Source organism: Paenibacillus sp. DP01, assembly GCF_044784315.1.
GTDB lineage: Bacteria > Bacillota > Bacilli > Paenibacillales > Paenibacillaceae > Paenibacillus > Paenibacillus polymyxa.
This window is the reverse complement of sequence record NZ_CP173059.1, coordinates 5,704,558-5,761,048: the sequence shown is the minus strand read 5'-3', so window position 1 is coordinate 5,761,048 and position 56,491 is coordinate 5,704,558. Positions and strand designations below refer to the sequence as shown.

The 56,491-nt window shown below is 46.0% G+C and carries 60 protein-coding genes and 1 tRNA gene (2 of these 61 running past the window's edge); 49 read left to right on the top strand and 12 right to left on the bottom strand.

What is annotated here, in order from left to right; genetic code table 11:
* The 9 genes from ACH59B_RS25505 to ACH59B_RS25465 form a co-directional block, all read left to right on the top strand.
* On the top strand, positions 1-839 hold the 3' portion of the coding sequence (locus ACH59B_RS25505) for a YidC/Oxa1 family membrane protein insertase (protein WP_016822442.1). It extends 31 nt beyond the left edge of the window; only the last 839 of its 870 coding nucleotides appear in the window; its start codon lies beyond the left edge, outside the window; the stop codon is at positions 837-839.
* Positions 836-1,594 (top strand): RNA-binding cell elongation regulator Jag/EloR, encoded by a 759-nt coding sequence (gene jag / locus ACH59B_RS25500; protein ID WP_263560988.1) that lies wholly within the window; start codon positions 836-838, stop codon positions 1,592-1,594. Before ACH59B_RS25505 ends, jag begins: the two co-directional genes overlap by 4 nt.
* Before the next feature lie 130 nt (positions 1,595-1,724).
* Complete coding sequence (gene mnmE, locus ACH59B_RS25495) at positions 1,725-3,101, top strand: tRNA uridine-5-carboxymethylaminomethyl(34) synthesis GTPase MnmE (RefSeq protein WP_016822444.1); 1,377 nt, start codon at positions 1,725-1,727, stop codon at positions 3,099-3,101.
* A 98-nt stretch (positions 3,102-3,199) separates the two neighbouring features.
* The gene (mnmG, locus tag ACH59B_RS25490; RefSeq protein WP_045244809.1) at positions 3,200-5,089 is read left to right on the top strand and encodes a tRNA uridine-5-carboxymethylaminomethyl(34) synthesis enzyme MnmG; all 1,890 of its coding nucleotides are present in this window, start codon (positions 3,200-3,202) and stop codon (positions 5,087-5,089) included.
* Positions 5,089-5,811 carry a 16S rRNA (guanine(527)-N(7))-methyltransferase RsmG gene (gene rsmG / locus ACH59B_RS25485; protein WP_102997359.1) on the top strand — a complete coding sequence of 241 codons (723 nt, stop codon included), beginning with the start codon at positions 5,089-5,091 and terminating at the stop codon, positions 5,809-5,811. Before mnmG ends, rsmG begins: the two co-directional genes overlap by 1 nt.
* Before the next feature lie 386 nt (positions 5,812-6,197).
* Entirely contained in the window at positions 6,198-7,016 is an 819-nt protein-coding gene (noc, locus tag ACH59B_RS25480) for a nucleoid occlusion protein (protein ID WP_013373916.1), read from the top strand.
* Positions 7,017-7,202: 186 nt separating this feature from the next.
* Complete coding sequence (locus ACH59B_RS25475) at positions 7,203-7,964, top strand: ParA family protein (RefSeq protein ID WP_013373915.1); 762 nt, start codon at positions 7,203-7,205, stop codon at positions 7,962-7,964.
* On the top strand, positions 7,957-8,799 hold the full coding sequence (locus ACH59B_RS25470) for a ParB/RepB/Spo0J family partition protein (protein ID WP_016822448.1): 843 nt from the start codon (positions 7,957-7,959) through the stop codon (positions 8,797-8,799). Before ACH59B_RS25475 ends, ACH59B_RS25470 begins: the two co-directional genes overlap by 8 nt.
* Before the next feature lie 204 nt (positions 8,800-9,003).
* On the top strand, positions 9,004-9,525 hold the full coding sequence (locus ACH59B_RS25465; RefSeq protein WP_016822449.1) for a DUF4446 family protein: 522 nt from the start codon (positions 9,004-9,006) through the stop codon (positions 9,523-9,525).
* On the opposite strand, the gene yyaC is transcribed toward ACH59B_RS25465, so the two are convergent.
* The gene (yyaC, locus tag ACH59B_RS25460; RefSeq protein ID WP_019689093.1) at positions 9,479-10,081 is read right to left on the bottom strand and encodes a spore protease YyaC; all 603 of its coding nucleotides are present in this window, start codon (positions 10,079-10,081) and stop codon (positions 9,479-9,481) included. The two genes, ACH59B_RS25465 and yyaC, sit on opposite strands and share 47 nt — an antisense overlap.
* A 250-nt stretch (positions 10,082-10,331) precedes the next feature.
* On the opposite strand from yyaC, the gene ACH59B_RS25455 reads away from it, so the two are divergent.
* The 3 genes from ACH59B_RS25455 to ACH59B_RS25445 all read left to right on the top strand — a co-directional run bounded on the left by ACH59B_RS25455 (position 10,332) and on the right by ACH59B_RS25445 (position 11,664).
* Positions 10,332-11,282 carry a mechanosensitive ion channel family protein gene (locus ACH59B_RS25455; RefSeq protein WP_019689092.1) on the top strand — a complete coding sequence of 317 codons (951 nt, stop codon included), beginning with the start codon at positions 10,332-10,334 and terminating at the stop codon, positions 11,280-11,282.
* On the top strand, positions 11,272-11,496 hold the full coding sequence (locus tag ACH59B_RS25450; protein ID WP_016822452.1) for a DUF951 domain-containing protein: 225 nt from the start codon (positions 11,272-11,274) through the stop codon (positions 11,494-11,496). The genes ACH59B_RS25455 and ACH59B_RS25450 overlap by 11 nt, the downstream gene beginning before the upstream one ends.
* A 77-nt stretch (positions 11,497-11,573) precedes the next feature.
* A tRNA-Ser gene (locus ACH59B_RS25445) sits at positions 11,574-11,664 on the top strand.
* Positions 11,665-11,871: 207 nt separating this feature from the next.
* On the opposite strand, the gene ACH59B_RS25440 is transcribed toward ACH59B_RS25445, so the two are convergent.
* Entirely contained in the window at positions 11,872-12,189 is a 318-nt protein-coding gene (locus ACH59B_RS25440) for a hypothetical protein (protein ID WP_016822453.1), read from the bottom strand.
* A 366-nt stretch (positions 12,190-12,555) separates the two neighbouring features.
* Complete coding sequence (locus tag ACH59B_RS25435; RefSeq protein WP_013373906.1) at positions 12,556-12,750, bottom strand: YjzC family protein; 195 nt, start codon at positions 12,748-12,750, stop codon at positions 12,556-12,558.
* A gap of 317 nt (positions 12,751-13,067) precedes the next feature.
* Here ACH59B_RS25435 and rpsF point away from each other — a divergent pair, with 317 nt between their 5' ends.
* The 24 genes from rpsF (at position 13,068) to ACH59B_RS25315 (ending at position 38,573) form a co-directional block, all read left to right on the top strand.
* Positions 13,068-13,352 (top strand): 30S ribosomal protein S6, encoded by a 285-nt coding sequence (rpsF, locus tag ACH59B_RS25430; protein ID WP_007433230.1) that lies wholly within the window; start codon positions 13,068-13,070, stop codon positions 13,350-13,352.
* Between the two features lie 49 nt (positions 13,353-13,401).
* Entirely contained in the window at positions 13,402-13,893 is a 492-nt protein-coding gene (ssb, locus tag ACH59B_RS25425) for a single-stranded DNA-binding protein (protein ID WP_010346813.1), read from the top strand.
* Between the two features lie 21 nt (positions 13,894-13,914).
* The gene (rpsR, locus tag ACH59B_RS25420; RefSeq protein ID WP_013312800.1) at positions 13,915-14,187 is read left to right on the top strand and encodes a 30S ribosomal protein S18; all 273 of its coding nucleotides are present in this window, start codon (positions 13,915-13,917) and stop codon (positions 14,185-14,187) included.
* A 528-nt stretch (positions 14,188-14,715) separates the two neighbouring features.
* Complete coding sequence (locus ACH59B_RS25415) at positions 14,716-16,455, top strand: ABC transporter substrate-binding protein (protein WP_019689090.1); 1,740 nt, start codon at positions 14,716-14,718, stop codon at positions 16,453-16,455.
* Between the two features lie 68 nt (positions 16,456-16,523).
* On the top strand, positions 16,524-17,486 hold the full coding sequence (locus ACH59B_RS25410; RefSeq protein ID WP_016822455.1) for an ABC transporter permease: 963 nt from the start codon (positions 16,524-16,526) through the stop codon (positions 17,484-17,486).
* An 11-nt stretch (positions 17,487-17,497) separates the two neighbouring features.
* A complete protein-coding gene (opp4C, locus tag ACH59B_RS25405; RefSeq protein ID WP_016822456.1) occupies positions 17,498-18,421 on the top strand; it encodes an oligopeptide ABC transporter permease in 924 nt (307 codons plus the stop codon).
* Between the two features lie 13 nt (positions 18,422-18,434).
* A complete protein-coding gene (locus tag ACH59B_RS25400; RefSeq protein WP_016822457.1) occupies positions 18,435-19,418 on the top strand; it encodes an ABC transporter ATP-binding protein in 984 nt (327 codons plus the stop codon).
* Positions 19,415-20,380, top strand: coding sequence for an ABC transporter ATP-binding protein (locus ACH59B_RS25395; protein ID WP_016822458.1), 966 nt, complete (start codon positions 19,415-19,417; stop codon positions 20,378-20,380). The genes ACH59B_RS25400 and ACH59B_RS25395 overlap by 4 nt, the downstream gene beginning before the upstream one ends.
* Positions 20,381-20,540: 160 nt before the next feature.
* Positions 20,541-21,482: a D-alanyl-D-alanine carboxypeptidase family protein gene (locus ACH59B_RS25390; protein ID WP_016822459.1), complete on the top strand. Its 942-nt coding sequence runs from the start codon at positions 20,541-20,543 to the stop codon at positions 21,480-21,482.
* Between the two features lie 233 nt (positions 21,483-21,715).
* Positions 21,716-22,777 carry an LCP family protein gene (locus ACH59B_RS25385; protein ID WP_017425988.1) on the top strand — a complete coding sequence of 354 codons (1,062 nt, stop codon included), beginning with the start codon at positions 21,716-21,718 and terminating at the stop codon, positions 22,775-22,777.
* A gap of 45 nt (positions 22,778-22,822) precedes the next feature.
* A complete protein-coding gene (locus tag ACH59B_RS25380) occupies positions 22,823-23,251 on the top strand; it encodes a CBS domain-containing protein (protein WP_013373897.1) in 429 nt (142 codons plus the stop codon).
* Positions 23,252-23,440: 189 nt separating this feature from the next.
* Positions 23,441-23,743, top strand: a complete 303-nt coding sequence (locus ACH59B_RS25375) for a MazG-like family protein (RefSeq protein ID WP_013373896.1) — start codon at positions 23,441-23,443, stop codon at positions 23,741-23,743.
* 5 nt (positions 23,744-23,748) lie between these two features.
* A complete protein-coding gene (locus ACH59B_RS25370) occupies positions 23,749-24,666 on the top strand; it encodes a DUF2232 domain-containing protein (protein ID WP_016822461.1) in 918 nt (305 codons plus the stop codon).
* An 11-nt stretch (positions 24,667-24,677) separates the two neighbouring features.
* Positions 24,678-26,666, top strand: coding sequence for a DHH family phosphoesterase (locus ACH59B_RS25365; RefSeq protein WP_016822462.1), 1,989 nt, complete (start codon positions 24,678-24,680; stop codon positions 26,664-26,666).
* Positions 26,663-27,106 carry a 50S ribosomal protein L9 gene (gene rplI / locus ACH59B_RS25360; RefSeq protein ID WP_016822463.1) on the top strand — a complete coding sequence of 148 codons (444 nt, stop codon included), beginning with the start codon at positions 26,663-26,665 and terminating at the stop codon, positions 27,104-27,106. The genes ACH59B_RS25365 and rplI overlap by 4 nt, the downstream gene beginning before the upstream one ends.
* 2 nt (positions 27,107-27,108) lie before the next feature.
* The gene (gene dnaB / locus ACH59B_RS25355; RefSeq protein WP_013373892.1) at positions 27,109-28,467 is read left to right on the top strand and encodes a replicative DNA helicase; all 1,359 of its coding nucleotides are present in this window, start codon (positions 27,109-27,111) and stop codon (positions 28,465-28,467) included.
* 377 nt (positions 28,468-28,844) lie between these two features.
* Positions 28,845-30,131, top strand: a complete 1,287-nt coding sequence (locus ACH59B_RS25350; protein ID WP_016822464.1) for an adenylosuccinate synthase — start codon at positions 28,845-28,847, stop codon at positions 30,129-30,131.
* Between the two features lie 229 nt (positions 30,132-30,360).
* Positions 30,361-31,017 carry a hypothetical protein gene (locus ACH59B_RS25345; protein ID WP_102997364.1) on the top strand — a complete coding sequence of 219 codons (657 nt, stop codon included), beginning with the start codon at positions 30,361-30,363 and terminating at the stop codon, positions 31,015-31,017.
* A 309-nt stretch (positions 31,018-31,326) separates the two neighbouring features.
* Positions 31,327-32,850 carry a M23 family metallopeptidase gene (locus tag ACH59B_RS25340; RefSeq protein ID WP_102997365.1) on the top strand — a complete coding sequence of 508 codons (1,524 nt, stop codon included), beginning with the start codon at positions 31,327-31,329 and terminating at the stop codon, positions 32,848-32,850.
* 232 nt (positions 32,851-33,082) lie between these two features.
* Complete coding sequence (gene yycF, locus ACH59B_RS25335; protein ID WP_240753439.1) at positions 33,083-33,814, top strand: response regulator YycF; 732 nt, start codon at positions 33,083-33,085, stop codon at positions 33,812-33,814.
* A complete protein-coding gene (walK, locus tag ACH59B_RS25330) occupies positions 33,811-35,640 on the top strand; it encodes a cell wall metabolism sensor histidine kinase WalK (protein ID WP_025366252.1) in 1,830 nt (609 codons plus the stop codon). The genes yycF and walK overlap by 4 nt, the downstream gene beginning before the upstream one ends.
* The gene (locus ACH59B_RS25325) at positions 35,637-36,974 is read left to right on the top strand and encodes a two-component system activity regulator YycH (RefSeq protein ID WP_330721102.1); all 1,338 of its coding nucleotides are present in this window, start codon (positions 35,637-35,639) and stop codon (positions 36,972-36,974) included. Before walK ends, ACH59B_RS25325 begins: the two co-directional genes overlap by 4 nt.
* Positions 36,975-36,995: 21 nt before the next feature.
* Positions 36,996-37,760, top strand: a complete 765-nt coding sequence (gene yycI, locus ACH59B_RS25320) for a two-component system regulatory protein YycI (RefSeq protein ID WP_404303016.1) — start codon at positions 36,996-36,998, stop codon at positions 37,758-37,760.
* A gap of 6 nt (positions 37,761-37,766) precedes the next feature.
* Positions 37,767-38,573: an MBL fold metallo-hydrolase gene (locus ACH59B_RS25315; protein WP_016822471.1), complete on the top strand. Its 807-nt coding sequence runs from the start codon at positions 37,767-37,769 to the stop codon at positions 38,571-38,573.
* Here the strand turns inward: ACH59B_RS25315 and ACH59B_RS25310 are convergent.
* Positions 38,542-38,748, bottom strand: a complete 207-nt coding sequence (locus tag ACH59B_RS25310; RefSeq protein ID WP_013373883.1) for a hypothetical protein — start codon at positions 38,746-38,748, stop codon at positions 38,542-38,544. The genes ACH59B_RS25315 and ACH59B_RS25310 overlap by 32 nt on opposite strands.
* Before the next feature lie 503 nt (positions 38,749-39,251).
* Here ACH59B_RS25310 and ACH59B_RS25305 point away from each other — a divergent pair.
* Positions 39,252-40,487 carry a S1C family serine protease gene (locus ACH59B_RS25305; RefSeq protein WP_102997369.1) on the top strand — a complete coding sequence of 412 codons (1,236 nt, stop codon included), beginning with the start codon at positions 39,252-39,254 and terminating at the stop codon, positions 40,485-40,487.
* An 86-nt stretch (positions 40,488-40,573) separates the two neighbouring features.
* Here the strand turns inward: ACH59B_RS25305 and ACH59B_RS25300 are convergent, their stop codons facing one another.
* Positions 40,574-42,295: a cellulase family glycosylhydrolase gene (locus ACH59B_RS25300; protein WP_404303013.1), complete on the bottom strand. Its 1,722-nt coding sequence runs from the start codon at positions 42,293-42,295 to the stop codon at positions 40,574-40,576.
* Between the two features lie 232 nt (positions 42,296-42,527).
* Here ACH59B_RS25300 and ACH59B_RS25295 point away from each other — a divergent pair, with 232 nt between their 5' ends.
* From ACH59B_RS25295 to ACH59B_RS25280, 4 genes are all read left to right on the top strand, one after another.
* Positions 42,528-43,292, top strand: coding sequence for a class I SAM-dependent methyltransferase (locus ACH59B_RS25295; RefSeq protein ID WP_263560985.1), 765 nt, complete (start codon positions 42,528-42,530; stop codon positions 43,290-43,292).
* A gap of 105 nt (positions 43,293-43,397) precedes the next feature.
* Positions 43,398-43,565 carry a CxxH/CxxC protein gene (locus ACH59B_RS25290; RefSeq protein WP_013373879.1) on the top strand — a complete coding sequence of 56 codons (168 nt, stop codon included), beginning with the start codon at positions 43,398-43,400 and terminating at the stop codon, positions 43,563-43,565.
* An 81-nt stretch (positions 43,566-43,646) separates the two neighbouring features.
* The gene (locus ACH59B_RS25285) at positions 43,647-44,588 is read left to right on the top strand and encodes a DUF6597 domain-containing transcriptional factor (protein WP_404303011.1); all 942 of its coding nucleotides are present in this window, start codon (positions 43,647-43,649) and stop codon (positions 44,586-44,588) included.
* A gap of 28 nt (positions 44,589-44,616) precedes the next feature.
* Entirely contained in the window at positions 44,617-45,105 is a 489-nt protein-coding gene (locus ACH59B_RS25280; protein WP_017425997.1) for a DinB family protein, read from the top strand.
* Positions 45,106-45,185: 80 nt separating this feature from the next.
* Here ACH59B_RS25280 and ACH59B_RS25275 read toward each other — a convergent pair whose 3' ends face one another.
* Positions 45,186-45,539 (bottom strand): helix-turn-helix domain-containing protein, encoded by a 354-nt coding sequence (locus ACH59B_RS25275; RefSeq protein WP_017425998.1) that lies wholly within the window; start codon positions 45,537-45,539, stop codon positions 45,186-45,188.
* A gap of 54 nt (positions 45,540-45,593) precedes the next feature.
* Positions 45,594-45,938 (bottom strand): helix-turn-helix domain-containing protein, encoded by a 345-nt coding sequence (locus tag ACH59B_RS25270; RefSeq protein ID WP_017425999.1) that lies wholly within the window; start codon positions 45,936-45,938, stop codon positions 45,594-45,596.
* A gap of 165 nt (positions 45,939-46,103) precedes the next feature.
* On the opposite strand from ACH59B_RS25270, the gene ACH59B_RS25265 reads away from it, so the two are divergent.
* Positions 46,104-46,955 carry a DNA-binding protein gene (locus ACH59B_RS25265; protein ID WP_404303008.1) on the top strand — a complete coding sequence of 284 codons (852 nt, stop codon included), beginning with the start codon at positions 46,104-46,106 and terminating at the stop codon, positions 46,953-46,955.
* A gap of 160 nt (positions 46,956-47,115) precedes the next feature.
* Positions 47,116-47,595, top strand: coding sequence for a 23S rRNA (pseudouridine(1915)-N(3))-methyltransferase RlmH (gene rlmH, locus ACH59B_RS25260; RefSeq protein ID WP_013312768.1), 480 nt, complete (start codon positions 47,116-47,118; stop codon positions 47,593-47,595).
* 197 nt (positions 47,596-47,792) lie between these two features.
* Here rlmH and ACH59B_RS25255 read toward each other — a convergent pair whose 3' ends face one another.
* The gene (locus ACH59B_RS25255; RefSeq protein ID WP_123797855.1) at positions 47,793-48,254 is read right to left on the bottom strand and encodes a MarR family winged helix-turn-helix transcriptional regulator; all 462 of its coding nucleotides are present in this window, start codon (positions 48,252-48,254) and stop codon (positions 47,793-47,795) included.
* A gap of 144 nt (positions 48,255-48,398) precedes the next feature.
* Here ACH59B_RS25255 and ACH59B_RS25250 point away from each other — a divergent pair, with 144 nt between their 5' ends.
* Together ACH59B_RS25250 and ACH59B_RS25245 are read left to right on the top strand one after the other, a co-directional pair.
* The gene (locus tag ACH59B_RS25250) at positions 48,399-49,328 is read left to right on the top strand and encodes a daunorubicin resistance protein DrrA family ABC transporter ATP-binding protein (protein ID WP_019689074.1); all 930 of its coding nucleotides are present in this window, start codon (positions 48,399-48,401) and stop codon (positions 49,326-49,328) included.
* Positions 49,329-49,342: 14 nt separating this feature from the next.
* A complete protein-coding gene (locus ACH59B_RS25245) occupies positions 49,343-50,131 on the top strand; it encodes an ABC transporter permease (RefSeq protein ID WP_031462530.1) in 789 nt (262 codons plus the stop codon).
* 302 nt (positions 50,132-50,433) lie between these two features.
* On the opposite strand, the gene ACH59B_RS25240 is transcribed toward ACH59B_RS25245, so the two are convergent.
* A complete protein-coding gene (locus tag ACH59B_RS25240; protein WP_123797854.1) occupies positions 50,434-51,261 on the bottom strand; it encodes an SDR family NAD(P)-dependent oxidoreductase in 828 nt (275 codons plus the stop codon).
* Positions 51,262-51,376: 115 nt separating this feature from the next.
* Here ACH59B_RS25240 and ACH59B_RS25235 point away from each other — a divergent pair, with 115 nt between their 5' ends.
* Positions 51,377-52,045, top strand: a complete 669-nt coding sequence (locus ACH59B_RS25235) for a TetR/AcrR family transcriptional regulator (RefSeq protein ID WP_017426005.1) — start codon at positions 51,377-51,379, stop codon at positions 52,043-52,045.
* 280 nt (positions 52,046-52,325) lie between these two features.
* On the opposite strand, the gene ACH59B_RS25230 is transcribed toward ACH59B_RS25235, so the two are convergent.
* Together ACH59B_RS25230 and ACH59B_RS25225 are read right to left on the bottom strand one after the other, a co-directional pair.
* Positions 52,326-52,577, bottom strand: a complete 252-nt coding sequence (locus tag ACH59B_RS25230) for a response regulator transcription factor (protein WP_404303004.1) — start codon at positions 52,575-52,577, stop codon at positions 52,326-52,328.
* A 161-nt stretch (positions 52,578-52,738) separates the two neighbouring features.
* Positions 52,739-53,341: an isochorismatase family protein gene (locus tag ACH59B_RS25225; protein ID WP_017426008.1), complete on the bottom strand. Its 603-nt coding sequence runs from the start codon at positions 53,339-53,341 to the stop codon at positions 52,739-52,741.
* A gap of 141 nt (positions 53,342-53,482) precedes the next feature.
* Here ACH59B_RS25225 and ACH59B_RS25220 point away from each other — a divergent pair, with 141 nt between their 5' ends.
* A complete protein-coding gene (locus tag ACH59B_RS25220) occupies positions 53,483-54,325 on the top strand; it encodes a helix-turn-helix transcriptional regulator (protein WP_123797853.1) in 843 nt (280 codons plus the stop codon).
* A gap of 331 nt (positions 54,326-54,656) precedes the next feature.
* Here ACH59B_RS25220 and ACH59B_RS25215 read toward each other — a convergent pair whose 3' ends face one another.
* Positions 54,657-55,580: a YafY family protein gene (locus ACH59B_RS25215; protein WP_019689064.1), complete on the bottom strand. Its 924-nt coding sequence runs from the start codon at positions 55,578-55,580 to the stop codon at positions 54,657-54,659.
* 102 nt (positions 55,581-55,682) lie between these two features.
* On the opposite strand from ACH59B_RS25215, the gene ACH59B_RS25210 reads away from it, so the two are divergent.
* On the top strand, positions 55,683-56,147 hold the full coding sequence (locus ACH59B_RS25210; RefSeq protein WP_017426015.1) for a VOC family protein: 465 nt from the start codon (positions 55,683-55,685) through the stop codon (positions 56,145-56,147).
* A gap of 181 nt (positions 56,148-56,328) precedes the next feature.
* Positions 56,329-56,491, top strand: the start of a protein-coding gene (locus ACH59B_RS25205; RefSeq protein ID WP_123797851.1) for a translation factor GTPase family protein. Its footprint extends 1,802 nt past the window's final position; only the first 163 of its 1,965 coding nucleotides appear in the window; its start codon is at positions 56,329-56,331; its stop codon lies beyond the right edge, outside the window.

Here is a 56,491-nt window from a genome sequence, read left to right as displayed (position 1 = left end):
GGTTCCTCCTGATTGCCTTATTGGCACTTGTTGCTGTGCTGTCCGGATGTACCCAGGCGGCTCACAATTCTTACACGACGGCAGACTTGGCCAATGGATCTTGGTGGCAAAGATATGTCGTTTACTGGTTTTCGTATGCGCTGGATACATTTGCCCAATGGTTCTCTGGAGAATATGGCCTGGCCGTACTGATTCTGGTGATCATCGTGCGTACTATTATTTTGCCGCTTACACTCAAGCAAGTACGCAGTTCCAGAGCAATGCAGGCTATTCAGCCGCAATTAAAAGAAATTCAAGCGAAATACAAGGATACACCTGAGCGAGTCCAGCAAGAAACGATGAAATTGTTTCAAGAAAACAAGGTTAACCCAATGGCGGGCTGTCTGCCTTTGTTAGTACAGATGCCCATTTTCATCGCGCTTTATAATGCCATTTATTATAACTCGGCATTGCGGGATCATGACTTTTTGTGGCTCCAGTTAGGTAAACCGGATCACTTCTTTATCCTGCCGATTCTAGCAGCGATTACGACTTTTGTCCAAACTTGGATGATGATGAAAATGAATCCGACACCGCAGCAAGGACCCATGCAATTTTTGCTGTATGTCTATCCGGTGCTGATTCTATTCATGTCGTATAACTTCCCGTCTGCTTTGCCGTTGTACTGGTTTTTCAGTAATATTTACACGATTGTTCAAAACTATTTCCTTTATCGGAATAATGATAAGGACGCAGCATTGGCTAATGTAAAAACAGCGAGTCTCGCGAAAACAGGTTCCTCTAATAATAGTAAGAAAAAAGGCGGCAAAAACACGAAGGGGGCTAAAAAGTCGAGATGACCAAAGTCGTGACATCAGGAAAAACCGTTGAAGATGCTGTAAGACAAGGACTCTCCCAGCTGGGAGTAAGCCGTGAACGGGTAACCGTAAACGTGTTGGAACAGCCGTCAAAAGGATTCCTGGGGTGGCTAGGGGTCAAAAAGGCGAAGGTGGAGCTTACGCTGCTTTCTGAGCCGTCTCCTGAAACCACACACACGGCTGAACCTCATGTATCGGCTCAAGCACCTTCTGACGTGGGACAGGCTGTATCACAAGCTGGGTCTGTTGCGCAGGAAGCACAGATGAACATGGAAGCATCCAGGGGACATATAGATCCTTATGAAGAGGCGGTGCGTTTCATCTGTGAAACAGCTGCAGGAATGGGACTCGACGTCGAAGTCGATGTCCGTCATCGCAAGGATGAAAGTACACTGGATATCTCCGGTCCATCGCTCGGTATGCTGATTGGCCGCAGAGGACAGACATTAGATGCATTGCAGTACCTGACGAATATTGTTGCTAACCGTCATTCTGATAAATTTATCCGAATTGTGCTGGATGCCGAGCAATTTCGTGCACGTCGGCGGAAAACGCTGGAGGATTTGGCGGAACGATTAGCGAACCAGGCTGTTCGTTACGGCAAGGAAGTGGTACTGGAGCCAATGCCGTCCCAGGAGCGGAAGCTGATTCATGCCAAGCTCCAGCAGCATGCGCTGGTTAGAACATACAGCAAGGGGGACGAGCCTAATCGGCGCGTTGTCATTGCCAAGAAATAATCCGACGCAATGGCTCTCTGCAAGCTGCAGAAGCCATTGCTTTTTTTCTTATATTTCACACAATGAAACGGGTGCCGTCCTTGATGAAGGGCGGCAATGCCGTTTTTACTTGATAGGAGGTAGGAACGATATGCTGAGCGATACCATAGCTGCCATTGCAACGGCTGTCGGCGAGGGCGGCATTGCAGTTGTGCGGGTCAGCGGTCCAGAAGCGGTCACGGAAGTGGAGGCTTTGTTCCGTAGTAAAACGCCCTTAAGTAAGGCTCCAACGCACACGGTACACTATGGACATATTATAGATCCTCAAAGCCAAGAGAAGGTGGAGGAAGTTTTAGTTACAGTGATGCGGGCACCACGCTCTTTTACAACAGAAGATGTGGTAGAGATCAGCACTCATGGCGGGGTGGTAGCCGTTAAACGGGTGATGGATTTGTTACTGCTGCAAAATATACGTCTGGCTGAGCCAGGTGAATTTACGAAACGTGCTTTTTTGAATGGTCGTATTGACTTGAGTCAAGCGGAGGGCGTTATTGACTTAATTCGTTCCAAATCGGATAAAGCCTTTTCGATGGCTCTGAAGCAGGTGGATGGGCAGCTGTCCCAGAATATTCGTCGTTTGCGTCATGTATTGGTGGAGACACTTGCTCATATCGAAGTAAACATTGATTACCCTGAGCATGATGTAGAATCCTTTACGTCTGAGTTAATCAAGGATAAAAGCAGCCAAGTCATGGCAGAAATTGATCGGCTGTTGCACACAGCGGAGCAGGGGAAAATTTTGCGTGAAGGGCTGACTACAGCGATTGTCGGAAGACCGAATGTAGGCAAATCGTCGCTGCTAAACACGTTGGCTCAGGGCGAACGGGCGATTGTGACCGATATTCCGGGTACGACCCGTGACGTTATCGAGGAGTATGTGACGATTAATAATATTCCGCTCAAGCTGTTGGATACAGCTGGAATTCGCGAAACGATGGATGTCGTGGAACGGATTGGGGTAGAGCGTTCGAGAACGGCAGTTAGTGAAGCGGATCTGTTGCTCATCGTTATGAATGCCAACGAACCACTACATGAGGATGAAATGGCATTAATGGAACAAATCCGCGGTAGACAAGCGATTGTTATTATGAATAAAATGGACTTACCGGCCCAAATAGACCGGGATTTGTTGCTGCGCTATGTTCCTGAAGAGCTTATTGTGCCGATGTCTGTGAAGGAAAATGAGGGAGCAGATCGGCTGGAGCAGGCTATATCGAATTTATTCTTTAGCGGCAAGCTAGAATCAGCGGATATGACGTATGTCAGCAATGTGCGGCATATTGCTTTGCTGAAGAAAGCGCGTCAATCACTGGTAGATGCCTATGAAGCCGCTGATCAATTTGTTCCAATTGACATGATCCAGATTGATGTAAGGCTGGCATGGGAGCATTTGGGTGAGATTGTAGGCGATACTGCGCATGATGCGTTAATAGATCAAATATTCTCACAATTCTGTCTGGGCAAGTAAAACATTCAAGCATGGCTGTTTTAAGCCTGCTATCGTCATAGATACACAAGAGCATATTCGGGGTGAAGACTCGAATGTATAAGGGAGGCAAGAGAGGTATGGGATATCAAGGAGGCGACTATGATGTGATCATCGTCGGTGCAGGCCATGCGGGCGTAGAATCCGCCTTGGCAGCGGCACGGATGGGCTGTCGTACATTGATGATCACAATTAACTTGGATATGGTCGCATTCATGCCCTGCAACCCGTCTATTGGTGGTCCCGCAAAGGGTCATGTAGTACGGGAAATTGATGCATTGGGTGGCGAAATGGGTCGGAATATCGACAAGACATTTATCCAAATGAGAATGTTAAATACTGGTAAGGGTCCTGCCGTGCATGCCTTGCGCGCACAAGCAGACAAGTTCTCTTATCAGCATGCGATGAAGGAAACGATGGAGAAAGAACCGAATCTGACCTTACGTCAAGGCATGGTTGAAGAGCTGATTATAGAAGACGGCCAATGCGTAGGTGTGATTACGAAGACGGGCACAGAGTATCGTAGTAAAGCAGTTGTCCTGACGACGGGCACCTATCTGCGCGGAAAAATCATTATGGGTGAGCTGATGTATGAGAGTGGTCCGAACAATCAGCAGCCTTCGTTGAGACTTTCTGAACATTTGAGAGAGCTTGGGTTTGATCTCGTTCGCTTTAAAACAGGGACGCCACCACGTGTGCATAAGGATACGATTGATTTTAGCAAAACAGAAATACAGCCAGGCGATGATCAGCCGAAGTTCTTCTCCTATGAAACGAAGTCCTCGGATAATGAGCAGTTGCCTTGCTGGCTGACGTATACTTCAGTGGAAACACATCAGATTATTAATGATAATTTGCATCGTGCACCGATGTTCTCTGGTCTGATCGAAGGAACGGGACCACGTTATTGCCCCTCTATTGAAGATAAAGTGGTGCGTTTCAGTGATAAGCCGAAGCACCAAATCTTTCTGGAGCCTGAGGGTAAAAACACATCTGAATACTATGTTCAAGGCTTGTCAACAAGCTTGCCAGAGGATGTGCAATTAGCAGTACTGCGTACCATTCCAGGGATGGAAAAGGTAGAAATGATGCGTAACGGTTACGCTATTGAATATGATGCGATGGTACCTACTCAGTTGTGGCCTACTTTGGAAACGAAAAAAGTACCTGGCTTGTTCACAGCAGGTCAGATTAACGGGACATCTGGTTATGAAGAAGCTGCGGGTCAAGGAATTATGGCTGGGATTAATGCAGCTCGCAAGGTGCAGGGAAAAGAGCCCGTCGTACTGGATCGTTCTCAAGGCTACATTGGGGTTCTGATTGACGATCTGGTGACGAAGGGGACAAATGAGCCCTATCGCTTGCTGACATCCCGTGCAGAATACCGTCTGTTGTTGCGGCATGATAACGCGGATCTGCGATTGACTCCGATCGGGCATGATATTGGCCTGATTACAGATGAACGATACGAGCGCTTTTTGGATAAAAAACAAAAGGTAGAGCAAGAAATTGAGCGTTTACGCTTAGCTAAAGTTCGCCCGGTTGATGTAAATGAGATGCTGGAGCAAGGCGGATCTGCACCGATACAGGACGGCAGTAATTTGTTAACAGTGCTGCGTCGACCTGAGATCAGCTATGCACAAGTGGCACAAATTTCGCCTTCACCTGTAGCTCTTACTGAGGAAGAGCAAGAACAGGTGGAAATCCAAATTAAGTATGCGGGCTACATTGAAAAGCAATTAATGCATGTAGAACGCCTGCAAAAGATGGAGAAGAAGAGGCTCCCAGAGGATATCGCATACAATGAAGTTCAAGGCTTGGCCATTGAAGCCAAGCAGAAACTTGAGAAGATCCGTCCGATGTCCATTGGTCAGGCATCCCGTATCTCCGGTGTAACTCCTGCGGATATTTCCATTTTACTGGTTTATCTGGAGCACTATAACCGTGTAACGGCAGCGAGGGGATCTTAATGGACGCGATACAACAGCAGTTTAAGCAGCGGCTGGCAGAGCATAGCATTGTGATTAATGACAGTCAGTTAGAGCAGTTTGAAACGTATTACCGTGTGCTGGTCGAATGGAATGAAAAAATGAACCTGACGGGCATTACTGAGCGAGATGCAGTGTACACCAAGCATTTTTACGATTCTGTTTCACTTGCCTTTTATGTTCCGTTAAATGATGTGGGGAGCCTGGCTGACATTGGGTCAGGCGCTGGTTTTCCTGGGATCCCCTTGAAAATATGCTTTCCACATATTCAATTGACCATTGTAGACTCATTGAACAAACGCATACAATTTTTAGCTCATGTTGTAGAGCAGTTGCGACTGGAAAATGTCGAACTGATTCACAGCAGGGCAGAGGAATTGGGGCGCAAAGCAGGATATCGTGATAGCTATGATCTGGTCACAGCGCGAGCCGTTGCCCGTCTCGCGGTACTAAATGAATTTTGTCTTCCTTTTGTCCGTGAAGGGGGCCACTTTGCAGCAATGAAGGGTAGCGACCCAACCGAAGAAATCAGGGAAGCCTCCTACAGTTTGAAAGAGCTAAAGGGAAAAATCAAGCATGTTCAGGCCTTTCAGCTACCTGTTGAGGATGCAGCCAGACATATGATTATTATCGAAAAAAGAGCAGCTACACCACGGAAATACCCGCGTAAGCCAGGTACTCCTTTGAAAACACCTTTAGTGTAAATGTTTGAAAAAAAGTGAATGTTTCACGTGAAACATTCACTTTTTTTATGGTTTATAAACTCCTTGCTTAAGATGGCTCCTTGCCGAATGCCCTCTACATAATTTATTCTTTTATCCTTCTGAAAAGCTGTTAGAGACGATAGGATTATGACTGGAAAAGTGATAGAATAGAGATAATCGTTTTAGTGTAAGTTGGCTGCTTCCCGTACCCATGATTTCAGATATACATATAGGGAAGTGGGGCAACAAATGTCAGGGGAGTACGTGGAGTGTACCCGCTTACGGCGCTGTTTCATATAGAAGGGTCTACAATCCCCGTAAGGAACTGTTTTTCACGAAGCGCTGTTTGTATGGTGCTATTATGAAATTAGGTGGTATTATACGGAATGAAAGAACAATTTTCCAAGCTATTTGGTTTGACGGAGCGCTCCAATGGGGACGAAATAAAACAAATTCCAGTTCGGGATATTGTCAGCAGTCCTTATCAGCCCCGCACCATATTTGACGACGAAAAGATTGATGAGCTATGCCAGACTATTAAGACGCATGGTGTAATTCAACCGATTGTCGTTCGTTTCCGTAATGGACAATATGAAATTATAGCAGGGGAACGTCGTTGGAGAGCTGTCACCAAGCTGGGTATGGAGACGATTCCAGCCATTGTTCGTGAGTTTAATGATTCACAAGCTGCATCCATCGCGTTGATTGAGAATCTTCAGCGGGAGGGCCTAACTGCGATTGAAGAGGCTGTAGCTTATCAAAAGCTGATTGACCTGCATCAACTCACCCAGGAAAGCCTCGCTCAGCGACTTGGCAAAAGCCAATCCACTATTGCTAATAAGATACGGCTGCTTCATTTGCCGGAGAGAGTGAAAGAGGCTCTAATGGAGCGGAAGGTGTCCGAGCGTCACGCTCGTGCATTATTGTCGTTAGAGACCGAAGAGCTACAGTACAAGGTTTTAGATGAAGTGATTGCTAAGGAACTCAATGTGAAGCAAACAGAGGCACGAGTTGCCTTCTATAAACAAGTATCCACGATTAAGAAATCTAAGCGGATTTCCTTTACCAAGGATGTCCGGCTTGCGCTGAATACGATTCGTCAATCCATTGATATGGTGTCTGGCTCAGGGTTGGATATCAAAACAAAAGAATCTGATCATGAGGATCACTATGAGATTGTCATTCAAATTCCCAAACGTAAGTAAGGGATGAAGCGTACAGCGGCAGCAATTGCCGCTTTTTCTGTCTAACGCCAACATAAAACCGCAGCATACTCGTATTCTATTTTGAAATTGCCGTTATCCGTAAGTTAAGGACTAAGTAACGTCTTCATAGAGCTTTTGCAATCATGGAACGTAGCAGGATTCCGATTAAATTATGAGGTGAATGAAGTGTCAAAAATAATAGCCGTAGCCAATCAAAAGGGCGGAGTAGGCAAAACGACTACTTCCGTGAATTTGGGCGCCGGACTTGCTTCCCTCGGCAAAAGGGTATTGCTCGTGGATATCGACCCGCAAGGTAATACAACTAGCGGTGTGGGTATCAATAAGGCGGATGTGGCAAATTGTATTTATGATGTACTCATTAACGAAGTTGACCCTAGCGAGGCGATTATCAGTACACAGGTTGAGGGATTGGATATTATCCCGGCAACCATCCAATTAGCAGGTGCTGAAATCGAGCTGGTACCAACTATTTCTCGCGAATTGAGATTAAAAAGATCACTTCAACTCGTCAAGCATAATTACGATTATATATTAATAGATTGCCCTCCATCACTGGGGATTTTGACGCTCAATTCCTTGACGGCTTCCGATTCAGTCATTATTCCAATCCAATGTGAATATTACGCGCTGGAAGGATTAAGCCAATTGTTGAATACCGTGCGATTAGTGCAAAAACATCTAAACACCTCATTGCAAATTGAGGGCGTGTTGCTAACCATGTTTGACGCCCGCACGAACTTGGGTATTCAGGTGATTGAAGAAGTGAAAAAATATTTTCAAAGCAAAGTTTATCAGACGATTATTCCACGCAACGTGAGACTCAGCGAAGCACCATCACATGGCCAGTCCATTATTACGTATGATCCCCGGTCTCGTGGGGCAGAGGTATATATTGAGTTGGCAAAGGAAGTGGTATCTTATGAGTAAACGGTTGGGAAAGGGACTGGACGCACTTATTCCCTCCCTTACAGTCAGTGACGAGGATAAGGTTGTTGACATTCCGCTCAGTCAGTTGCGGGCGAACCCATACCAGCCTCGGAAAACGTTTGATGAGGAGTCCATTAAGGAATTAGCGGAATCCATTCGTCAGCACGGTGTTATCCAACCCATTATTGCGCGTAGTGTCTTGAGAGGTTATGAGATTATAGCCGGGGAAAGACGGTTTCGGGCCTCTCAATTTTGCGGGAATCCAACCATACCTGTGGTTGTTCGCAATTTTACAGATCAGCAGGTAATGGAGATTGCCCTGATTGAGAATTTGCAGCGTGAAAACTTAAATGCAATGGAAGTGGCGGTGGCTTATCAGGGGTTAATGGATCAGTTTTCTTTAACTCAGGAAGAGTTGTCCATGAAAGTGGGAAAATCACGTTCACACATTGCCAATTTTCTCCGTTTGCTCGCATTGCCTGAGGAGGTTAAAGATCATGTTTCACGTGGAACATTGTCTATGGGGCATGCTAGAGCAATTGTCGGGCTCAAAGATCCAGACATGGTAAAACAGCTGGCCATGCAATGTATTGAGCAACAGTGGAGCGTTCGTGAACTTGAAGAAGCCGTACAACAGTTGGATCATAAGCCTGGAGAAACAAAAGCTAAAGCCAAGGTGCGAAAAAAGGACCCCTATATTGACCATATGGAAGAGTCCCTGCGCGAGCGTTTTAAAACAACTGTAAAGATCAAGCACAATAAAGATAAAGGAAAAATCGAATTGAATTATTACAGCCAGCAGGATTTGGAAAGATTACTGGAGCTATTACAGTAGTCTGTAAAAATATGGACATGTCTCCTTGAGTGAAATGGAAAGTGAGATATGTCTTTGCTTTGTCTGGAATTGCAGGAATTAGAATGGTTTTGATGGATAAACTAATAGCCTTGTGTTATTTGTCTCGCTGTTCTCAAACGTTTAAAATAAAAGGTAAGCAAAGCAGTAACATGATTTTTGAGGTAGAGGGGTAGAAACAAACATATGGCTGAATTGAATGGACTAATCATGGAGCAGCTTGCTGGTATTGTTGCAGGGATCGTGCTTATTTTGCTTATCCTGTTGATTGTTGTTATTGTACAGGGGTCAAAGCTAAAGAAGATGCGGCGAAAGTATGAAACCATGATGGCAGGCAGCGGGGTAGAGAATTTGGAGACGCTGCTGATTGATTTAAAGGTACAGATGGACACGATTGAAGATGAGCAGGAAGCCCACCGTGCAAGTATGAAATCACTACGCAGCAAACTGACTGGCTTGAAGGGACATATAGGCATCAAACGCTATAATGCCTTTGGTGAGAGAGGGAGCGATCTAAGCTTCTCTCTGGCTATTGTAGACGATAATCAGGACGGAATAGTATTGACCGGTATTTATAACCGGGATGGCTCATATGTGTATGCCAAGCCTCTGGAAGCGGGACAATCTTCTTATTCCTTATCACCTGAAGAGAAAGAAGCTATTACTCTTGCGCAGCAAGTAGGACAGACCGGTAATGCCACTCCTTAATTGCGGAGTATAAGCTACTAGCTATGATATCTGATAATTTCATGACCAAATTTAGTCTAGTATTTTGCAACACAAAGTATTCCATGAAGCCGCCGACGTTAACGATACCAGTCAAATGGATATCGCCGACCGGCGGTAATTCTTTATTTACACCTGCTCCAGGCTTGAGAGGACCCTCTGCAACCTGAATGCATCCAACACTGGAGGTTTGTCCAAGACATGCGTCTATTCCAATGATATAAGGCTGTTCGTATCGGTCATGTATGCCGTTCAGCGTCGTTTGAAGGTTCATAGCATGTACAGGCTCATCTAATGTTCCATACAAGTTAAACAGGGGGCTTTTATAGCGTGACAAATGGGTACCAACGAGCGGACCAAGGCAATCTCCAGTAGAACGATCGGTGCCGATGCAAATGATGACGATATTTTGCAGACTCCGTGCCTGATGCAGATGGAACAGCAAACGATGGATGATGGCTGATTGGATCCCGGGATCGGTGTGTGATATTTTTAAGCTTAGGGGTTCTTGCCCCGGAATGAAGTCAGAATGAGTCATGGAATCTTCCTTTCGTCCTGTAATGGAGCGTGCAGGTTGTGCTCGCCTACTTTTAAGATTTCACTTGGCCTGCGGGTAACAATTATTCTCAAGATAGTAGCTAGTATATGGATAAACTTGCGTTTTTATACTCGGGAAAAGTAGATTATTCATAGTCGTATGTTTGAAGTCGGGAGATATGCTTATATAGATAGGAAATAGAATGTGGGAAATAGAAAGAGTGGTTCCCTGGTTTGAGGAGGAGTACAGCATGACCTTTATACATTGGTTGGCCGGTAATTTAGACACGGATGACGTAGTGCAAGGTGCGATTCATTGGAAGGATGCTGTATGGAAATGGCTTACAGATAGTGCGATGTGGTCGACCTTTTTGTTTGTGGTTTTGAAAATCGTAATTATTTTCATCATTACACGTATCTTTATTCGAGTTATTAATAAAATTATAGATAAGTCGATGGAGCAAAAGGGAGATAACGGCAGATTCCGATTGAATACCAGACGGTTAACGACTGTGGGCGAACTGCTAAAAAATGTAACAAATATTGTGTTCAATTTCATCTTGATTATGCTGGTGCTATCGCAAATGGGTATAAATCTAGGCCCTCTGATTGCTGGAGCTGGAGTGCTTGGGTTGGCTGTAGGTTTTGGGGCACAGAGCTTGGTTAAGGATGTAATTACTGGGTTCTTTATTATATTTGAGGATCAATTTGCCGTAGGAGACGTCATTCAGACGGGAACTTTCAAGGGGACGGTAGAAATGATTGGGCTGCGTACAACCAGGCTGGTGAGCTGGAAAGGTGAGGTGTATATTTTACCGAACGGCTCCATTACGACGGTAACGAACTTCTCCATGTCCAACGCGTTGGCGGTGGTAGATGTGCCGATGAAGGCGGAGCGTAGTCTGGAGGAAGCCGTCAGCTTGGTAAAACAGGCGATCCAAGGTATCGAAGAGTCCAATGCGCAGATACTTAATATGCCGGATGTGTTAGGCGTTCAGTCCATGACTACATCAGAGTATATCGTACGGGTTGTGGCGGAATGTATGCCGAACACAGGGGCCTTGGTAGAGCGTGATATTCAGAATAATATCAAGAGGGCTCTAGAGGACGAGGAACATCGTCAGGCCGCACTGGAGACGGCGATCACCCTTGAGAAAGAAGATGAGTCAGGAAGAAAAGGGGGAGAGAAGGGTGGAGCGTAAGTCGTTTGAACTAGGGGATATTGTGCAGATGAAGAAGCCTCATCCATGTGGAACGAACGAGATGGAAATTATTCGGATGGGGATGGATATTCGAATCAAATGTGTCGGATGCCAGCATAGTGTGCTGATTCCGCGTGCCAAGTTCGAAAAGAATATGAAGAAAGTGTTGCGCTCAAAGTCCAGCGCTGGCGAGCAGAATTCGGAAACCATTTGAGCAGAGAAGGTGGATCATGGTGAACAAGAAATCAGCTTGCGTCATGGTAGCAATGATGATATAATTATCCTTGCTGCGGAAAGGTACCCAAGAGGTCCAAGGGGGCTGACTCGAAATCAGTTAGGCGTCGCAAGGCGTGCGTGGGTTCGAATCCCACTCTTTCCGCCACTAACTTCATGAACTTGATCAATCTCTTACGTCTACTGACGTAGGGGATTTTTTGGTTTATGGAAATAAACCATTATTAGGTTATAAAAATGAATGTAGCGTTATCGAAGAAATGATTAAGAACCTCTTGGTGAATGAATAAGGTGTTAAAGTAAAAGAAAGCTCCTAACAGCGTTTGAAATAATTGCCGTCAGGAGCATTCTTTTGTTATAGCTGGTTAGGCGGGTAATGATAGCGTTTTGTTCTCTTTGAGCCAGAGATCATCAGCAGGATGGCAGCGATCAAATGGAGTGCCCAGCCAACAAAAGGAATCCAGGCTAGCAAGGAAGTGAGTACTCCCCAGACAGAACCGTAGATCGCTTCCTGATTGCGTAACGACAGGATAAGTGTTACTGCATGCAGGACAAGCATAAACCCCAGTGCTGAGTAGCCAGTCCCCATGACAATAGCTCCTCCCACAATCGGTACAGCCAGCACCAATTCGAATATACCTGATATCCACTTTAATATACGAGAATAGCTCATCTTTAAACCTCCGTAGATAGTAGGTCTTTGTACTTGGATATATTCTAGCAGAAGGAGCTGAATTAATCTGCATTTTACCAGCATATGCAAAAAGTCCGATAATGCAACAAAGGAGGACCACAAAGGTCCTCCATCGTAGGCGATACATTTTTAACAGGATACGATCTGTCCAATCACATCATGAAACTCGGTGTACTGACTAGCAATACTGTGTTGAAAAGACAGTGTCCTTTTACACAAACCTAACGCTTCTAATGCCCGGAATGGATCTCCTAACAGTTTGTAAGGCTACGTCGTCCAACGGAACCACACCTCTCTGTTGTATCGCCTAATCATAATATGGCCAGGATTCCGAAGAAATATACATTAGTGGACACGAGCTTTCGTTTTTTTCTTCCACTTGCGATTATGGTTGGTGGTCTTCGGAAAAGAATCGCCTCTTTCCAACGTTATTTGCTGCGGGTTTTGGATTTCAGTATGAAAGCTTTTTTCTCCAACCTCCATATATACGCCGTCATTTGGGACCTTATCCCCGGGTACGAACTCAGTCTTTTCACCCATACGGTTGTGCCTCCTTAGATAATGAATTGGACTGCAACGGTTATTGTGCGCTGTCTTAAACAGAAACATGCGAAATCAGGGCACACAAATAGTAGTTAATCAAAAATGATTTCCTTTATATATGCAAAATTTGTGGAGTGATATAAAAATGTATAAAGCTAATAATAGGTTGTGTGTGAACAGCTTTTAGCCTTGTGCTCGAAATTGCAGGTTGCATTCAGGTGCTCGATTTGGTAAACTGTTTTAGTGCGAGTTTAGGCTCGTTCCTTGCTCTCAACTGAGATTGAGGGCCTTATGTCCATAAGGAGGTGTAAAGAATGCGCAAATATGAAGTGATGTACATTATTCGTCCTGACATTGAACAAGAAGCTGTTCAAGCGACAGTCGACAAATTCCAAGGTATCATCTCTAACGGCGGTGGCGAAATTACGAATCACGATGTAACTAAACGCCGTCTTGCGTATGAGATCAAGAAATTCCGTGATGGTTCTTTTGTTCTGGTAAACTTCACAGCAGAACCTGCTGTTGTTACTGAGCTTGAGCGTATCATGAAAATTTCTGACGAAGTAATTCGTTATCTCATTACGAACGACGTAGCTTAATTATTGTACGTGATTATGTAATGAACAACGCTCAAAGGAGGGGATTGGATTGTTGAACCGTGTCATTCTGATCGGTCGTTTGACCAAAGATCCAGAGCTGCGCTATACACCGTCTGGTGTAGCAGTAACCCAGTTCACCCTGGCTGTAGACCGTCCGTTTACAAGTCAAGGCGGCGAACGGGAAGCGGATTTCTTGCCGATCGTAACCTGGCGTCAGCTTGCTGAAACATGCGCTAACTATCTTCGTAAAGGTCGTTTGACGGCTGTTGAAGGCCGTGTACAAGTGCGTAATTATGAGAACAATGAAGGAAAACGTGTATACGTGACTGAAATTGTTGCTGATAATGTACGTTTCTTGGAATCTAACCGCGATAGCGGCAACGGTGGCGGCAATAGCGGTGGAGGTATGCGTGAGGAGTCTCCTTTCGGAGGCGGTAACAGCAATAGTGGGCGCGGGAATAATAACTCGCGAAACAATCAGGATCCTTTTTCCGATGACGGAAAACCGATCGATATTTCGGATGATGATCTACCATTTTAATTGGGAAAGGACTGACAAAGAATGGGCTTCAGACAAAGAGAAGGCGGAGACGATAACAAAAGACCAGCTCGTCGTGGTGGTCGCAACAAACGTCGTAAAGTATGTTTCTTCACTGTGAACAAAATTACTCACATTGACTATAAAGATACAGACCTGCTTAAAAAATTCATCAGTGAACGTGGAAAAATTCTTCCTCGTCGTGTGACTGGAACAAGCGCGAAATATCAACGTATGTTGACAATCGCTGTTAAACGTTCCCGTCAAATCGCATTGCTTCCTTACACTACTGAATAGTAGTGGGTGGAAAGAAAAGATGTTCCCAATTCTGGGGACATCTTTTTTTATGATTTTTTTTATTGACAACAAGTGCCATCTATTGTAACTTACTAATAATACAATCCATGTTTACCCATTAAGTATAATTTACCTTTTAGTGGCTTAGGAAATTACAAGCTCCCCAACTCGCCAGAGTACACATTTCAACCATTCGAAATGTTATTTTATATTACATAACACTCAGTTTTTTGTCATTTTCCACAAGTAAATTTCATAAAATTTACAAAAATAGTTGTTTTGCAATTGCATACTACATAAAAAAAGATATTGACGTGATATTATTTTACACTTAAGATAAACCTTAATAAAAATGTAATGGTTGTCGGTGCACAAAATTGACCAAGGGTCTAAAACATGTGTTCTACGCTATCATTAGGAACAGTAAGGAGGATGTGCAAACTTCATTTTCAAACCTCAAGCTTTAACGAATCACCGCAGGAATGAGACAGGCTGTTAAATAAAGACCGACTAAGGGGGATTAACAGGATGGTGCAAACGAAGAAATGGGTTTCTTTGCTTATGGTGCTTACGATCGTTGGTGTTCTGTTTGCAGGATGTAGTGGAGGTGCTAATGAGGCACAGCCGCAGCAAGGTAATGCGGATAAGAAAACAGAGGGAAATGAAGGCAGCGCACCAGTTACAGAGGGTGTAATTAAAGCGACGGATTTGTCACAAAATCCTCCGGGAGCAACAAATCGAAAAGATAACATTGTAGTAGGTATGACATCACCTAAAGGGGTATTTAACCCGCTATTCTGGCAAACAACTTACGATTTATATGTAGTCAGAACGGTATTTGATTCCTTCTTACAGGTGAAGGCAGATGGTACATATGAAAATAGTTTGGCTGAGAAGGTTGATGTATCGCCGGATGGTCTAAAATACACCTTCCATCTGAAACCAGGTGTGAAGTATAGTGACGGCACTCCAGTAACCGTAAAGGATTATGCTTTTGTTCTCAAAGTGCTGCATGATCCGAATTATGATGGAGAAAGCGATATATTATCTTTTAAGATTAAAGGCGGTAAGGAATACCACGATGGCAAGGCGAATGATATCTCGGGTATCAAGGTCATCGATGATAATACAGTAGAGGTAACCGTTACAGAAGCAACAGCTTATACGAAGGATTATCTGGGTGAGCAATACTTCATGCCAGAAGCTTATTACGGAAAAGGGTTCAAGAAGGGTAACCTGGACAGCATCAAGGCGCTTAATAATAAACCAATCGGCTCCGGGCAGTATGTGCTGAAGAGCTTTTCCCCGGGTCAGCAAGTCGTACTTGAAGCGAATCCAAACTACTTCAAGGGCGCACCAAAGGTAAAATCGGTTATTTTCAAAACGACAACAGAAGAAACAAACCTGTCTATGCTGCAAACAGGCGAAACGGACATGGACAACATCACAGTTACGGAAGACAATGTAGAGGAATTAAAGGCTCTAGGCTTCTTGGACGTGAATATTATGCCGACCAATGGCTATGGATATATTGCATTTAATCACAAGGAAAAGAAATTCCAGGACCCTAAAGTACGTCAGGCTTTAACTATTGGTTTAAACCGTAAAGAGATTGTACAGGGCGTGTATGGCCCATATGCGAATGTCATTAACATTCCACAATCTACAGAATCTTGGTCTTATACGGATGAAGGCATCAACAAATATGAATTTGATACAGCGAAGGCGAAGGCTTTGCTGGATGAGGCAGGCTGGAAGGTTGGTGCTGACGGGATTCGCGAAAAGGACGGCGAAAAGCTGACCATTAACTTCTCCGCAACTGCTGATAATCCAGTAGTAGAGGCCTTGCTACCAATCATGTCCAATAACTATAAGGAGCTAGGCATCAAGCTGACTTCTGAAACTCTAGATTTTAACGCCATTATGGATAAAAAGGATACAGGCAAGTTTGATATGTTCTTCGCGGCCTGGGGCTTAACTCCAGACCCGGACACAACGACTTTTATTACGAATGGTGCACAAAACGATATCGGCTACTCTAATAAAAAGGTCGATGAATTAACGCTTGCTGGTAAGCATGAACTGGATCAAGAGAAACGCAAACAGATTTACAAACAGCTCTATCAAGAGTTGAACAAAGATCTGCCAACTATCTTTATGTACCAACGCAGAGATATGTGGCCAGTGAATGGACGTGTATCCGGCCTAGAAATTACGCCATACAAAGATTTTGAGTTCACTCTGCATAACGCTCAAATCGCTCAATAAGGGATGCCAACCGTATGCTCAGCTCTCACGAGCTGGGCATATCACTTTATTCGTCTGGAGGAATGAATATGAAGCAGTACATTATTCGAAGACTGCTGCAACTCATCCCCACACTTATTGGCATATCCATTATCGTTTTTGCGATTTCAGCCATGGTGCCGGGTGATTATATTACAGCCAAGCAGAACCCGAATATGACCGCCGAGAAGGCGCAACAGCTACGACATATCTACGGGCTGGATAAGCCGGAATACCAACGTTATTTTATATGGGCCGGTAATATGTTAAAGGGAAATATGGGGGATTCATTACAGCATAAGCAGCCGGTAACGAAGGTCATTGGCAATTATGTATGGAACTCTTTTATTATCGCTTTTTTTAGTCTTATTTTTAGCTGGCTCATTGCAGTTGTTGCAGGGGTATTTTCAGCTAAGTTTCAATATTCCTTATTCGATAAGTTCGTGACGTTATTCATTTTCTTATGTATGTCGCTGCCTTCATTTTTTATTGGTCTATTGGTCATCAAAATATTTGCCCTGGAATGGGGAATTCTCCCGGTTGGGGGTATGACTACAGCAGGGATGGAAGCAGGTTCGTGGGCGTATATGGTGGATGTCCTCAAGCATATGTTCCTGCCGACACTCGTACTTACGATGCTGAGTACAGGAAGCCTGACTCGTTATTTCCGTACAGGCATGTTGGAGGTCATCCGTCAGGATTATATCCGTACCGCACGCGCCAAGGGCTTGAAGGAACGGACGGTTATTTTCAAACATGCACTGCGCAATGCCCTGATTCCAGCAATCACACTGCTCGGGTTCGAGCTTCCAGCCTTATTTGGTGGGGCAATGATCCTGGAAAAGGTATTTGTATGGCCGGGTGTGGGGCAGGTCTACCTGGAGTCCATTAGTATGCGGGACTATCCGTTTATGTTGGGCTTCACCATTTTCCTAGCTGTTCTCACGCTCATCGGCAATCTACTTTCTGATGTATTGTATGGCATGGCAGATCCAAGAATTCGCTTGAAGTAGGAGGGATACTATTGTCCGCAGAAACAGTCACGATTGAAACGAATCAAAAGGCGGCGATCCGTCCTGAAGCGTCTCCATGGAGAATCGCCGTTCGCCGTTTTAATCAAAACCGCTTGGCTTTGGCAGGTCTCGTTATATTAATTCTGATGGTTATCATTTGTGTATTTGGTCCCATGATTTCACCTTATCATTTAGATGATTACAAGCTCTCTGACAAAAACTTATCCCCTAATGCGAAGTACTGGCTCGGTACGGATAAGTTTGGTAGAGATATTTTACTGCGTACGATGCTGGCTGGCCGTATTTCTTTGACAGTGGGGCTGGTCGCCACGTTTATTTCGGTCATGATCGGGGCAACGTTGGGTGCGCTGGCAGGGTTTTATCGTAAAGGCGTGGATACGGTTATTATGCGGATTGCTGATATTTTTATGGCGCTGCCTACATTGCCGCTGCTTATTATTTTAGGTGCTGTTCTATCGGATTTGAAGGTTGATCCGTCGAACCGTATTTATTTTCTGATGCTTATTATTGGGGTCCTGAGCTGGACGAGCTTGTCCCGTCTGGTCAGAGGGCAGATTCTTACGCTGCGTGAACAGGAGTTCATGCAGGCGACGGAAGCGCTGGGCTTGAGAGACCGCCGCAAAATATTCCGACATCTGCTACCGAACACGATTCCTACTATTATTGTTACGGCTACGCTTGGAGTGGCTGGTGCGATTATTACAGAATCTGCGCTCAGTTACTTGGGGATTGGCGTCGTGCCGCCCACACCTTCGTGGGGGAACATGATATCGGCTGCAAATAATCTGATTGACTTCCGCAAACGGCCCTGGATATGGGTACCACCGGGAATGTGTATTCTAATTACCGTTGTAGCGATTAATCTGATTGGTGACGGCTTGCGTGACGCGCTGGACCCTAAAATGAAGAAGTAGGAGACGAACGTTTATGGAAAATGCTTTGATTGAATTTCGTAACCTGAAAACCCACTTTCATACCTCTAACGGAACTGTCAAAGCGGTCAATGACGTCAGTTTTAAAATTCGTGAGGGTGAAACGCTCTGTGTGGTAGGAGAATCTGGCTGTGGTAAGAGTGTAACTGCGATGACAATGATGCGGTTGATTGATTCTCCCCACACCTCAGACGGACAAATCTGGTTTGAGGGCAAGGATCTCCTAAAACTCAATAAAGGGCAAATGCAGCAAATTCGCGGCAATGACATTTCGATTATTTTTCAGGAACCGATGTCTTCTCTGAATCCGGTGCTTACGATCGGGGAACAGATTACGGAGCCGTTGCTGATGCATACATTAATGAGTAAAAGGGAAGCACGCGCCCGGGCAATTGAACTAATTAATTTGGTGGGCATTTCGCGATCGGAGGAAATATTCAATTCCTATCCTCATGAGTTGAGTGGCGGTATGCGCCAGCGGATTATGATTGCTATTGCTTTAAGCTGTAATCCGAAGCTGTTGATTGCGGATGAACCGACAACGGCACTGGATGTAACGATCCAGGCACAGATTCTCGATTTAATGCGGGATTTGAAGGATAAGCTTAAAACGTCCATTATGCTGATAACACATGACTTGGGTGTCGTGGCAGAAATGGCGGATTATGTGGTCGTTATGTATGCCGGGAACGTTATTGAAGAGGCTCCTGTCATTGAGCTGTTCAAAAATCCGCAGCATCCGTATACTCAAGGATTATTAAAGGCGAAGCCTGTCATTAATCAGAAAATGGATCGGCTATATTCCATCCCAGGACAGGTGCCAAACCCCATTGAGCTGGGCGAAAATTGTCATTTTCATGATCGATGCGCACATTGTATGCAAATATGCAAGGATCAGGCCCCTCCCTTGAATGAAAAGGAGAATGGCCATAAGGTTGCCTGTTGGCTATATGAGAAAGAAGGAGGGCAACGAATATGAGCGAGCCTTTAATTCAAGTGGAAGGGCTGAAAAAGTATTTCCCAATCACAGGCGGGGTTTTTCAGCGTACGGTCGGACATGTCAAGGCGGTCGATGATGTATCCTTTCATATTCATAAGGGTGAATCGTTTGGTCTGGTAGGAGAATCGGGCTGTGGTAAAAGTACGATTGGACGCACGATTCTCAGATTGATGGATAAGACAGAGGGATCAGTACGGTACAAGGGCGAAGATTTGCACGCATTAAACAAGGAGCAGATTCGTGCGCTTCGTCCAAAGCTGCAAATCGTCTTCCAGGACCCTTTTAGTTCACTGAACCCGAGAATTAAGGTGGGTGAGGCGATCGGAGAGGCTTTGCTGGATCACGGGTTGATTGATCGTAATGAGCTACGGCAGAAGGTCAACGAAACGCTGAACATTTGTGGGCTGTCCTCATATCACTATGATCGTTATCCGCATGAGTTCTCTGGCGGTCAGCGGCAGCGGATCGGGATTGCACGGGCCTTGATTTTGAATCCTGATTTTATTGTGGCTGACGAGCCGGTATCTGCTCTGGATGTGTCGATTCAGGCCCAGATCATTAACTTGTTAAGCGATTTGCAACAGGAACGCCAACTGACGTACCTGTTCATCTCGCATGATCTGAGTGTAGTCGAGCATCTGTGTAGCCGGATTGGTGTGATGTATCTGGGCTCGATGGTAGAGTTGGCTTCCAAGGAGGAGCTGTTCAGCAATCCGCTACACCCATACACCAAGGCTCTGCTATCAGCAGTACCGATTCCAGATCCGACGATCAAAAGGCAGCGGATTGTGTTAAAAGGGGACATCCCGTCTCCGGCTAATCCGCCGTCAGGATGCAAGTTTCATACACGCTGTCCTATGGCGGAAGCGCGCTGTAGAACAGAGGCTCCAGTATACCGAGATGCGGGCGACCAGCATTTTGTAGCCTGTCACTTTGCCTGATACGACATACTGAAGGAGCAAAATATCCGTCATCCTGTAACAAGGATTGGCGGATATTTTGTCGTGAAATAAAAAAAGGTAAAAAAATTGTATCTTTTTTTCGAAAAATTGCAGACAAAATGGATTTTTCATCGTCTAATAAGATATGGAGGTTATTACGATGATGAAAAAACATTGGTTACGTTGGGCTATTGTCGTCCCGGTACTTATTATATTGATTTTTATTACTCTTGGACCCCGCTTGTTGATCGGAAAGCCGAATGTGGATGCAGACGCTGCAGTGCTGATGGACATGCACACCGGGGAATTACTGATGGATGTGAATGGCGATAAGCCTATGCCTTCTGCAAATATGTCCAAGCTCATGACCGAGCTATTGGTACTGGAGGATATTCGGACCGGACGGTTAGGCTGGAATGATGAGGTGCGAATTAGTCGTTATGCCAGTACGGTGGGTGGTGTGAATCTGTCTCTTCGGTATGGGGAAAGAATGACCGTATCTGAACTGTTCCAAAGTATGGTTGTGTATTCAGCGAATGACGCCGCTGTAGCGCTGGCAGAGCGTTCATCAGGGAATGAGTCCGCTTTTGTGAAGCGCATGAATGAAAAGGCTGCTCAAATTGGGCTGTCACCCGGTAGTCGCTTTAGTAATGCCTCTGGGGCTGGTCAGAGTGAATTGGGGCCGAACCATCCTAAGGATATTCGCGGAGAAACGAAAATGACGGCAAGCGACACTGCAAAGTTGGCCTCTTACTTGATTACGTCACATCCTGAGATTCTCAGAACGTCCAGCCGCACACAGATGGAATTGAAGGATAAGGGCATTTACATCAGTAATACGAACTGGATGCTGCCTTCCTTGGCTGGACCGTACTCTTATGCGGGGACGGACGGATTGAAAGCAGGGTACACAAGCGATGCTGGATACTGCTTCACTGGTACAGCTGAGCAGCATGGCAAACGATTAGTTGCTGTAGTGCTGGGTGCACCGAGCAAGGAAGAGCGTTTCGCACAGACACGGAAGCTGTTTGATTATGGTTTTTCTCTGTCCACCTCTTTTCCGGTACGATTGCAAAATTTGGTGAAACTGTCTCTGCATTAAGATAAAAGATAACTTTGAAAGCTACATAGAATACTTATATAAACGTAAATGAGGGCTTTGACCGTAAGGGCAAAGCCTTTTTTGTCATGAGTTTGAGGAACTAACCACGCCATGGCACTTTTGACAACAAGGTAGCAGACCTTTTATGCTTTGAGGGGAAGTTTCCGCTTCATGAGGGATCAATCCGGTTTAATGAAGAGATGGGATTTGTGGACGAAAGAAGGAAGGAAGCCATGATGGAGAGAAGACATAAGAGAAGGACCCGTGGAAAGCCCAAAAAGAAAAAGAGGTTTACCGCTCTATATATTTCATGTATTGTCTTGCTTTTAGTTGCAGTAGGGGGCTATCTATTCCGCAAACAGCTGACGCTCGTGGCTTTTGACTGGTTTGTGTCACCGACGCTGGAAAGCAAGCTGGAGAAATCCTACCAGCCTCGTCAATCCAAGGAACAACAGCCCCAAGAGACCGTTGCTTACCAGAAGGAGCCTTTTTCGGTGTTATTACTGGGGACAGATCAACGGCCCAATGAAAAGGCACGTGGTCGCTCAGATACGGTGATATATGCTGCTGTACGGCCCGCAGAATCGCGTGTGCTCTTGATTTCTATCCCAAGGGATACGTATGTACAGATTGCCGGACATGATTCCAATCGAGATGGCGAGGATGATTTTGATAAGTTGGGGCATGCTTATGCGTTCGGAGGCGAGGATATGTCCATGGGCACTGTAGAGAAGCTGATGGAGCATAAGGTCGATTATTATGCTACGATTAATTTCCAGGGTATTCAGGATGCCGTGAATGCAGTGGGCGGAGTAGTGTTACCTATCGACCAGCCCATCGAGAATAAAAACCCGCTGCATATCAAGTTCCGTATTGAGGCGGGCAAGCCGCTTTATAATGGTGAAGAAGCCATGTATTATGTTAGGTATCGGGAAGATAGCGACTTCAACCGTACAAAACGTCAGCAAATTTTTTTGAATGCTATGGCCGATAGGCTACTGAATATCGACGGAATCACCAAGATCCCGGAGTTGCTCGATATCATGGGGGCCAATTTCACAACGGATATGGAACCTGCCTTTATTACTGGGCTTGGCAAGCAAGCTATTTCACAAGGGAATCCACAAATCTCAAGTTTTACGATTACGGGGGAAGGGTTCAAGAAGAAGGGCCTGTACTATGACCGGGCTAATGAACAGGAACTTGAATATGCCAGACTTATGATTGCGAACTGGCTAGACTCTGATACAACCCCGCAGACGCTGAGGCTTCCCGACAAACAGGACATTCAGTGAGTAATCAATGGATTTATATTTGATTTTGAGGGGGATTCGTTTCTCATGAATATTGCTTTTTTCTTGCTTCCCAAACAAGAGGTCGCTTGTGTAACGGCGGATGCTACTCTACGGCAAACATTGGAACGAATGGAATATCACCGATTCACAGCGGTTCCTATTTTGGATAAGGAAGGTAGATATACGGGTACGGTTACAGAGGGTGACCTATTGTGGCATATGAAAGAGTCTGAGGGGAAAATCACCTTTGAAAACGCTTCTAAGTTTATGCTCAAGGACGTTCCGCTACGGGTTTCGATGAAACCTGTATCCATTGATGCCAATATGGAGGATCTGATTAATTTGGCGAAGGTACAAAACTTTGTGCCCGTTGTGGATGATATGGAAAGGTTTATCGGTATCGTGCGCCGCAGCCAAATTATTGAGTATTGTGAGAAATTTGTGTCCAAGGAATCGCTTAATACTTCAAGCTAAAATAAGCAGCAAAGCCGCACTGAAGATTACTATCACCCTAGGGGCTAACAGTGTTGACATGGGCTTATAATAAGCAGCAAAGCTGCTCTGAAAATAACGATTTACCCTATGGGGTAACAGTTATTTTCAAAATAGGATATGCTATAATGGAGAATAAAGCTTTTTCAGAGGGGTGTGACTCTTCATCATATGCCTAAAGAAATGGATGTAGTTAAACGAGCCAAGGTTATTGAATGGCTTAAAACAGAGGTGCTTGACCAAGTCTCCCGTCTGTTTAAGGCGATGTGGGAAGGCAGTACAGTCCGTATTGGTGACTGTTTGGCCAGCCTGGTGATGAGCAGTTATATTCTGGGGAGGCGTCTTGGGGTGTCTTACCGTGAATTGGATGATCTACTCATCGACAAGCTAAGAAAGCACAGAAAAGAAGGACACCAGCTGGAGGATTGGTATCAGGACATTTCCGCACTGGAAGAACATATGCGTAAGAGGTGAAAACGTTGAAATTCCGCTTGGCCACTGTAGCATGGAGCGTTATTTATTTGCTTCTGCTGCTGACTCTATTGACACCATTTAGAATTATTACCGTATTTTTTCTGATTGTGCCTGGCGCTGTATTGTTTTCATCGCTGCCTTTCAAAGGATTTCTGGTTCACGTCATACCGGTGCTTTTAATTATAGCGCTACTCGATGTGTATTCGCTGCTTCCTGCGATTTACTTTCTGATTCCTTCTATATTGATGGGACGGATATATAAAAAGGGAGGATCTGCTTTTCAGGCGTTGATGACCGGAACAGGCATTATTTTAGCCGAGTTGTTGTTTGTACTGTTTATCGCTACGTATTCCTTCGGGTTTGATCTTTCGCAGTCCCTTCGGGATCAGGCTGAGATATCGGCCAGTATTGTACAGCAGATTTTAAGTGCGAATCCGATGTTTGCGAATATGAGCTGGACAGCTGAAGATACGCAGAAACTCGGTACAATGCTGATTGGTAAAGTTCCATATGTGATGATCGTCAGCTCGTTTATACTGGCAGTGATCACACATGCTTTGGCACGTCCAGCATTGAGCAGTCTCGATGTGCCGGTACGTAAAATGAAGCCTGCCCGCGAGTGGATGCTACCACGCACGCTGATCTGGTACTATCTGCTGGCAATTGTAATTGGATGGATAGCGGATTCCTCCGATAGCAGCTGGATTCAAACGGTTTCCATTAGTATGCTACCGCTGATCCATGCATGTTTTATTATCCAGACAATTGGTTTTGTATACTTCTGGACGCATAGCCGTAAAATGAGCCCAGTGATTGCGTTGCTGCTGTCGCTCGTCGTTCTGGTGTTCCAGCCGCTCCGCATTATAGGTATTATTGATTTGGCCTTTCCGCTGCGTGAAGCTATTACAAGATCAAAGAAATAGGGTGAACAGTCATGCCTAAATTTCTACAAAAACGCTGGCACGGCTATCAGACGGTCTGGGCGTTTTTACTGCTGCTGGTGCTTGTCATATGTATTTCCATGTACAACTGGGAACTGGGTGTGATAGGACTGCTGCTATCATTCTTGCTCGGCGGATTGATGCTGAAGACGGAGCTGGATTTCCGTCGGGAACTGAATCAATATATCAGTGGCCTTTCCTTCCGGATCAAGCGGGTGGAGGGAGAAGCGATCAGTACACTGCCGTTCGGTATCATTTTATACAGTGAAAATCGGACGGTAGAATGGCACAATCGCTTTGCCAGTGAGATGTTCGAGGAGCAATCGTTGATTGGAGAGCCCCTTCAAGATTTGTTTCCTCAACTCGCAAACGCTCTAAGCACTAAAAAGGAAACGAAAGAGTCTGCTCGTGAACTAAAGGTGGAATTACAGCATGATGAGCGTCATTATCAGTTTCTAATCGTGCCTGATGAGCGTCTGATATATTTGTATGAAGTGACGGAGCTCGCGGTACTGCGCAAGCAGTATGAGAACGAGCGGTTAGCGCTTGGTATTGTCATGCTTGATAATATGGACGAGGCTGCTCAGGGAATGGACGATCAGCAGCGTACCGCGCTTATTGCGAAGGTTTCCAGCGAGATTACGTCTTGGGCCAATCAATACAATATTTATTTGCGCCGGTTGTCATCTGAGCGTTATCTTATTATGCTGAATCATAAAGCACTCCAGGAGCTGGAGCAAAGCCGATTCGTCATTTTGGATACCGTGCGGGAAATGACAGCAGATTTGAAAGTACCGATGACATTGAGCATTGGTTTGTCTTTCGGGGCAGAGAGTATCAAGGAGCTGGGCGAGCTAGCTCAATCCAGTCTAGATATGGCGCTTGGACGTGGGGGAGATCAAGCAGCAGTGAAAGCGGGACAGCGCCTGTCCTTTTACGGAGGCAAGTCCAATGCTGTCGAGAAGCGTACCAGGGTGCGTGCCCGAGTCATTGCGCATGCGTTGCGTGATCTGATGCAGGAGAGCGACCGTGTGCTGATTATGGGACACAAAATACCGGACATGGATGCAATAGGAGCAGCTATCGGTGTGTGGAAGGCTGCGGCACTTTACAATGTAGAGGCCCATATCGTACTGGACAAATCCAATCCGTCTATTGACCGAATGATGGAGCAGGTAAACAAGGATGAGAAGCTGTCGCAAGCGCTCATGACACCGGAGCAGTCGCTTCAGGTGATGACCGAGCACAGCCTGCTGGTTGTGGTGGATACGCACAAGGCGTCAATGACGATTGAGCCGCGTCTGGTGCAGACGGCCAGCCGGGTGGTGGTTGTGGATCATCACCGTCGGGGCGAGGAATTTATTAATGATTCTGTTCTGATCTATTTGGAGCCATACGCGTCATCGGCCTGTGAACTGGTGACTGAGCTGCTGCAATATATCCATGAAAAGGTCCAGCTGACACCGCTGGAGGCAACATCACTGCTGGCGGGGATTACGGTGGATACCAAGCATTTCTCCCTGCATACAGGCTCACGCACGTTTGAGGCAGCTGGCTTCTTAAGACGTAGTGGAGCAGATACAGTGATGATCCAGCGCATGTTAAAAGAGGACCTGGATGAATATATTGCTAAGGCGGAAATTATTAAGCATGCTAAAATGATATATGGGCATATCGCAATTGCGGTGACCGAGCCCGGACAAAAAATACCGCAGCTCCTGATTGCTCAGGTGGCGGATTCATTACTCAATATGACGGATGTACTGGCCTCCTTTGTGGTCAGTGAACGTCCTGACGGCCTGGTGGGGATCAGCGCCCGATCACTCGGACGCATGAACGTACAGGTCGTCATGGAACGGCTAGGCGGCGGAGGACATCTGACGAACGCAGCGGTTCAGCTGGATTGCTCGCTGGAGGAAGCTAAGCGCAGAGTGGTCGACGTACTGGCCGAAATTGATGGGGAAGAGGGGTTATTTGAATGAAAGTAATATTCATTAAAGATATGAAGGGCCAAGGTAAGAAGGGGCAGGTTAAGGAAGTATCCGACGGTTATGCAGCGAATTTTCTGTTGCCGCGTGGGATTGCCCGTCCAGCAACGGAAGGAAATATGAAGACGCTGGAAAACCAAAACGCTGCTGAGGAGAAACGCAAGCAAGAGGAAAAGGAAGAGGCACAAGTACTCGGCAAAAAGCTGGAAGAGACTACAATTCAGCTCAAAGCAAAGGCTGGAGAAGGCGGACGTCTGTTCGGCGCGATTACAAGCAAGCAAATCGCAGAGGCTGTTGCTAAAACAGGCATCAAGCTGGACAAACGCAAAATCGAGCTGGAAGAACCGATTCGTACGTTGGGCGTGACTCAAATGACCGTCAAGCTTCATCCTGAGGTCAAAGCTACGCTGAAAGTACAGGTGACTGAAGAATAATTATGGGCGGCGAATTTTTTGATCGGATTCCTCCGCAAAATCTGGAGGCTGAACAGGCGGTTATTGGGTCTATTTTGCTTCAGTCTGAAGCACTGATTACCGCAATGGAGCGGGTGCAGACCGAGGACTTTTACGATAAAGCTCATCAAATGATTTACGAAGCAATGATTGAGCTGGGTGAATCCGGACAGCCGATTGACTTGGTTACGCTGACCTCGAAAATTCAGGACAAAGGTCAGCTGGAGGATATCGGCGGTGTCAGTTATCTGGCGAAGCTGGCTCACGGGGTGCCAACAGCGGCTAACGTGGATTACTATGCCCAGATCATTGAAGAAAAAGCGATGCTTCGTCGCTTGATTCGTGCAGCTACACAGATTGTGAGCGAAGGCTATAGCAGTGGCGAGGATGTCGCCGGTATGCTGAGTGATGCTGAGCGCAAGATTATGGAAATCTCCAACGGGCGCTCAGGCAGTGGTTTTATCGCCATCCGTGATGTCGTGATGGAAGTGTTCGACCGCGTTGAATTGCTGCATCAGAACAAGGGAAACACGACCGGAATTCCGTCCGGATTCGTTGACCTGGACAAGATGACGGCGGGTTTCCAGCGCAATGACCTGATCATTGTGGCTGCCCGTCCATCTGTAGGTAAAACGGCATTCGCCCTGAATATTGCACAAAACGTTGCAGTACGGGCAAAAGAGACGGTTGCCATCTTCAGTCTGGAGATGTCGGCGGCTCAGCTCGTGCAGCGGATGATCTGTGCCGAGGCTAACTTGGACGCGAACGTCATGCGGACAGGTGAATTTAAAGGCGACGACGATTGGGCGAAGCTGACGATGGGCATTGCAGCCTTGTCAGAGGCGGAAATCTATATCGATGATACGCCCGGCATCACTGTGGCTGATATCCGTGCCAAATGCCGCCGTCTCAAGGCGGAAAAGGGACTGGGTATGATCGTTATTGACTACTTGCAGCTCATTCACGGACGCGGCAAAGCGGGCGAGAACCGGCAGCAGGAGGTATCCGAAATTTCACGGACATTAAAACAAATCGCCCGTGAGCTTGAAGTGCCTGTAATTGCCCTTTCCCAGCTGAGCCGGGGTGTGGAGCAGCGTCAAGATAAGCGGCCCATGATGAGTGACTTGCGGGAATCGGGTTCCATTGAGCAGGATGCTGACATCGTTGCGTTTCTGTACCGGGATGATTATTATAATCAGGAAACAGAAAAGAAAAATATTATTGAAATTATCATTGCCAAGCAGCGTAACGGCCCGGTCGGTACGGTAGAGCTGGTATTTCTCAAAAATTATAATAAATTCGCTAATTACGAGCGTGCCCATTCGGATGCGTTCGCCGGTTAATATATTTGTATGATTAGAAAAGGCTCTTTCGACGCGGGTATCGCGATTACGAGAGAGCCTTTTTTATAGAATTCATATATTTTCATAGAACGATTGAAACTCTCAATTACGAACAATACTATTTTCATGTAATATAATGTTCGCTTTTTATTTGACTTTGAAAAATGGTACTGGTACACTTATAGTGCTGCTTCAACGCAGTGGGGAGATCATTACGCCCGGGGCTTTCCGAACTTACGGAATGTCTGCGACGGACGTTTTTTCCTGCTGTCCGAGAACGCTCCATACCTGCCCGCTGAGGCGGTTGAAGCCAGATATGTGTTAGCGCGTCAGCTCAAAATCAGAGTGTCTGTGGGCACTCCACGGAGGAATGAAACATGTCAACTGTAGTCGTTGTGGGGACACAATGGGGAGACGAAGGCAAAGGTAAAATCACGGACTATCTGGCGGAAAGCGCTGAAGTAGTGGCCCGTTACCAAGGCGGAAACAATGCTGGTCATACGATTCTCATTGACGGTAAAAAGTATAAGCTGAGCCTGATTCCATCCGGCGTTTTTTATGAAGATAAAAAGTGTGTTATTGGCAACGGCATGGTAGTGAATCCAGCCGCTCTTATTGAAGAAATTACTTATATTCATGATAATGGATTTTCCACGAAAAATTTGGTCATTAGTGACCGCGCACATGTCATTATGCCTTACCATATGACGTTGGACGTGCTGGAAGAAGACCGCAAAGGTCCTAACAAAATTGGTACTACCCGTAAAGGGATTGGCCCTGCTTATATGGATAAAGCTGCTCGTAACGGTATTCGTATTGCTGATTTGCTGGAAGCAGAAGAATTCGAAAAGAAACTGCGCCATCTAACGAAGGAAAAGAATCAAGTGATTGAGCAAGTATACGGCGGCGAGCCGCTGGATGTTGAAGAAATATTGAAACAGTATCTGGAATATGCTGAGTTTATTCGTCCTTATGTAGCGGATACGTCTGTTGTGCTGAACGATGCAATTGACGCCAATCGTAAGGTGTTGTTTGAAGGTGCACAAGGCGTTATGCTCGATATCGACCAAGGTACGTATCCATACGTTACGTCTTCTAACCCGTCGGCTGGCGGCGTATGTATCGGTTCTGGTGTAGGCCCATCCAAAATTCAACAAGTGATCGGTGTAGCTAAATCGTACACAACTCGTGTAGGGGATGGACCTTTCCCAACGGAACTACACGATGAAGTCGGCGATTACATTCGTGAAACAGGCCATGAGTACGGTACGGTTACAGGTCGTCCTCGCCGCGTAGGCTGGTTTGACAGCGTCGTTGTGCGCCATGCCCGTCGTGTTAGTGGATTAACTGGTCTTTCCCTGAACTCGCTGGACGTATTGACAGGCCTGAAAACAGTTAAGATCTGTACAGGCTACAAATACCGCGGCGAGATCATCACGCATTATCCAGCTAGCTTGAAAATGCTGGCAGAGTGTGAGGCGGTATATGAAGAAATGCCAGGCTGGAACGAAGACATTACTGGCGTGAAGACGCTGGAGGAACTGCCGGAGACTACCCGCCATTACGTACAACGCGTATCCGAGTTGACAGGTATTCCAATCGCTATTTTCTCGGTTGGTCGTAACCGCGATCAAACGAACCAAGTGCTCCCGATTTATTTGTAAAATATCCGTAGGATTCTATGAGGGCGTCATGCCTGTTTAATCATATAACTATTCCTGCTAAATCAAGGGGAGAGAGGCAATTCATGCCTCCCTCTTCTTTTTTATATGGATGTGTTGGTGCTAGTTTTACATATTCCAAGGGTTAAAAATCGTCATATCTCGTCAATACTGGTCTATATGCACTTCATGATGTACACATGGCAAGATGCGTATAAGGAGGTAACGGGATATGAGGTGGCTTGGATGGCTGCTTAAAAAAGGAATGACGGTGGTGCTGGTCAGCGCGCTGACACTGGCAGTGACCGGTGTGGTCGTGAATGCTTATGTTCAATCGCTGTTACGGCAATTTAACATTCAGCTCGATCATCAGCCGATATGGGGATGGGGCTGGCTAAAAGGCAGCGCAAATACTGATCAAAGTACAGGTACAGGGAAGAGCAAGACGACAGGGAGCGACTCTGGAAGTGTAACACCGCCTGATAATGCTTTGCCTGTCATGGGACAGGGCTTAGAAGAAAGCGGAAATAAGACAGGTGGTGCATCCAATGACAAGGGATCTCAGGAAGGGGCCACGTCGGCCGGAACACCAGACAGCGAGCCGCGTCAGCAGGCAGAAGGTACAGCTACACCTGAAACGAGTATCGAAGGCCATGATTTGGTCATTACGCCCGACCATCTGACGGAGAAAAAGAACAATTTACCGGCGGCTCAGAAGCAGGAGATTTTTACGATTCTCATGAATAAACTTCCGCCGGAAGAGATGCAAAAAATATCAGCTGCGATGGAAGGCGGTCTCACCGAGCAGGAGCTGCAAGATATTCAGCAGGTGCTTGCGAAGTATTTGACCAAAGAGGAATATAACAAATTGATGGGTATGCTTAAATAATGCATAAATAAAACGCATAAATGTATGGGCAATGTTAATGCTCAAAACAGGACTGTAGAATCCGCGCCGGGCGCGGATTTTTTTGCGTGCTAGGAAGTAATTGGAGTGCAGTTGAATTCTTTGTAAAAGCTATGTTAAAGTAAACTGTGTTGTGAAAAGGTTAAATTTTTGAAACCTTTTACGTAACTATGCAATACTAGATAGCGACTATTATCATAGATAAGCTTGTAAAATGGCTACTTTTATCATGTAAAAGGACAATAATGAACGCATTTAATAGAGATAGGATATGCTGAAAAGGAGAGAACCATGGAGGTTTCTAAGGGGAAGTTATCACCAGACCACAGGAATGGGAATTCAAGTGTTGAAAGCAATTCTGCCGATAAAGCAGGGAAAATAGCAACATGGTGGAACGGACGGAAAAGATGGTTAAGTTGGACGGCAGGCGGCATTGTGATTGTTGGCGGTCTTATTTTTGCTAGCAATCAGTATGTTGGAGCCAATACAGTTCCTTATTATAAAGTGTATGTTAAAGGCGTTGAGGTCGGCAGTATCCTGAATGAGCAGCAGCTTAAGCAGCTGTATACAACGAAGAGCAAGCAGTATAAAGACAAGTATCCTGATGTGGAAATGGTGCTCAATACGAGCGCGGTCACGACGAGCACAGAAAAGGCATATAAGGCGGATATCGATAGCGCAGCCACGCTGAAGAAGCTGGACGGCATGCTGACTGCCTATGCCAAAGGAGTAGAAGTGAAGGTCAACGGACAGATGGTTGGCATTGTAAAGGACAAAGCGACTGCACAAGCGGCTTTAAAGCAAGTGCAGAAGAAATACACACCTGCGGGTGAAGGTACGGCGACAGGCATTAAGGGGCTGGTTCGCAAAACATCCGTGGGGAGTAGTCATGCTAGCGCAAGCACGAAGGCGCCTAAAGCATGGCTGGAGTCTGCCAGTATCCGTGAAAAGATTGCGTATGAGCCGGTGAAAGCAGATCCGAACAAGGTGCTGACGGAGGCAGAAGCGGTTAAGGTACTGACCGAGGGACGTGAAGCTCCTACAACCTATACGGTGCAAGAAGGCGATTCTTTGTCGTCGATTGCTACGAAGTTCGATACGACGGCTTGGGAGATTAAGCAAAACAATCCCGGTCTGCGTGAGTTGTACTTGCAAATTGGGGACGAGTTAAAGGTCACGGCTCCCAAGGTACCTGTTACGGTACGAACGGTAGAAAAGGTCGTCGAGCAGATTGCTATCGAGCCTGAAGTAGAGATTCGCCAGAGCGATGAATTGAAAGCAGGAGTTACGAAAGTGGTCAGACCGGGACAAGCAGGTCTTAAAGAGATGGACTACCGTTTGACCAAGGAGAACGGTGAGGTCGTGCAAGAGGAATGGCTCGGTCAAAAGGTGTTACAGCCGTCTGTTACCGAGGTGGTTCTGAGAGGAACGAAAGTCGAGGGGGAAGGCTCGGGCCAATTTGCCTGGCCGACTGCGGGTGCAATCATGACGAGCAGCTTCGGAGGACGTTGGGGACGTATGCATGAAGGTGTTGACTTGGTCGGCGATCATACGATTCAAGCTTCAGATGAAGGTGTCGTCACATTTGCCGGTCAGCAGAATGGCTACGGTAATGTCATTATGATTGATCATCGCAACGGCTATCAAACAGTATACGGGCATTTGAACAGTATTGGTGTCCATGTGGGACAGGTTGTTCAGCAAGGTGAAGCGATTGGTATCATGGGAAGCACCGGACGTTCCACAGGCACACATGTTCACTTTGAGATTCGCAAAAATAATACGCCACAAAATCCAATGACGTATTTAAGATAGATTGGATGTTTAAATCGAGAGTTATGTGATTCGATGAGGATCAAGGAGAAAGACCATGTTTTCTGCATGCTTAACAGCCAGGTGCAGGCATGGTTTTTTCTGCGTAAAGAAAAGGGTCTGGAAAAGTAATGGAATAGCGTACGGGTATGATAGAATAGAATAAGCATCTTATGGGTACTGACAAACGAAAGTTAATAATAGATGATGATCCGTGAGAAGAGGTGAACGCTGTATGCAAGGGACGATTCTAGTAGTGGATGATGAACAACCTATCGCTGATATTTTGAAATTTAATTTGGAAAAAGAGGGCTACGAGGTCATTTGCGCCTTTGATGGAATCAGTGCGGTGGATATCGCGGTTAAGCAACAGCCAGACCTGATTTTGCTGGACCTGATGCTGCCGGGCATGGACGGTATGGACGTATGCCGCGAGGTGCGCGGACATCAGCTTCAGACGCCAATTATTATGCTGACTGCGAAGGATGGGGAAATCGACAAAGTGCTAGGGCTGGAGCTGGGTGCGGACGATTATGTGACGAAGCCGTTCAGCACACGCGAATTGCTGGCACGCGTGAAGGCACAGATGCGTAGACAGCAACGCGGTATGGCGGGCACGCCGGAAAACCGCCCACAGGAGGATAAGCAGGGGCTGCGCGTAGGAGATCTCTTTTTTGATGCGGATATGTATACAGCCTATAAAAATGGAACTCCACTTGACCTGACGCACCGCGAGTATGAACTTCTGTATTATATGGCGAAAAATGCAGGCAAGGTCATGACTCGCGAGCATTTGCTTCAAGCGGTATGGGGATTTGAGTACTACGGGGATGTGCGGACGGTAGACGTGACGATCCGGCGACTGCGCGAGAAGATTGAGGAAAACCCGAGCAAGCCGGAGACGATCCTGACACGGCGTGGCCTTGGATATATCGTTAGCGGGGGCAAAGGTGGCCTGCGGGCATGAGATGGCTGTCCTTCTTTCGCACCATTCATGCCAAGCTGATTATTATCTATGTGCTGCTAATCTTGGTGGCCATGCAGTTGATTGGAGTCTATTTTGTCAGCTCGATGAAGAACTCGTTGACGAGTAATTTTACGCAGGATTTGCAAGCACGGGCGGAGATGCTGTCTGTGCTGGCGGAGCAGGATCTGAGTGGCAGTGATGGCAAAATGGAGGAAGATAGCGTCGAAAGTCTGCGTGCACGCGTGAATAACTTGTTTGACTTCAGCGGCGCGGAAATTCAGGTGCTGGATGCCAGTGGCAAAGTACTGATTACTTCTCAAGGCTCTCATGCTGACTATGTCGGACGTAAAAATACGCAGACAGTGGTTAGCCGCGCACTCCAAGGAATCCGTGATAACGAGGAATATATGGTGGACGAAGATAACGTCCGCAAGAAGGTCGTCGCCAAGCCTGTCATCAGCCAAGGCAAAATCGTCGGTGCTGTGTACATCGCTGCTTCGATGGCTGAGCTGTACGATACGATGAAACGCATTAACAATGTGTTTCTCTCAGGTATGCTGATTGCGCTCGCGTTGACGGCTGTGCTGGGCGTGGTGTTGGCCCACACGATTACGCATCCAATCAAAGTGATGACACGGCATGCGACGGAGGTCGCTGAGGGCAAGTTTGACCAGCAGATGCCAGTGTTTGGCGAAGATGAAATCGGTAGGCTGAGTGTGGCCTTTAACTATATGACAGGACGTCTGCGTGAGGCACTGTCGCAGAATGAGGAGGAGAAGGAAAAGCTCTCCTCCATCTTGACCAATATGAGCGACGGTGTGGTCGCTACCGACGATCATGGCCGGGTCATTCTGGTCAACCGCCGGGCCAGCGCCATGCTGGGCGTGAACGAGAATGAAATGACCGGTAGACATATCGCGGTACTGCTGGGGATCGACCCGGAGGAAACCGAGGCCCTGTACAGCGGATCGTCCGCGTCTACGCTCTTGCAGCTGGAGCCGGCTGGTCAAGATGAGCCCATCGTCATCCGCGTGACCTTTACACCCATTCATCGGCGCGAATTTGGCATTACGGGCACGATTGCTGTGCTTCAGGACGTGACAGAGCAGGAAGAGATGGAGACGACGCGGCGGGAATTCGTCGCTAATGTATCTCATGAGCTGCGCACACCGCTGACGACGATCCGCAGCTACGCTGAAGCGCTGGATGACGGCGCGATGGCTGAGCCGCAGCTCGCAGAGCGTTTTGTGGGTGTTATACGCAATGAGACGGAGCGTATGATCCGGTTGGTTACAGATTTGCTGCATCTGTCGCGGCTCGATTCCAATGAGGCGCCTCTGCGGATGCAGCCTGCTGATGTGATGGAGATGCTGGACGAGGTCGCGGATCGGTTTTCTTTTCAAATGAAGCAAAAACACATTCGCTCAGGGATGTTCGTAGAGCAGGGGATTGGCAAGGTCGTGATCGACCGTGATCAGATTGATCAGGTGCTGGACAATCTGATGTCCAATGCGTTGAAATATACGCCGGAAGGTGGAAGTATTCGGATCGAGGCTCGCCGCAACCATGAGGGAATGCTGGCTATTTCGGTGCAGGATACCGGAATTGGTATTCCCAAAAAAGATTTGGACCGGATTTTTGAACGGTTTTATCGTGTGGACAAAGCGAGATCGCGCAATATGGGTGGCACAGGACTGGGGTTGTCGATTGCCCGGGAAATTGTAAAGGCCCATGGAGGTCAGATTTTCCTGGAGTCTGAATATGGTCAGGGAACTTGTACAACCTTTACGCTACCTATGTCGGGTGAAGGGAGGGAAGCACAGTGAAGGAACGTTTGAAGTCCTGGACGCTTGTTTTGCTGGTGGCTTCCAGTCTGGTTCAGACTTATTTTTTGATCTACCGTCTTCCGGGCAGTGATTCTGTACTCACTTCAGAAACGAACTATGTCAAAACTGAAAGCATGGGGCAGGAGAAAAAGATTGAAAATCTTGTATTTCCTGATAGGATGCTAATTCATCAAGGTGAGAAGAAACATACCGTTTTTTATCCGGGGGTTACTTTTTACGATTTGATTTATACACGGCTGGAAAGCCGAAGTTTTAACAATTTCCAACGTCGGAGTATCCAGTCAGCGGACTGGGCACGGATTCGCAGTGAGAATGAGGGGATCGAATTATCATTTTCCGGCGGGGTTCCGGTTTCATTATTGGAACGAGTCATGCGTCTGACGCCGGATTCGGTGTTTCAGGGAGAGACGATTAACCGCATCTGGATCTATATCGACGAAAAGAATGCCAAGCCGCACGCACTCTTTTTCAGTGCCAGAGGTGATGTGGTGTATGAGGCGAACCAGTTCGATATGACGGTAGAAGACATTCGGCAGCATGTGAATTTTGGGAAAAACGCCCCGTTGTACAAGCTGGTGAATAATCAGTATTACATTCCCGTGGATGACCTGGAGACTGTACAGCCTGTGGTATATGCCGGGTTGTTTACGACAGAACAGATGCAGCGGAATTTATTTTTCGATCCGGGCATTACGCGCAATATTCAGGAAAAAGACGGTTCCCAGATTTATACAGATAGCAAGCGTAGCTTACAGATCAAGCAGGATCAACGTTGGATGAGCTATACCGATCCTAGTGCACCGGGAGCGGATGGAAGCAGCCCAATTAGGGACGTGTTGGCCGCAGTTGATTTTGTGAATCAGCATGGCGGCTGGGATGCTGCGTATCAGCTGAAATTGAGAAGCAGCGATGAAAATCGCACAAGTGTGATGTTCCAGCAGTATTATGGCGCTTATCCGGTGCTGGACACGCCATCGTTCCGCTTTGGTACGATCTCCTTGCAAATCCAGCAGGAAACGGCATCTGTCTATGATCGTTCGTTGCTGTATCTCAAGGGCGGGGAGCAATCCTCGAAGAAAGTGATGCTGCCAGGTGGTGAGACCTTGGAGAAGCAACTGCAAACGGTAGGCGACGGCAAGTCGATTAGAGATCTAACTCCTGTATATCAGCCAGAGCTGATCAATGACGGATTGAAGCTCATCCCAGAGTGGCGTGTTACGTTCAGCGACGGTTCTGTTGCAGAGATTCATGCTGTTCCTGTAACGACAGCATCCAATACAACATTAAAAAAGTCAGACCAAGAGACAAAGTGATAATAGGAAGGGGGAACGGGAATGGATTGGAGCCGCGCTAAAAACGTACTGATCTGTACATTTTTGCTGCTCAATGTGGTATTGGGTTATCAACTGTGGCATGATGCGCAGGAAACGGCCGGGCCGAATCTGGATTTTACTTCACTGGATGAAAACACGCAGCGTTTAATGGAAGAGAAAAGCATTCAGGTGCTGGCTCCGATTCCCGGAGATACCCCGCAGCTGCCCAAGCTGTCTTACACCTATGTCCATAGTGGAGAGAATGATGAACTTGTGCAGCTGCTGAGACCGGTGGACAGCAAGCTGGTATTCACTCATGATGCGCTAGTGGAGGCATTGGAGCCGCAAATCAAGGATATCGATAGCTATCAGTATGATCCGCTGGATGTCCAGGAGGAGTTCGTATCCGGACAGGCAGATGCTTTTGTGCTGCATCCGTTGGTACAGGGCAAGTGGCCGCTCTTTAATGTGAAGCTGGCTCTGTTTTACAGCAATCAGAAGATTACAGGGTATCGCAAAATTCAGGTAGAGCTCCAGCCCTCGGATGAGGCAAAGAAAATGCTGCCTGCGTCCAAAGCCTTGGCGAGGCTGATCGATGGCTATTTGCCGCGTGACTCCGTAGTGAAGGATATCCGGCTCGGATATTACGGACAGACCTTTAACTCCGATAGCCAGGTGGCTGCTCCGGTGTGGCGGTTTATGCTGGACAACGGAAAAGGCGTGTATTATGTACAGATGAACGGAGATGTCATTAGTCCAAAGACAGAACATACAGAAGGGTCTTGAACAGATATGGGGATTTCTTTTACCGTGCTGTCGAGCGGTTCGACCGGCAACGCTACCGTTGTACGGAACGAAGACACGACATTGCTCATCGATGCAGGTCTCAGCGCAAAGCGTATTGACGAATTGCTGAAAGAACGCGATCTGAGCGGAGAAGAGTTGGATGGTATTTTGGTCACGCATGAGCATTCCGATCATGTTAAAGGACTAGGCGCCATGGCGCGTAAATATAATTTACCTATATATGCTAACGAGAAGACATGGTTTGCCATCAGCAACGCTGTTGGGCAAATCGCGGATGATAACCGCAGAATATTGGAGACAGGCGCGACACGGGAATTTGAGTCATTGCGTGTAGAGTCTTTTGGCATCTCCCATGATGCGGCTGAGCCCGTAGGATACAGCTTTTATGATGGGGCAGAGAAGCTTAGCGTAGCGACCGATCTCGGCTATGTCAGCGATAAGGTAAAACAAGCGATATCAGATGCAGATGTATTGGTGCTAGAGGCTAACCATGATGTAGAAATGCTGCGTATGGGCCGCTATCCTTGGAACATCAAGCGCCGTATACTCAGTGATATCGGCCACTTATCCAATGAGATGGCAGGTGCGATTCTTAGCGAGCTGTTGACCGGACGGACAAAGCGGACGTATCTGGCACATTTGAGCCGCGACCACAATATGATGGAGCTTGCGAAGCTGACCGTACGCGGGGCAATGGAAGACCGCGGCTGTTTTTACAAGGATAGTGAGTTTCGATTGTGTGATACGTATTATGATCGTCCTACACCTTGGGATAAGGTAAGTGAGCCATAAAGCTGTCCAGCTCGGCGGCTTTGCGCTCGACCTCTTCACGGGTCACTATGCCTTTGTCCACCAGTAGCTCAATCAATGTACTTAGCGCCAGTGTATTACGGTAGTGCTCGTCTTTCAAATCCGCAAGCTTGGCTGCCATGCGAACTTCATCCATAGCGGAACGATGGGAATTCATCCTATATTCCTCCTGTAAAAATATTTTTAAAATGGCGTGCAATAAGCTTGGTTCTGTCTGTGGTTTTGCCAAGTGCTGTGATACAATAAAGCTAACAACAGAAAGCTTTCTGAAGGAAGGCTCTCATCGAAAGTATAGGCTGCTTTAAGAGGACGGGAACAAGCCAGAACGTCTCTATGAGACGATCATTTTGTAATAGAATAGAAGACTTGTTACTATTGTAGTCCATTGGTTTGGAAATCATTCCTCTTTTTTCCTCTATTCGGGGTCAGATTCGGCGTGTATGCTAATTTATGAGATTTGGTTGCTTAGGAAGGTTCTATTTGTGGTGATTAATAAGTAGACCGGAACGATTAGTTGCTGAATTCCGATGGTAGGGGATATTCAATCCATTTGAGATGTTCAACGGAGCAGGTTCTCTGTAGCATAGGTTGGCGCAAGCCCGAATAGCCCTAATTTTTTAGTGAGTGTCGGTGCATGACAACGAAGGGGAGAGGATTAGCATGGGCTTGTTTGATGATGATTTTTATTCAACGAAGGTGTCCACACGTGCGGCTAAAAAAACGGCATTTAAGGCGCGTCGCGGAGGACGAGGACGTTGGCCGCACAGGAATCGTCGGGTAAGTCCGGTGCAGGCTGCTGTCATTAGCGGTGCGGTGAGTGCAGTGGTTTCCGTGCTGCTGTTCAGCTTTGTTACAGGTCTGCCCTCCACTACAGCGGTAACCGGAGCAAGTCATTATCCCTTGCGGCAAGCAGCGGGCGATCCGTATGATCGGATTGTGCAGGCGGCAGCCAAGGTACGCCCAGCCGTCGTCAGCATCGTAAACCTGAAGGGGGAAGACGGTAAAAGTACGGAACAATCCGCGCTTGGATCGGGCGTCATTTTCCGTGTGAGCTCAGGCAAAGCCTTTATTATGACAAACAACCATGTCATTGAAGGATCGGATGATCTGGATATTGTAACCGTAGACGGTGTCAGAAAAGAGGCGAAGCTGGTCGGAAAGGATCGCATTAGTGATATCGCTGTACTGGCCGTTGATGATAAAGGCATTAGCACAGTGGCGGATATCGGTGACTCCAGCAAACTTCGTCTGGGCGAGACGGTCATTGCGATTGGCAACCCGCTCGGATTGGGAGACACCCTGACCTCCGGCATTGTGAGCTATACGAATCGCATCATTCCGATCTCCATTAATCAGGATGGTGTATATGATTGGGAACAGCATGTGATTCAGACCGATGCAGCAATTAATGAAGGAAACAGCGGCGGAGCGCTGGTCGATCTGGACGGACGGGTGATTGGCATCAATACGATGAAAATCGCCGATACAGGTGTTGAAGGACTGGGCTTCGCCATTCCTGCTAATGAGGTAATGAAGACGGTGAATGAACTGGTTGAGGATGGCAAGATTACCCGCCCTTATCTGGGGGTGTACACGGTGGACCTCAATAATGAATATGCACCGCTGGATGAAACTCAGCGCAAGGAACTCAAGCTGCCTGACAGCGTCAAGGATGGAGCCGTTGTTCTGGAGGCCCATGGTCCTGCCAAGGAGGGCGGCTTGAAGCTGAACGATGTCATTACAGCGTTTGATAGCGAACCGATTAACTCTACGCTTGATTTGCGTCGCTACCTGTATGATAACAAGAAGATTGGCGATGAACTGAAAGTTACCTTTTACCGGGCAGGCAAGGAAGAGTCGGTGACGTTAAAATTAACAGATAAGCCGGAAGGCTAAGGTTGAATGATAGACTTAACTATAAAGAAGGCGCTCTCCGGCTTATTTCCGGGAACGCCTTTTTTTGATTTCTGCAGTGCCTTGGATTAAGATGTCACTCCCGTCACACGGGTTCCGCTCTTGGTAATTTTGTATGTCACTACATCTCCGCTCCAGAAGTGGAACTTCAACGTGACTTCACCATCCTTCACACTGTTGAAAAATTCAGGCAGCAGCTTGATGCCATTCGTATCATAGGCAGGGGCAAAAGTATTGCCAAATTCCTTATAAGGTGTCCAATCCTGTGGACCGGCATTGCCTCCATTCGTATACACGGCTTCCATCGTCGCAAGCTGGCTACCACGGAAGTCTGTTGGAATGGTAAAGGCTTGTGTAGTCCCTTCGACGGCACTTAATTTCGGTGTATCATACACGACGACTCTAAAACTCCAATCTGCCCCCTTATTAAACTTGGCGTTAATAACGGCATTCTCACCATATTTACCGGAAGTAATGAGGCTAGTGAGCAAGCTGGCTTTGAAGGTTAATGTGTCTCCACTCAGCGTATAGTCGGTATTCTGTTTCAGTTGCTTGCTGCCCACACTGAGCGATTTCAACTGGTTGCCGTTCAGGTTTAAAGTGACCTTGGTATCCTGAACAGAAGAGCCTTTCTTCAAGTGAATGAGATCACTAGCTGCATTGGAGGAACGTCCTTTTAGGCTGGCCTTAATGACGTTAAAGAGTTCAGGATCAGACCACTTGTACGTTGTCCGGTTCAAGTGCTGGCCGTTATCCCAGAGCATGCCTGTTACCTTCTTCTCTTTCATGTAATAAGTCAAAAACTCGAAGAATTTCAGCTTTTCCCCCTGTTCAATAACACCTGTATGCTTATCAAAACCGAGCAGGCCATATTCACCAACAATAACCGGGATGCCCTTAGCTACAAAGGTGTTATAGACATTATCAAAGGTTTGAATAATATCGTCTTGGGTGGTTTTATCAAATGTTGTATTCCCGGCAATGTTTACACTGAAAGGCCAAAAGCCATAATAGTGAACGGTTGCAATCAGGTTGGGATCGTTCAGCTTGGTTATCGTGTTATACAGTTCGTTGATTTTTGCCTGAGCAGGTGAAGTATCTAATCCAGGCAGAACAAGGGGACGAGTGGCATTCTTACCACCGGAGGCGCGAACGATTTTGTGGAAGGATACATTTAGCTCATGAAGCATCTGATTCATTTTCGCTTCATCCGTGGTTCCCCCTTCAGAAAACCGGGGCTCGTTAATACTTTCAAACATCAACTTGTTGGGCTGATTTTTAAAGCGGTCGGCAATTTGTGTCCATAATGCGTTATAGCGTGCTAACACTTCATCATGCTTGGGCTCCATACTGCTTACCCACGTCCATGAATCATGATGGACATTGATCATGACGTACAGATTGGCATCCAGTGCCCAGCGAACAACCTCTTCCACACGGTTCATGTAAGCAGATTCAACGGTATAATGGGGTGCGGCTCCAATATGCTTATCCCAGGTGACGGGAATCCGAATACTTTTGTACCCTTGGGCAGCAATTTGCTGGATCAAAGCTTGGGTAATGCGCGGATTGCCCCAGGCGGTCTCATCTGTCCCGACAGCATCCAGCGAATTTCCTAAATTCCATCCAGGCTGCATGGCTTCCACATATGACTGCATATTGCTTGTGGCAGCAGCTGGCTGTGCTTGTCCGTCCGTTTCAGCAGCAGCGGCAACGGATGCGAACGTGGATAACAATAGGGTGATGGCAAGCGTCAACGACAGCAATGAAATGGATCTTCGTTTTAACATAACAGGCCCCTTTACAAAGTTATTTTTGAAAGCGCTTTCCAATAAACATTACCATATTATCCTAATCTGGAATACCTGCATAATTCAAGTAAAAATCATGTGTGAATTAGTTATTTTACAATTGTAAGCGTTATTATTGAAAAAATACAGAAATGAGTGTAGAATCTATGACCCTACGCGAAAGATGGATTCGCAAAGGGCTACTGAGTACGGAAGGGAGATGGAGCTAAATATGGGGACATGGAACACCGAAGAGGCCATTCGACGCTGGAATATGCATGCAGAAAATTTTACTGCTAAGTACACTGAAGAAGGGGATCGGTCTCGTGAAGTGCTGCTAAATCCTGCTTTGCAAGAGTGTATGGGACTGATCGCAGGCAAAAAGGTGCTGGATGCCGGCTGTGGCGAAGGTTATCTGAGCCGGAAAATGGCCAGGGCGGGTGCTTTGGTGGAGGCTGTCGATTACTCGACAGAGATGCTGAGGCTAGCCAAAGAGCGAACACCATCAGCGTTGGGAATTACATATCACCATGGCAATTTGGAGAAGCTGGAGATGTTCGGGGACCAGAGCTTTGATCTGATCGTGTCCAATATGGTCATACAGGACTTGGCTCATTATGAGCAGGCGATTGCCGAAATGCGGCGATTATTAGTTCCAGGAGGCCGCTTTATTTTTTCTATTCTGCATCCGTGCTTTCTGACGCCGCAGAGTGGATGGGTGAAGGATGAGACAGGGAAAAAGCTGTATTGGAAAGTGGATCAATATTTCAATGAAGGCCCATTGGAGCAAGCGATCCCTTATGATCAGGAGGAAAAGCTTTTGTATTTTCACCGTACGTTGGGCAGCTATGTACAGACCATTGTGGAGGCTGGCTTGTTGTTGGATGGGATGGCCGAACCGAAGCCGTCTGCTGACATGTTGGAGAAATATCCCCATTTCCGTGAAGACCTGAACGTCAGTAATTTTCTCATTTTTAAGACCAAACGTCAGGGATAGTGGGCAAGCCCTTTCCTTTCCGCGTCAAGTGTGGTAGAACAAAAGAAGGCGGTTTTGACACACCTACAACAGGAAGAGCTTCAAACGGAAAGGGATGCAACTGGAATGTACGTGGTATGTAAAGAGCATGTGGAACTGGCAATTGATATGTTCGTCGATGAATACGAGGATGCACCGGATGTCGTCGATCTCAAAGAAACGAAATTTTCGGATTGGGACCCTCCAGTGAAGTGCAAGGAATGTGAGAAAAAAGCAGAGTTTTTGGTCGTCTAAACAACAAGCACGGGCGTTTCGGGCAGAAACGTCCTTTTTGTATATATCCCCACCACGTACTGAGACAGGAGTGAACGTTGGATGGACCCTTTGCTGCATTCACTGTTTCGTCCGCTTCAAGTCAATGGAAGTGATCCCTATACATATTATATTGAGCAAAAGCCGACTGCTGCGCTGAGGGCATACGTAGCCTGCTATTGGGAGTCGGGTCCGGCTACCAGAGAAGTTTCTGAACGGAATATGGCAGTATCGGATAGAGGCGAAGCTTCATTAGGCTGGCTGGAGGAAGAAGAGGCAGTGGACCGGGTATTACCTGATGGTTGTACGGATATTCTATTAGAATACAACCCGGTGAGTAAGCGTCAGGAACTCTCATACTGCGGGACATTTACGAATCCGTTCGTGTCTACCAGACAAGCAGGGTCCGGGACACGTATTTTTGCAGTGCGATTTTTCCCCGGTGGAGCACACTATTTTCATGGCATGCCGACTCATTTGTTTACAGGCGGTAATTATCGCTTGGAAGAGATATGGCCCGAGAATGTCGAGATCATAGGTGAGCGCATTTTGGAGGCACGAGACTTTAATGAACGGGTGCGCCTAATGGATCAGTATTTGAACCAGCTTCTACTGCGTCGTAGGACAAGCGATTGTGACCTGATGAAAAACCTGCTGCATCGCATCTTTGTGAGCGGCGGAAGTGTGGGGGTTAAGGAGCTTGCCGAGCGTGAGGCAATCAGTGAAAGACAGCTCAACCGCAAATTTGGGCAATGGATCGGGATCAGCCCCAAAAAGTTCAGTGAAGTCGTCCGCTTCCAGAGCGTTCTGCACAATATTCAGAATGGTGATTCTGTCGATTCGATGGAGTTGGCATTGAAGCATAACTTTTTTGACCAAGCGCATCTAATCCGTGATTTTCGCAGATTTTATGGAGCTTCCCCACTTACTGCAGCTAAGGACTTTCGGAAGTTGTCCGATTTTTACAATACACGTTCAGGGGCTTCGGCTATACTCAAAATATGAAGGAGAATGGCAAAGGAGAGATGAGGATATGAGTGGAACGCTGCAAGTTCGTGATCATCTGCTGAATGAGTTGGAGACTGGAGTACGGACGGGGGAAGCCTTAATTCGTAAAATACGTCCAGACGATTGGAGCTTTCGCCCACAGGATAATTTCCGCTCGCTGTTGGAGTTAGTGCATCACTTTGTGCTTATTCCAGCTTCGGATCTTGCGATTATGCAGGAGAAGTCCGAGGGTGAAGTAGGAGAGATTGAAACCAGCCTGTCCGGGGTGGAAGATCCCGAGCGCTTAGCTGCGACTTTCAGGCAGAATTTTGAGGCATATAAGGCTTACATTCTTTCGCTTAGCGAAGACAATTATCTGAATCGTTCGACGAAGGCCTTTTATATGGAGCATGGGCATTTGCAGGTTCAATGGCAGATTGAGACTGTGACCCATGTGTTCCATCACCGTTCGCAGATCTACAATTATCTGAAGCAACTGGGACATGAAGTGAGCTTTTTTATGTTGTATGCTTAAGTTTTTTATATAAAAAGGTTTGAGGGCACCTGTGGGGTGCTCTTTTTGGTTTTATTTAAGACTTTTCAGGGTGGAATGGCTTAGTCGAACGCGCGTGAAATTTCTTTACTAACACGTCTAAGAATCCCGATTTGTTCTTTATTTAATCTGCTGGTGAGCGCAACAAACTCATCTATCGCCTCTTGCCGAATCATTTCGTCTGTAGTCATATGTTCTTCGGAAAACATCAATTCACTGATAGACACGTTTAAGGCGGTTAGCACTTTCTCCAGGGTATCAATCGAAAAGTTCCTTTCGCCACGCTCTAGTGATCCGATATATGCATCATCTAATCCTGAAAGCTCCGCAAGTTGTTGCTGTGTTAATCCCTTAGCCTTCCGAATTGCTCTAATTCTTTCCCCAACCGAATTTCGTAATTTTGTTATATTAACCACCTCATAACAAGCTTATGGAAGATGAAGTGTAAAAGTCAGGTAGAAGGGAATAGTTCAAATCTTTTTATGCTGTAACTCAACTAAACCAACAATGTTTTTAGTAATAGTAGTAAGAATTTCGAGTTCTGTTGTTTCTCTTGAATTTATGAGTAACATAAGTTCATTTATGATTTGTTTTCGATCCGTAGGTTCATCGAATTGAAAAAGTTCAAAGGCTGGAACTTTTAGCGCTAAAATAATTTTTTCCAACGTCTCCAATGAAATATTTCGATCTCCACGTTCTACTCCACCAATATAACTGTAATGAAGCCCTGCTGCTTCTGCCAGTTGTTCCTGTGTCCAGCCTCTAGCTTTTCTTAGTTCTCGTATTCGGTTTCCGACACTTTCTGGTAAACTCATGTAATCACCCCCACTTAAGGTTAGAAGAGGAGAGAATATCGTTACAGACCATCTTATGCAAAATAAAAACACTTAAAATTGTACTCTTAAGTACTTTTTATATTGACCTCCTATTCCAATTTCTATACAATTGGCTGTACATGGGAATATGAGGAGAGGCTACTCTTGGAAACTTCTATCCTGAAATCACTCAAACCGGACATCATTGTTGAAATTTTGGAGATGGCTGTGGCTTTTGAAAATTGGAAAAAGGTGATGGAGACGGCGGATATTTTGTATCAATGTGTCCAGCGTATCTACGAAGAGTGGCAGTATCATAAAGCAATGAAATTACCCATCCCGCATGTGAATTTAGAACGTCCGTTGGTATATTATTTTGGGCTCAGTCACTTGATGTGCGGAATGGCTCACCAGCACCAGGGTGCATATGAGCAGGCAAGGGAGTGCATCTATAAGTATGCTGAGCTAGGGTGGATGGAGGATTTAGAGGAAGAAGACAATCAAGTTGTCGAGGAATTCAGGTTTTTAGCCAAGACTAATTTATATGCAGTAGATATTTTGTCTGGAAATATAGAGCTGATCGAGGAGTACGTAGCCTTTTTGCAGGATAATCTAGAGGAAATATTACCGGGGCTCAATACCATATTACAGGCAGCGCTTATGTATCATTTGGATGTGGCAGATATTTTACATACGTTTGCAGAGCAGATTAATGAATTCGAGAGTTATGAAGACGCAGAGAACATATTTTACTATTATAGCTACTGCTATCACTTGGCTTTGTACTATCGGAAGTGCGGCAGATTACAGGATGCAGTGGGACTTACTGTGCGGGCGATGCAACTAGCAGATCAGTCAGGTAACGATCGTAATTTCAAGAAATGTACGGCATTGTTCGAATCATTACGGGAATCAGCAACAGCGGAGCAAATCAGCGAATATCAACAGATGCTAATATGGTGTCTTGATGAATATGAAATGGATAGGCATTTCATTGTAGAGGGCGTAAATGAATGATCCGCTATAATCTGAACAGGGAATAGGCTCGTAGTGGAGAGGAAATAGATAGGTAAGAGACGTTGCAGGTGCTAAAATAACTATGTTAAAGGTATTTTTTCATGTTAGGATCGTAAATGCGATTTTACATTATCATTCGACATAGATAGGGGTATGGAATTTGTTTATTCAACTTATAGGTGTTGGCAAGTTAAAAGAGAAGTATTTGGTCATGGGAATTCAGGAATACGCTAAACGGCTGGGGCCATACATCAAGTTTCAAATGATCGAGGTAGCGGATGAAAAGGCCCCAGACACACTAAGCGAGGCGGAAGTCCGACAGGTTAAGGAGCGAGAAGGCGAGCGTATTTTAGCCCATGTGAAAAGTGAAGCACACGTGATTGTACTTGCCATCGACGGCAAACTCTGGAGCTCGGAAGAACTCGCAGAGGAATTGGACAAGCTCGGCACCTACGGTACAAGCCATGTTGTCTTCGTCATTGGCGGCAGTCATGGTCTCTCTGACGAAGTCCTCCGCCGCGCCCAGCAAAAGCTGAGTTTCGGAAGAATGACTTTGCCACATCAGCTGATGCGATTGGTGCTGGTGGAACAAATTTATCGGGCGGTGAAGATTAATCGAGGGGAACCGTATCATAAGTAGGGCGAAATTTGCTCGCTGCAATACGTTGGATTGTCCCAAAAAAATTAATAGCAAGCGAAAAGTGAGGTAAACAGTAAAGGGAGCCGTCCCCAAATCATCGACTTAGGGACGGCTCCCTTTGATTTTCGCAACCTACCTTCTCCGGAAATTCAGACGTGCTGCTGGTACCCCCCCTTCGGCATCTATAAATGACGCCCCTATTGCTTGTTTCGAAATTTCGCGACTTCGGGTTCAATTTCGGATACAAGTTTTTCGAGTATTCGATTAAATTGTTGTTTTTCATCCATCGTTAGAACATTTAAAAATACAGGCTGAAAATCTCCGGGTTGATTTAAAACTACTTTGCCGGCTTTAGTTAGCGTAATCATCATCGCGCGTTGATCCTCTTCAGATTTATACCGCTCGATGAATCCCTTTTTTTCTAGCTTTTTAATCATTTCAGAAGCAGATTGCGGGCGCATATCCAATTGATTGACTAATTCCTTTTGGGAAATACTTGGCGTCTGATGAAGGATACTCAATATTTTCCCTTGCCCTCGATTTGGAGAGGTAAACACGCTGCTGCCTTTAAGTTTGCTTTCTTTTAAGAACGCCGTAAGTAAATCATTATATTTCATGAAGTTAGTGGTTATATCGACGTTTAATTGTTTTTCATCCACAATAATTTCCCCTTATTTGTTCTCCGTCCCCCTCTATTTTATCAGGTCACCGAAGTAATTCAAATTATATTGTTGACAATTTAGTAAGGGTACCTTATATTATTAGCAAGGTACCCTTACTAAATGCGCAAAGGAGAAAACAGAATGACAGAGCTAGCCATTTCAACTAAAGAGATCGTTAAAGAGTTTCCTAACAAGCGAGCAGTCGATGGTATTTCTTTGGATATTAAGAAAGGAGAGATCTTCGGTATTCTGGGTCCGAATGGTGCAGGAAAGACAACTTTCTTACGAATGCTTGCAACGATTACTAAAGTGTCAAAAGGCAAAGCAATGATTTTTGGCAAAGACGTCACCAAAGACGCTCAAAAGGTTCGAAGTTTGATTGGCTTGACGGGCCAATATGCAACCGTTGATGAGGAATTGACCGCGATGGAAAACCTGAAGCTCTTTGGGCAATTGAATGGTTTATCAGCGAGTCAATCCAAAGCGAGGGCTCTTGAACTTCTCAACCAGTTTTCATTAACCGAGGCAAAGGATCGACCGATTCGTGAATTTTCGGGCGGGATGCGTAGACGGTTGGATTTATCGGTGAGTTTAATCGTGAAGCCCCCACTCATTTTTCTTGATGAACCGACAACGGGCTTAGACCCACGCACACGAGGAGAGATGTGGGAAGTGATCCGCAACTTGGCAAGCGACGGGGCAACGATCTTGCTGACAACTCAGTATTTGGAGGAAGCGGATCAACTAGCAGATCGACTAGCAATAATTAATCATGGAAGAATCATTTCTCAGGGAACGCCGAATGAATTGAAGTCTTTGTTAAGCGATACCCATTTTGAAATTACTCTGGAGTATATGAGGGACGCCGAAAGAGCCAAAGGACTAATCAAGGCGGAGATCGCTCAGGAGGCCATGATCTCACCCGAAGGAACCAAATTGACCGTTAAGCTGGCAGACACGAAAGTGATGACGAGATTACTATTAGATTTAACTCAGCAAGATATAGAAATCAAAGAGTTTTCGGTTAGAAAACCGACGCTTGATGAGGTGTTTTTGGAACTAACTAAATAATTAGGGGGATAAACATGGAATCCATGATAAGCAAACAAAACAACTTAAAGAGCGCTCTGTATGATATTGTTGTAATGGCAAAAAGAAATATCCTGAAAATCAAACATAATCCCGATAAATTGATAGATGTAACCGTAATACCTATTTTCTTCATGATCGTCTTTTCTTATCTGTTCGGAGGTGCGATTGCTGGAGGTGTACAAGGATACTTGCCAATCATCGTGCCGGGAATTCTAATTCAAACACTGGTCATGTCGTCATCGGCAACGGGCACGCAATTACGAGAAGATTTGGATACTGGCGTTTTTGATCGGTTTAAATCATTACCCATTGTCCGGATTGCTCCACTGGCTGGTTTAGTGGCATCAGATATTTTACGATATGTCGCGGCGGCTTTTTTCTCGATCGGTACGGGCTTTATTCTTGGATGGCGTCCGGAAGCCGGGTTTGGGTGGTTGATCGTCGCTTCGCTTTTGGCCATATTCGGCGCATGCGCAATCAGTTGGGTATTTGCATTGATTGGTCTGCTATCCAAATCCGCATCAACGATTTCTAGTATTTCGACAATGGTTACCATGATGATGTCGTTCCTATCCAACGCCTTCGTGCCTATTGATACGTTGCCCCATTTTTTGCAGAGCGTAGCTGAACATAATCCTATTACTTATTTGGTCACGGCTTTTAAAGATTTAGCCAATCATGGACAGTTCACTTCAAGCGCATCAATGACCATCTTTATCGGCATACTCCTTGTTATGATTGTCGCTCCAATTACAGTTAAAATATATAATAGAAAAATTTAGTTAAAGTAAAGAAGGACAGGGGCGACCGCCCTGTCCTTTCTTCATAGATGAGGGAGGCTAAGGATGGCCCTAAAACTTTCATTACCTATAGCTCGGAGAACCGAAATACAACGGCTTTTTTTTCGCCGTTAGAGTGATAAGGTGAACCGTATCACAAGTAGGGCTAAATCTATAGTTACAACAAGGGACCTCTTCGAAAAAAAATTCGGAGAGGCTCTTTGCTAAAATAGAAAGCCGGTTGGTTATCGGATATATATTCTGCTAAGTGATGTAGATGTCCGTTCCAGTCCAATTGCAACGGCTTATTGCATAGGGTTGCCTTGCGCTGCATTCGAGACAGTCTCCCAGGCTTCCCAGGTGGCTAGACGGTCAGCATAGATGCCGCGTGCTATAGGCAGGACTTCCGAGCCGAGCACAAATCGTAGTGGGGGTTCCGCTGCGTCCACGATCTTGAGAACGGCTTCTGCAGTCGATTGAGGGTTGCCGCGTTTCTCGGTTGATAGATGCGTGAACACCTGCTTCCGTACATCGGCATAGACGTCCATTTCCGGTACACGCTTACCTGAAGCGCCAAACTCAGTCGCATAGGCACCGGGTTCAAGCAGTGTCACCTTAATCCCAAAGTCCTTGACCTCTTGCATCAGGCTTTCGTGGAGTCCTTCGACCGCCCATTTGGAGGAGCAATAGAAGCCGATGAGCGGTCTTGCCTCGATCCCAAGGGAGCTTGAAACGCTGAGCAAATGGCCGTTGCCCTGCTTCCTCAGTAGTGGCAAGGCAGCTTGGATGACTCGAAGATAACCAAAATAGTTCGCATCAAACAGAGCGCGGACATCGGCTTCGCTTGCCTCCTCGATCATTCCGACCAAAGTATAACCGGCATTGTTGAGGACAACGTCCAGCTTGCCGAAATGGGCATGAGCCCGCTGAACGACCTGGCGGACCTGCTCAGCATCCGTTACGTCGAGTGTCATGGGAAGAGCGAGATCTCCGAAACGTTCCTTCAAATCGGCAACGTCCTCCAATTTGCGGGCGGTAGCTGCAACTTTATCGCCACGCGTGAGCGCGGCTTCTGCCCATATGCGGCCTAAACCGCGAGAGGCCCCCGTGATAAACCAGACCTTTTTATCCATGGTATACTCCTCCTTTAAATTCCCTGTTCTGTGTGGGATACTTAAATTAAAGCACCGCAATACGATACCGTCAAGTTCCGAAACTAATTAGTACCGAAAAGGAAGGTTAAATGTAATGAATAAAATGAAAAGTAGAGAGTCAATCGGGTCTAAATTAGCTGACGAAGTAGCGGAAAAGCCAGAGAAAACATTAGGTCGGAAACGAGATCACACGCGGGATGCTAAAATCCTGGAAGCGACAATCGACATCCTCGCCGAAGCCGGTTTCGATGGAATGACAATGGACATGGTCGCAGCTAGAGCGAAGGCCGGAAAGGCGACGGTGTATCGCCGCTGGTCCTCCAAGACAGAGTTAGTCCGAGATGCCTTAACCTGGATGAATCGAAATCATCTTGAGCTTCACCTCTTGCCCGATACGGGAACGTTGCGCGATGATCTGCTTGCGCTATTGAAGCCGCAATCGCTCGAAGAAGGTGAACGCAAACTTCGAGTACTCGCAGGCCTGGGCTCCTTTTTTTCGCAGAATCGGGAATCAATTAACGGAGAAATTTTCGAACCGTGGGCTGTAGTGAATCGTGAGCTCATGCAGCGGGCCGTCGGCCGCGGTGAAATCTCCACCCGTGCGGACATTGAAATGGCCTGCCAGGTTATTACTTCAATGGCTTCTTATCGCGGACTCGTACAGCGCAAAACATTCGACAAGCTTTTCTACACTTCGCTAATCGACGGCGTTCTACTCCCTGCCCTCAAGAATCCGTTAACATCTCCAAATGAAACGGAATAAGGAAGGCGGCCTTTTGCCTGCAGAAAGAAGAGCCCCCACGAATGGGACATGATAAAAGGGCCATCCAGCAAAGGATGGCCTTAAAACTTGCCGTTACAGACAGCGCAGAGAACCGCACCCATAAGCATCCAGATTATCGGAAAGCGAAGCAGCCTCTCTATGTTTTTGGACCTTACTTTCCTCATGTCCTTCATCAGCTCCTATAACGTTTGGTAGCTATGAGTTTATGCTGGAAAAGTCATAAAGAGATAGTGTTCTTTGGTCATGACATGGTTTATGGTTACTTGTGATCCAATATGCCCGAATTCCGGGCTATGCGGGCAGCTTCTCGCCTTCCCTTGACCTGAAGCTTCGAGTAAATCGATGAGATGTAATTCTTAACAGTCCCTTCACTAAGAAAAAGCGCCTCAGCAATGTCTTGATTGCGCAGGCCGGAAGCCAGCTTATGCAGCACTTCAAGTTCACGGGCACTGAACCCGTACTCATTACTTTTTACGGTGGAGGTATTGTTCATGCTCATGCTTTTAATCATTTTGCCCGCCATCTCTTGCGTTATTAAGGTGCCTCCGGCATGAACCACGCGTATGCCTGCAGCCAGATCCTTGGGATGGATGGCCTTGAGCCATAGCCAACCATATTTTTAAAAGCATATTTTGATTCTAGACACAATCGGGTTTCCCTTTTAAAGCGAACCTAAATCCCTTCTAGAATCTCTTCCGTTGTGCGAATCCGGCCAATCCTCGGAAAAATAACATCCCGTACATGCTCATGTTCGGCCTTGGTGAACCCGGTCATGGCGTCAATTGCAAAAATAAGTTGATAGCCGTGCTGAAATGCCTCTCTTGCGGTTGTATCGACTCCGATACCTGAGGATATACCGCATAAAACGATCGTATCAATATTTCGGCGGCGCAGCTGCAGGTCAAGGTCTGTTCCATGGAAAGCCCCCCATTGTTTTTTGGAGATGATATGGTCTGTCTCGGTCACTCCGAGCTCGGGAACAAATTCATCCCAGCCCTCTATCAGGTTCAATCTAGGTACCGTGATATCGAGCTTGGGAGAAGGTATATCCTTGAAGTCTTTACTGGATACGTGTACAAGATTCACAAAAGCCCCCTTGTTACGAAAAAGATTGGCCAGCTTAGCTGAATTTGCAATGACCATCTCGGCAGAATAAGGAGCATACTGACTGCCAATCCATTTTTGGAGGTCAATGACGACCAGAGAAGTCTTGTTCCAATCCAATAACGGTGCTCGTTCCCCACCCTTCAAATGATTGCCATTTAGTTGGTTCATATAGAATCTCCTCCTAACCTTATCTTGTAATTAAATATGACTACATCAGTATATAATCGATGATATAGAATAACGAGAGAAGGAATTAACCTAGGAGTGTTACTCCCAGAATACAAAGAAATACTGGAGGGATGAGGTGAAATGCAGGAGGAACGCGAAAAGACCGGAGAATTAGCTGAATTCCTCCGTACCCGACGGGCCCGTCTGACTCCGGAGCAGGTAGGTTTGCCTTCCGGTGAAAGACGGCGGACACCTGGTCTTAGGAGGGCAGAGGTTGCCACACTCGCTGGTATCAGTGTGGATTGGTATACATGGCTGGAGCAGGGGAGAGATATTCAGGTATCCATCCAGGTGCTTGATAGCTTGTCCCGTGCGCTGCGAATGAACGACATTGAGCGAAAACATCTCTTCTTGCTCGCTGCAGGACACTTACCCCCGAGTAATCAAGCGCCACAGAACAAGGTAAGCCGGCTACTACAGGATTTTTTGGACAGACAGGGGGAAAGCCCTGCCTTTGTGGTAAATTCAAGGTGGGATGTCGTAGCCTGGAACCAGGCCGCGATTCTCGTTTTTGGAGATTACGAAGCAATGTCGGCAAGAGATAGAAATTCGATATGGCGCCTATTCACTACGAATAATGCGAAGCGGATGCTGGGTGACAGTTGGGAAGCGAACGCCAAACATCGGTTAGCCCAGTTTCGGGCCAACTATGCAAATACAGTCGGGGATCCTTGGTGGGGAGAGTTTATTGAGGACCTGCACCAGCAAAGTAAGGAGTTCCGGGAATGGTGGCCGTTGCATCAAGTTATAAATGTGCCGGAAGGCGAAAAGCTGCTTAATCATCCTGTTGTCGGTTCCCTTCGTTTTGGTCATCTTTCCTTTCAGGCTATGGACTCCGTTGACCTCCAGGTTACAGTTAATATTCCTTTGGATACCCCAACAATTGAAAGAATGAGAAAACTTCTTTCTGCGGTTACTCGATAATTCAGCATTTGCCACGTCCGCTGAAGTTATTCCATTTTGTTATGACCAGGTTAACTTCAATCTCCTCGTTCTCCACAGCCATAAATGAAATTCTCCTTAGGCTAGTGATGAACAGGGGGCAAGTTTGTAAGATCGCTATCCATTTAGCGATTTTGCTGATAGCGACGTTAAGCTGAACCGTATCATTGGCTTCAACATCGGTATGTCTCTCCTCAATAAGATCGTTGAAAGCAGAGGATATGTAAACCTGTAAACTTTTCCTCACGGGGCCATCCAAATTAAAGAATTAGTATAAAAAGAATCTACCACTCTCTCTCTTTATTTATCAAAATTAATTGGGGTTTTCATTATATATCGCCACCATTTTATTTAAATAATTTCGAAATTCTTCAACATATGCTTTGGGCTCTACGACTTCTAGATTTGTACCGAGGCTTGCTAAAAATTGAAATCCATTAGTGTTTTGAGGAACACGGATGGTGGCTAAGAGATAATCAGGACTATAGTTTTCAATACTCTTTCGGCCGTACCTTTCTATAAATTGATCTTTTATGCTAGGCGAAATTAATGCCTTAATAGAGACTGATTCCGATTGATAACTTGCTTCATGTTCTTGTCCCAATGAATCAACTCTAGGGTTAAATGTGATTTCCTCCATAAGAAGATGATCGATCCTGGATAATTTAAATGTTCTATATCCCTGACGATGTAAACAGAATCCCTTCAAATACCAACTCATTTCGCTAAAATGGAGCTGATATGGCTCGACAATTCTATTCGTCGCGGTGCCATTTTTATCTATATAATCAAATGAGACCAACTTTCTCTTTGATATCGATTCTTGGCATATCTTCAAGGTTTGAAGAATCTCAGACCGACCCTCCCAATCATAAAATGACAGTTGGATTGAACCTTTTGGAGACAATGGGCTAACCATAGCTTCTATTTTTTTAATAGTCACTTCAACTTCTTCACTAATTAGAATTTGTCCTAATCCGCCGAGCGCAGTCAATATATTCTCCAAGTCGGAGTTGCTTAAAAGACGTTTATCAACCTTGTATTCATCCATAATGCCATAGCCGCCATGAATTCCATGAATAGAATAGATCGGGATGTTCGATAAACTCAGAGTTTCCATATCCCGAAGGATCGTTCTTTTGGAAACGTTAAATAATTGTGCGAATTCTTTTGTTGTAACGATGTCTTTTTTCAGCAATATCATGATGATGGATATTAACCTCTCGACCTTTTCCATAGGTTCTCCTTCTTTTTTTGTACTATATCTATAAATGGTGACATACATCTGTCACCTCTTATTCATTATACTGCATGTATAACACGAAGGAGGTTTTACTTTATGTCAGCTATTGTATATTTAAACTTTGATGGAGTTGCAGAACAAGCGATTGATTTTTATTCGAAGGCTTTAAACGCGAAAGAAGTTAAAAAAGTTAAATTTAAGGATTTCCCGCAAGATCCAAACTATCCATTATCGGAGAATGAATTAAATATGATCATGGAGTCCTCAGTCGAGTTTGCAGGCGGAAAAATCATGATGTCGGATATTTTGCCTTCCATGATGGCGGTAACAGGGGAACTAGTGAAAGGAAATAACGTATTTATTAGTCTAGTTAATGATGATAAACAAACATTGGAAGAATACTTTAAACATTTGTCTGTTGGCGGCCATGTTGTGATGCCGTTAACAAATACGCCTTGGTCTTCGTGCTTTGGAATGCTAGTTGATAAGTTTGGGATCTCCTGGAAATTTAATAGTGACGCAGTTCAGTTTCTCGATAATGTTATTTCAAACAAACAGTAACTCAGACCCATTTCTGACGATACTCGCTTTCGGCATTAATTGAGGAGTTATTTTACTTTCCGATATCTTATGTTTGCTTTCCAGCAAGTTGTGAGCGCAAACCAACTTCTACCCACTCTCCCGAATTCTATGCTTTAATAAAATGAGCAGTATTAACAAGAAGCGTTGAAAGTGGGATTCTATGAAGCGACTAACGATTGGCCTGTTCGCCCATGTGGATGCAGGTAAGACAACTTTTGCGGAACAGCTGCTGTACCATACGAACAGTATCCGGTCCCGGGGGCGGGTGGATCATCAGGATGCGTTTCTGGACAGCCACGACATCGAGCGGGCAAGGGGCATTA

What these genes read in the sequence shown, in the direction of transcription:
- jag (WP_263560988.1), top strand. Translation starts at nt 836, where the DNA reads ATGACCAAAGTCGTGACATCAGGAAAAACCGTTGAAGATGCTGTAAGA.
- mnmE (WP_016822444.1), top strand. Translation starts at nt 1,725, where the DNA reads ATGCTGAGCGATACCATAGCTGCCATTGCAACGGCTGTCGGCGAGGGC.
- mnmG (WP_045244809.1), top strand. Translation starts at nt 3,200, where the DNA reads ATGGGATATCAAGGAGGCGACTATGATGTGATCATCGTCGGTGCAGGC.
- rsmG (WP_102997359.1), top strand. Translation starts at nt 5,089, where the DNA reads ATGGACGCGATACAACAGCAGTTTAAGCAGCGGCTGGCAGAGCATAGC.
- noc (WP_013373916.1), top strand. Translation starts at nt 6,198, where the DNA reads ATGAAAGAACAATTTTCCAAGCTATTTGGTTTGACGGAGCGCTCCAAT.
- ACH59B_RS25470 (WP_016822448.1), top strand. Translation starts at nt 7,957, where the DNA reads ATGAGTAAACGGTTGGGAAAGGGACTGGACGCACTTATTCCCTCCCTT.
- ACH59B_RS25465 (WP_016822449.1), top strand. Translation starts at nt 9,004, where the DNA reads ATGGCTGAATTGAATGGACTAATCATGGAGCAGCTTGCTGGTATTGTT.
- yyaC (WP_019689093.1), bottom strand. Translation starts at nt 10,081, where the DNA reads ATGACTCATTCTGACTTCATTCCGGGGCAAGAACCCCTAAGCTTAAAA.
- ACH59B_RS25455 (WP_019689092.1), top strand. Translation starts at nt 10,332, where the DNA reads ATGACCTTTATACATTGGTTGGCCGGTAATTTAGACACGGATGACGTA.
- ACH59B_RS25440 (WP_016822453.1), bottom strand. Translation starts at nt 12,189, where the DNA reads ATGAGCTATTCTCGTATATTAAAGTGGATATCAGGTATATTCGAATTG.
- ACH59B_RS25435 (WP_013373906.1), bottom strand. Translation starts at nt 12,750, where the DNA reads ATGGGTGAAAAGACTGAGTTCGTACCCGGGGATAAGGTCCCAAATGAC.
- rpsF (WP_007433230.1), top strand. Translation starts at nt 13,068, where the DNA reads ATGCGCAAATATGAAGTGATGTACATTATTCGTCCTGACATTGAACAA.
- rpsR (WP_013312800.1), top strand. Translation starts at nt 13,915, where the DNA reads ATGGGCTTCAGACAAAGAGAAGGCGGAGACGATAACAAAAGACCAGCT.
- ACH59B_RS25415 (WP_019689090.1), top strand. Translation starts at nt 14,716, where the DNA reads ATGGTGCAAACGAAGAAATGGGTTTCTTTGCTTATGGTGCTTACGATC.
- ACH59B_RS25410 (WP_016822455.1), top strand. Translation starts at nt 16,524, where the DNA reads ATGAAGCAGTACATTATTCGAAGACTGCTGCAACTCATCCCCACACTT.
- ACH59B_RS25400 (WP_016822457.1), top strand. Translation starts at nt 18,435, where the DNA reads ATGGAAAATGCTTTGATTGAATTTCGTAACCTGAAAACCCACTTTCAT.
- ACH59B_RS25395 (WP_016822458.1), top strand. Translation starts at nt 19,415, where the DNA reads ATGAGCGAGCCTTTAATTCAAGTGGAAGGGCTGAAAAAGTATTTCCCA.
- ACH59B_RS25390 (WP_016822459.1), top strand. Translation starts at nt 20,541, where the DNA reads ATGATGAAAAAACATTGGTTACGTTGGGCTATTGTCGTCCCGGTACTT.
- ACH59B_RS25385 (WP_017425988.1), top strand. Translation starts at nt 21,716, where the DNA reads ATGATGGAGAGAAGACATAAGAGAAGGACCCGTGGAAAGCCCAAAAAG.
- ACH59B_RS25380 (WP_013373897.1), top strand. Translation starts at nt 22,823, where the DNA reads ATGAATATTGCTTTTTTCTTGCTTCCCAAACAAGAGGTCGCTTGTGTA.
- ACH59B_RS25375 (WP_013373896.1), top strand. Translation starts at nt 23,441, where the DNA reads ATGCCTAAAGAAATGGATGTAGTTAAACGAGCCAAGGTTATTGAATGG.
- ACH59B_RS25365 (WP_016822462.1), top strand. Translation starts at nt 24,678, where the DNA reads ATGCCTAAATTTCTACAAAAACGCTGGCACGGCTATCAGACGGTCTGG.
- rplI (WP_016822463.1), top strand. Translation starts at nt 26,663, where the DNA reads ATGAAAGTAATATTCATTAAAGATATGAAGGGCCAAGGTAAGAAGGGG.
- dnaB (WP_013373892.1), top strand. Translation starts at nt 27,109, where the DNA reads ATGGGCGGCGAATTTTTTGATCGGATTCCTCCGCAAAATCTGGAGGCT.
- ACH59B_RS25350 (WP_016822464.1), top strand. Translation starts at nt 28,845, where the DNA reads ATGTCAACTGTAGTCGTTGTGGGGACACAATGGGGAGACGAAGGCAAA.
- ACH59B_RS25345 (WP_102997364.1), top strand. Translation starts at nt 30,361, where the DNA reads ATGAGGTGGCTTGGATGGCTGCTTAAAAAAGGAATGACGGTGGTGCTG.
- ACH59B_RS25340 (WP_102997365.1), top strand. Translation starts at nt 31,327, where the DNA reads ATGGAGGTTTCTAAGGGGAAGTTATCACCAGACCACAGGAATGGGAAT.
- yycF (WP_240753439.1), top strand. Translation starts at nt 33,083, where the DNA reads ATGCAAGGGACGATTCTAGTAGTGGATGATGAACAACCTATCGCTGAT.
- walK (WP_025366252.1), top strand. Translation starts at nt 33,811, where the DNA reads ATGAGATGGCTGTCCTTCTTTCGCACCATTCATGCCAAGCTGATTATT.
- yycI (WP_404303016.1), top strand. Translation starts at nt 36,996, where the DNA reads ATGGATTGGAGCCGCGCTAAAAACGTACTGATCTGTACATTTTTGCTG.
- ACH59B_RS25315 (WP_016822471.1), top strand. Translation starts at nt 37,767, where the DNA reads ATGGGGATTTCTTTTACCGTGCTGTCGAGCGGTTCGACCGGCAACGCT.
- ACH59B_RS25310 (WP_013373883.1), bottom strand. Translation starts at nt 38,748, where the DNA reads ATGAATTCCCATCGTTCCGCTATGGATGAAGTTCGCATGGCAGCCAAG.
- ACH59B_RS25305 (WP_102997369.1), top strand. Translation starts at nt 39,252, where the DNA reads ATGGGCTTGTTTGATGATGATTTTTATTCAACGAAGGTGTCCACACGT.
- ACH59B_RS25300 (WP_404303013.1), bottom strand. Translation starts at nt 42,295, where the DNA reads ATGTTAAAACGAAGATCCATTTCATTGCTGTCGTTGACGCTTGCCATC.
- ACH59B_RS25295 (WP_263560985.1), top strand. Translation starts at nt 42,528, where the DNA reads ATGGGGACATGGAACACCGAAGAGGCCATTCGACGCTGGAATATGCAT.
- ACH59B_RS25290 (WP_013373879.1), top strand. Translation starts at nt 43,398, where the DNA reads ATGTACGTGGTATGTAAAGAGCATGTGGAACTGGCAATTGATATGTTC.
- ACH59B_RS25285 (WP_404303011.1), top strand. Translation starts at nt 43,647, where the DNA reads ATGGACCCTTTGCTGCATTCACTGTTTCGTCCGCTTCAAGTCAATGGA.
- ACH59B_RS25280 (WP_017425997.1), top strand. Translation starts at nt 44,617, where the DNA reads ATGAGTGGAACGCTGCAAGTTCGTGATCATCTGCTGAATGAGTTGGAG.
- ACH59B_RS25270 (WP_017425999.1), bottom strand. Translation starts at nt 45,938, where the DNA reads ATGAGTTTACCAGAAAGTGTCGGAAACCGAATACGAGAACTAAGAAAA.
- ACH59B_RS25250 (WP_019689074.1), top strand. Translation starts at nt 48,399, where the DNA reads ATGACAGAGCTAGCCATTTCAACTAAAGAGATCGTTAAAGAGTTTCCT.
- ACH59B_RS25245 (WP_031462530.1), top strand. Translation starts at nt 49,343, where the DNA reads ATGGAATCCATGATAAGCAAACAAAACAACTTAAAGAGCGCTCTGTAT.
- ACH59B_RS25240 (WP_123797854.1), bottom strand. Translation starts at nt 51,261, where the DNA reads ATGGATAAAAAGGTCTGGTTTATCACGGGGGCCTCTCGCGGTTTAGGC.
- ACH59B_RS25235 (WP_017426005.1), top strand. Translation starts at nt 51,377, where the DNA reads ATGAATAAAATGAAAAGTAGAGAGTCAATCGGGTCTAAATTAGCTGAC.
- ACH59B_RS25230 (WP_404303004.1), bottom strand. Translation starts at nt 52,577, where the DNA reads ATGATTAAAAGCATGAGCATGAACAATACCTCCACCGTAAAAAGTAAT.
- ACH59B_RS25225 (WP_017426008.1), bottom strand. Translation starts at nt 53,341, where the DNA reads ATGAACCAACTAAATGGCAATCATTTGAAGGGTGGGGAACGAGCACCG.
- ACH59B_RS25220 (WP_123797853.1), top strand. Translation starts at nt 53,483, where the DNA reads ATGCAGGAGGAACGCGAAAAGACCGGAGAATTAGCTGAATTCCTCCGT.
- ACH59B_RS25215 (WP_019689064.1), bottom strand. Translation starts at nt 55,580, where the DNA reads ATGGAAAAGGTCGAGAGGTTAATATCCATCATCATGATATTGCTGAAA.
- ACH59B_RS25210 (WP_017426015.1), top strand. Translation starts at nt 55,683, where the DNA reads ATGTCAGCTATTGTATATTTAAACTTTGATGGAGTTGCAGAACAAGCG.